Source organism: Hydrogenophaga sp. (genome assembly GCF_011772445.1).
GTDB lineage: Bacteria > Pseudomonadota > Gammaproteobacteria > Burkholderiales > Burkholderiaceae_C > Hydrogenophaga.
The window spans coordinates 1-54239 of sequence record NZ_WVZN01000003.1 but is presented as its reverse complement, the minus strand read 5'-3'; the positions used below and the strand labels follow the sequence as shown (position 1 = coordinate 54239).

Genomic DNA, 54239 nt, shown 5'->3' with positions numbered 1-54239 from the left:
GAACGTCGGCCTATGCCCTGCTGGGGCGCGTGAGCAACGGCGGCACCGCCGCGTACTCGGTGACGGCGGGTGAAGCCGCGTCGGTGGCGCCAGCGGCGGGGCGCGGGCAGACCGGCGTGATGCTGGGCCTGCGGCACAGCTTCTGACAACGAACGAGGAGACGAACATGGACTTGTTGGGACGACGCACCCTGTTGCTTGGTGCGGCCGGCGCAGGGCTGGTGGCCACCTGGCCCACCCTGGCGCAACCGAAGTTGCCGGGCGTGGCGAAGCTGGTGGTGGGCTTTCCGGCCGGTGGCTCCATCGACGCGGTGGCCCGCCGCCTGGCCGACTCGCTGCGCGCGGTGGTGGCGGACACGGTGATCGTGGACAACCGGCCGGGCGCGGGCGGGCGCATCGCCATCGACGCGTTGCGACGCGCCCCGGCCGACGGCGAGCAGTGGCTCATCACGCCCGGTTCGATGCTGGTGATCTACCCGCACGTGTACAAGAAACTGAACTACGACCCGCAGCGCGACCTGTTGCCGGTGGCGCAGATCGCCGACGTGCCGCTGGCTCTGGCGGTGGGCCCGGGCGCGCCGGCCTCGGTGGTGGACGTGCCGTCCTACATCGCCTGGGTGAAGTCGGGCGCGGCCACCCACGGTGTCATCGGCACGCCCGCCGCCGGCAACATCACGCATTTCCTGGCGTTCCTGATCGGCAAGTCGGGTGGGTTCTCGCCGCAGTACGTGCCCTACCGGGGGTCGGCGCCGGCCATCAACGACCTGCTGGGCGGGCAGATCCCGGCGGTGGTGAACCCGCTGACGGAGACGCTGCCGCACCTGCCCTCGGGCAAGCTGCGGGTGCTGGGCGTCACCGCGCGCCAACGCAGCGGTTTCCTTCCGCAGGTGCCCACCTTCGTGGAACAGGGGCATCCCACGGTGGTGGGCTCGGAATGGATGGGGATGTTCGCGCGGCCCGACACGCCAGCCCCGCTGGTGCAGCGCATGGCGGCCGGAGTTCGCGACGCGCTCAAGACGCCGGCGGTGCTCGAGTCGCTGCAGAAGCTGGCGTTGGAGCCGGCGGGCACCGACGGCCCGCGCCTGGCGCGCCGCATCGGCGAGGAACTGGCGGGCTGGCGCGAAGTGAGCCGGGTGTTCGGGTTCCAGTTGGATGAATGAGCGGTGGGCCCGATTTCATTTTTTCGATGTGTCTGAATTTCTGGTCAAAAGTGCAACAATTGTCTAGAATTATGGACAAATGAGCTTGCCAGATTCCGCCCCCGTCCTGGAGCGTCAGTTGCTTCTGCAACTCGGCGACAGGCTCAAGCGCCTGCGCAAGGCGCAAGGCCTGGGCACGGTGGAGATGGCGCGGCGCGCCGACATGTCCCGGACGACGCTTGCCGCCGTCGAGGCCGGCGACCCTGGGCCGTCGATCGGGACCTATCTGCGGGTCATGTCCGTATTGGGTGTGAGCGGTGAACTGGCGCTGCTGGCCGGCTACACCTTGCAACCCGTGCCCGCGGGGTCCGCCGCGGCACGGTCTCGCCGGGGGCGGCCTGTCGTGCAGCTGTTGGTATCAGCCGACGAGTCCCGCCACCGCGTTCAGGACCTTCAAAGCTTGGCGTTGCATGAGGAAGCCGTGCGGCTCGTTCGCACGGATGAGGCCTTGCTGCGACGGGCACGGGACACATTGGCGCGCTGGCTGAATGCGGGGCAATCGCGCTCCACCAGTCTGTGGCGAGAGTGGGACGACATCCTGGCCCACGGCAAGTGGCGCAAGGTGCTCGGCCGAACCCGGCGGGCGCAGGAACTTCGCCAGGCCTCGCCTTTGGTCACGGTGCTGCCGGACGACGTCCGCCAAGGCATCCTCGACCAGGTGAGCGCTCTCAGGAAGGGCGTCGTTCTGGGTGACACCGGAGAGCAGGCGCCATGACCCGTGACGAGCTCGAACACATCATCCGCGCCAGTGGAGACGTGACGGACCAGTACGAGTTCATCATCGTCGGCAGCCAGTCGATCCTGGGTCCGATCCCTCACCCGGAAGCGGTCTTCACCATGTCGGCAGAGGCGGACATCTATCCGCTGAATGCGCCCGAACTTGCCGAACGGATTGAAGGCGCGCTGGGCGAAGGCTCGCGGTTCCATGAAATGAACGGCTACTACGCGCAAGGCGTGGGTCCGGAGACAGCCGTCCTGCCTGCCGGCTGGATGGATCGGGTGCATCGCGTGCAAAGCGCTGGCACCAACCATCGGGTGGGTTACTGTCTGGCGGTGGTTGATCTCTTCCTGTCCAAGGCCGCAGCCTCGAGAGAGAAGGACCGCGAGTTCTGCATGGCGTTGCTGGAGCACGGCCACGTAAGAGCGGCCGACGCTCTGGCGCTGGTGGACTCGATGCCTCTGGATGGGGATCAGCGGCGCAGACTGATGGCGACCATCCGCCGCTGGGTGAAGGCCTTGCGCGACACCGGGCACATCCTGCCCGACCCGTCTGCCTGATCAGTGCGCCCCCGCCGCCGCCTCCGCCGCGGCCGCCTGCGAGGCCGCGTCCCGCTTGGGCACGCGCGTCAGCCACACCAGCGGGATCAGCGCCAGGAACAGCATGGACGACAGCCAGAAGATGTCGTTGGCGGCCAGGGTGAAGGCCTGTTGTTGCAGCAGCCGGTCGATGGCGGCGAGCGACTGCGTGGTTCCCATGCCGTTGCCCGCCAGGCCGGCCAGCGCGGCTTGCGCGGCCGGACTGCCGCTGTTGATGGCCTCGGACAGGTGGGCGTGGTGCAGGGCGGCGCGGCTTTCCCACACCGTGGTGGCCACCGAGGTGCCCACCGCGCCGAAGGTGATGCGCACGAAGTTGGACAGGCCCGCGGCCGCCGGGATGCGGTCGGGCGGCAGGCCCGAGAGCGTGAGTGTGTTGAGCGGAATGAAGAAGAAGGCCACCGCCACCCCCTGGATGATGGTGGGGATGAGGATGGTGGTGAAGTCCGCCTGCGTGGAGAAGTGCGAGCGCATCAGCATCACCAGCGCGAACACGCCGAAGGAGAAGGTGACGTAGCGGCGCGGGTCCACCTTGCCGACGGTGCGGCCCACGAAGGGCGAGAGCACGATGGCCAGCAGACCCACGGGCGCGGTCACCATGCCGGCGTCGGTGGCGGTGTAGCCCATGAACTGCTGCAGCCACAGGGGCAGCAGCACCACGTTGCCGAAGAAAAGGCCGTAGGCGATGGAGGTGCCGACCGTGCCGGCCCAGAAGTTGCGGCCCTTGAACAGCGTGAGGTCCACCACCGGGTGTTCGTCGGTGAGCTCCCAGGCCAGGAAGAAAGCGAAGCCGACGACGGCGGTGACGGCCAAACCCACGATCAGCGGCGAGGCGAACCAGTCGTGCTCCTTGCCCAGGTCCAGCACCATCTGCAAGGCGGCGATCCACACGATCAGCAGGGCCAGGCCGATGCGGTCGATGGGCAGCTTGCGCACCACGCTTTCGCGCGGGTGGTAGATGCGCCAGATGAAGAAGGCCGCGAGCAGGCCCACCGGCACGTTGATGTAGAAGATCCACGGCCAGTCGATGTTGTCGGTGATCCAGCCGCCCATCAGCGGGCCCATCACGGGCGCCACCAGGGTGGTCATGGCCCAGGCGGCCATGGCGCGGCCGGCCTGTTCGCGCGGGTAGCTCTGCAGCAGCAGGCTTTGCGACAGCGGAATCATGGGCCCGGCCACGAAGCCCTGCAGCACACGGAAGGCGATCAGCATGGGCATGCTGGTGGCCAGGCCGCAGAGCAGCGAGGCCAGCACGAACAGCAACACGCTGCCCACCATCAGCCGCACCTGCCCGATGCGTTGCGTGAGCCAGCCCGTGAGCGGCACCGCGATGGCGTTGGCCACGGCGAAGCTGGTGATCACCCAGGTGCCCTGGTTGGGGCTGACGCCCAGGTCGCCCGCGATGGCGGGCAGGGACACGTTGGCGATGGACGTGTCCAGCACGTTCATGAACGTGGCCGCCGAGATGGCGAGCGTGCCCCACAGGCGTGCGCTGCCTTGCAGCGGCGGGTGCGCGCCCGGGGGCGCGGCCGGCTTCGGTGGGGCGCCGGCGTCGGCGGTGGCGCTGTCGGTGTCGGTGTCGGGGCTGGCCATGCTCAGAGCGCGCGGTGCGCGACGCGGGTGGCGCCGAGGTTGGCCTGGATGATGCGTTGCACCCGTTCATCGGCCTCGGCATCCGTGTGCTCGAAGGCCTTGGTGCTGGCGTGCGCGGCGGTGGGCGCGCTGGCCAGGGACTTGCCGTCCTGCTGGCGCACGTTCACGGTCGCCTCCATCGACAGGCCCACGCGCAGCGGGTGCTCGTCGAGCTGGCCGGGGTCGAGCGCGATGCGCACGGGTACGCGCTGCACCACCTTGATCCAGTTGCCGGTGGCGTTCTGCGCTGGCAGCAGCGCGAAGGTGGAGCCCGTGCCCACGCCCAGGCCGGCCACCTGGCCGGTGTAGCGCACGTCCTTGCCGTAGAGGTCGGCGGTGAGTTCGACGGGCTGGCCCAGGCGGATGTGGCGCAGCTGCCCTTCCTTGAAGTTCGCATCCACCCACACCTGCTTGAGCGGCACCACGGACATCAGCGGCGTGCCGGCGGCCACGCGCTGGCCCAGCTGCACGGTGCGCTTGGCGACGTGGCCGTCCACCGGCGCGGGCAGGGTGAGACGCTGCGTGGCGAGCCAGGCCTCGCGCACCTTGGCGGCGGCGGTCTGCACTTGCGGGTGTTGCTCGACGGAGGTGCCCTCGGTCAGGGCGCGGTTGCTGGCGAGCTGCTCGCGCGAGGCGGCGAGCGCGGCCTCGGCGGCGGCCTGCACGCTGCGCGCGGCGGTGAGCTGGGCCTCGGCGTGCTGCAGTTCTTCCTTCGACACGGCGCCATTGCCGGCCAGCGACTGGCGGCGGTTCAGGTCGTCGCTGGCGCGCGCGACCTCATTGCGGGCCTTGGCCACGTCGGCCTGGCGCGCGGCCACCTGGGCGTCGAAGGTGCCGTTGTCCGCGTAGAGCTTGCGCACCTGGCGCACGGTTTGCGCGAGCTGGGCCTCGGCCTGTTCGAGCGCGAGCGTGGCGTCCGCCGGGTCGAGCCGCACCAGCGGCTGGCCGGCCTTCACGAAGTCGGTGTCGTCGGCCAGGATGGCCTGCACCGTGCCGCCGATCTGCGGCGTGATCTGCACCACGTCGCCCTGCACGTAGGCGTTGTCGGTGGATTCGTAGTGGCTGGCGACCAGCCATTCGTAGGCGCCGAAGGCCAGGCCGCCGATGGCCACCACGGTGGCGATGGCGAGCAGGGCTTTTTTGCGGGGGGCGCCCTTGGGCGCGGGGGTGGCGGTGGTGCTCATGGTGTTGGGGGGGCTTGGGTTCAGGGGCGTTCGGCGGCGGAGCGCATGGGGACCGCGGCGTGGGTGGCTGGGGTGGGGCTGGCGTCCGTGGGCTCGCGCCAGCCGCCGCCCAGGGCCTGGGCCAGGTTCACCTGGGCCTGCAGGGCGCGCGTGCGCAGGTCCACGTCGAGCCGGCGCTGGGCCAGCACGGCGGTCTCGGCGGACAGCAGTTGCAGGTGGTTGGACAGGCCGGCGCGGTAGCGTTGCTCGGCGATGGCATAGGCCGATTCGGCCGATTGCAGCGCCTGTTGTTGCTGGGCGCGCTGCAGCGCGACGGAGCGCGCCGAGGCGAGCTGGTCGGCCACCTCGTGCACGGCCTCGACCACGGCGGCGTTGTAGCTCTCGATGGCGGCGTCCAGGTCGGCGTTCCTGCCGCTCAGGTTGGCGCGCAGGCGCCCGCCGTCGAAGATGGGCAGGCGCACGGCGGGGCCGATGCCCCACTGCTTCGCGCCGCTGGTGAGCAGCTCGTCCAGACCGATGCTGGACAGGCCCACGTAGGCCACCAGGTTGAGGTTGGGATAGAACTGCGCGCGCGCATTCGCCACCTCGCCGCGCGAGGCCTCCACCCGCCAGCGCGCGGCGGCGATGTCGGCGCGGCGACCCAGCAGGTCGGTGGGCAGGGCCCGGGGTTCGGGCAGCGGGCGCAGGCCGGCCAGGCGCGGCGGCTGGGGCGCCGGGTCTTGCGTGGGCTGGCCGATCAGTGCGGCCAGGGCGTGGCGCGTGAGTTCGATCTGCTCGTTGATGGCCTCGATCTGCTGGCGCGCCTCGGGCACGGCCCCTTCGCTCTGGCGCTGCTCGAGCACGCCGTCCAGGCCGGCGGACACGCGCTGGTTCACCAGGTCGAGCATGCCCTGGCGCTGCGCGAGCGCGCGCTCGGCGAGTTCGCGCTGGTCCTGCAGCCGCGCGAGCTGTACGTAGCCGCGCACCACGTTGGTGGCGAGCAGGGTGCGGGCGGCGGCGGCCTCGGCCTGCGCGGCCTGGGCGCTGCCCAGGGCGGCGTCGAGCGCGGCGCGGTGGCGGCCGAAGAAGTCGATCTCCCAGGAGCCGTTGAGCTGCAGCGTGGCGGTGTCCTGGATGCTGCCGGCCAGCGGCGCGGGCACCATGCCCTTGGCCGTGAAGCGCTGGTGCGTGGCGTCGAACTGGCCATTGAGCTGCGGGCCGCTCGCGGCGTCCACGCCGTCGGCGGCGGCCAGGGCGCGGGCCACGCGCGCCTGCGCCACGCGCAGGTTCGGGCTGCCTTGCAGGGCCTGTTCCACCAGGCGGTCGAGCTGCGGATCGCCCAGTGCCTGCCACCACTGCGGCTCGATGGGCGCGACCTCGGCAGCGGCCTGCGATGCGCTCAGGCCGAGCGAGGCGGCGTCGCGCAACTGCGCGTTGGAGGGGGCGACGCCGTCGGTGCTGGCACAGCCGGCGACCAACAGGGCGGCGGCCACTGGCGCGAGCAGCCACAGGCCGCGGGAGGATGAGCGGCTCATGCGCGCGGCTCCTTGGCGGCGGCCAGGGCTTTCGCGCTGCCCAGCATGCGGCGCAGCAGCGACTTGAGCGTGTCGAACTCCTCTTGCGAGAAATCCTGCAGCAGCTCGTTCTGCACCTTGCACAGCACGGCGGGAATGTGCTGCGCGGTGCTGCGGCCTTCGGGCGTGAGCTCCAGGTTGACGACGCGGCGGTCCTGCGCGGAGCGCGCGCGCTGGATGAAGCCCTTTTCCTCCAGCCGGTCGATCATGCGGGTGGTGGCGCCCGCGTCGGTGCGGCACTCGCGCGCCAGTTCGGTGGAGGTGCTCGCCAGGTTCAGGTGCAGCTTGAGCAGCGGCATCCACTGCGCTTCGGTCAGGCCCAGGGGGGCCAGTTCGCGGTCCACCTGGCTGGCCAGGGCGGACATGATTTCTCGCATGAGGCGGCCGATGGACTCGTCGGGCTTGAGGGTGTCCGGGCGGTAGAAAACCGGGGGGTCTTTTTTCATGGTGGGAGGAATTTAAATGCCTAGGCAATTATTGTCAAGGCATTAAATCACGCCCCGTCTCGCCGGTACGGGTGCGACGATTGCCGCTGGCCCCGGTTCGATCCACTGTCCAGGAGACGTCCATGCCCATCGAGACCTTCGATGCGATCGTCGTCGGCGCCGGCCAGGCCGGCCCGGCCATCGCCGAGCGCTGCAGCCGCGAGGGCCTGCGCACCGCCATCGTCGAGCGCGCCGACTTCGGCGGCACCTGCGTGAACAACGGCTGCATCCCCACCAAGACGCTGGTGGCCAGCGCGCGCGCCATTCACCTGGCGCGGCGTGGCGAAGAGTTCGGCTTCAGCAGCACGCGGCTGCGCGTGGACTTCGCGCGCGTGATGGCGCGCAAGGACGCGGTGGTCCAGCAGTCGCGCGAGGGCGTGCAGCAGTGGATGGAAGGGCTGGACCAGGCCGAGGTGATCCGCGGCGAGGCACGCTTCGTGGCGCCCGGCCGGCTGCGCGTGGGCGATCGCGAACTGAGCGCGCCGCGCATCTTCCTCAACGTGGGCGCGCGCGCCGCGCGGCCGCCGTTGCAGGGCATCGACGCGGTGTCCACGCTGGACAACGACTCGATGATGCGGCTCGACGAGCTGCCCCGCCACCTCGTGATCATCGGCGGCAGCTACATCGGCCTGGAGTTCGCGCAGATGATGTGCCGCTTCGGCGCGAAGGTGACGGTGGTGGAGAAGTCCGACCGCCTGCTGCCGCGCGAGGACGAGGACGTCAGCCAACTGATTCAGGCGATCCTGGAGAAGGAGGGCGTGCGCTTCGAACTCGGCGCCGAGTGCATCGCGCTGGCCCAGCGCAAGAACGGCATCGCGGTGGGCGCCAGTTGCCAGCGCCAGGCGCCGCGCATCCTGGGCAGCCACGTGCTGCTGGCCGTGGGCCGCCAGCCCAACACGCAGGCGCTGGACCTGAAGGCCGCCGGCATCGACACCGACGAGCGCGGCTACATCCGCGTGGACGAGCAGTGCCGCACCGGCGCCGAGGGCGTGTGGGCGGTGGGCGAATGCAATGGCCGCGGCGCGTTCACGCACACCGCCTGGAACGACCACGAGGTGGTGGTGGCCAATCTGTTCGACCACGACCCGCGACAACTCTCCGACCGCATCGACGCTTACGCCCTGTACACCGACCCCCCGCTGGGCCGTGTGGGCCTGAGCGAGGCCAAGGCGCGCGAGAGTGGTCGCCCCCTGCTGACGGCGAGTCTGCCCATGGCCCGCGTGGGCCGCGCGCGCGAAGCCGGTGAGACGCAGGGGGTCATGAAGGTGGTGGTGGACGCCGAGAGCCGCCTGCTGCTGGGCGCGAGCCTGCTGGGCTACCGCTGCGACGAGGTGGTGCACGGGCTGCTGGACTTGATGACGCTGAAGCAACCGGTCGATGCGCTGATCCGCTCGATGCCGATCCACCCCACGGTGTCGGAGCTGCTGCCCACGCTCCTGCAGAAACTTGAGCCGGTGAAGGGCTGAGCGCCCTCGGCGTTCAGGCCACGCAGCGGCGCAGCGCGTCAACCACGGCGTCCACCTCGTCCGCGCGCAGGGCCACCAGCTCCAGGGTCAGCACGCCCTCGCGCACGCCGTGCTCCATCACCCACACGGGCGGGTCTTGTTGCCGCAGCGCCTGCGCGACGCGGCGCGCCTCGTTCGCGCCGTCCGCGAAGCGCAGCCGCACGCGCGGGAAGGGCGCGCCCAGCGGGTCGGGCACCAGCGTGGTGTCGACACCGCGCAGGCCGCGCAGGGCCTCCACGGCCTGTTGTGCCTTCTGCGCCTGTCGCGCACCCCAGGAAGACAGGTCCAGCCCGCGCCGCTCGGCCAAGGCCGCCAGCACGCCCACGATGGCCTCCTTGCTGGCCTTCATCGCGCGGCCGATGCCCTTCTGCTGCGCGCGCACGGCGTCGACGAAACCCGACTCGCCCACCACCAGGCCCGCCGTCGGCGCGGCCAGGTACTTCTGCGCGCTCAACACCACGGCGGCGGGTTGCAGGGCGGTGAGCTCGCGCACGCGCAGGTCCTGCGCCGCGCCGTCGATGAGGACGGGCACGCCGGCCGCGCGCGCGGCTTCGCACGCGGCGGGGAAGTCGAAGGCCGGGTCGCGCGTGAGGCGCGAGGACACGAGCAGCAGGCAGGCCACCTCGGGCGCGGCCAGGGCGGGCAGCAGCTCGTCGCCCGTGCAGCGCTCGGGCCGGCCGCAGGCCTGCACCGTGGCCCCGGCCAGGCGCACGTCGGTGGCCAGCGGGTGACCGTAGTCGATCAGGTGCGGCGCGGGCACCACCACCACGCGGCGCAGGCCGTCGGTGTCGGGCAGTTGCGCGATGCGCGCCGGGTCCGACCCCGCCATGGCCGCCGCCACGCCCAGGGTGATGCCCGCCGCCGCGCAGTGCACCACCGTGCCCGCAGCCGCGCCGCTGAAGTCGGCGAGTTCGCGCGAGGCCAGGTCCTGCAGCTCGTCGATCACGAGGTAGCGCTGCAAGGCCCAGGCCGTGGCCTCGGCCACGGCGGGCGAGGACCGCGACACGCCCACGGGCGTGAAGGTGCCAGCGGCGTTGAGGAGGGGGCTGCGCGAGAGCAGCGTGTGAGGCAGCAGGGGGTTCGTCATGGCGGCCAAGGGGATTCCCCGAGAACGATTTGCTTTGTCAATCATTCTGACCGGCCTAAATTGCGCGGTTCACCCCAACGGACAGGAGACAAGCGATGAACGATTCAACCAGGGCCACGCGCCGCCGCCTGGGCCAGGGACTGATGCTGCTGCTCGCGCTGGGCGGCGCCATGCCAGTGGCCGCGCAGACCTGGCCGTCTCGCCCCGTCACGCTGGTGGTGGGCACGCCACCCGGCGGCTCTGTCGATGTGTACGCGCGCACGCTGGGTGATCAGCTGGCGCGCCAGACCGGGGGCACCTTCGTGGTGGAAAACCGCGCCGGCGCCAACGGCAACCTGAGCGCCGAACAGGTGCGCAAGGCCGCGCCCGACGGCCACACACTGTGGATCAGCACGCAGGCCATGTTCACCATCAACCCCGCGGCCTACCCGGCGCTGCGCTGGCAGCAGTCGGATTTCAAGGCCATCGCCAAGGGCGTCGAGAGCCCGCTGGTGCTGGTGGTGCACCCTTCGGTGCCGGTGCAGCAACTGGGCGAGCTGGGCCCCTGGCTCAAGGCCAACCCCGACAAGGCCACCTACGCCTCCTTCAGCCCGGGCACGCCCTCGCACTTCCTGGGCTTCCAGTTCGCCGAGCGCCTGAAGGTGCCCATGGTCCACATCCCCTACAAGGGCTCGGCGCCGCAGATCACCGACCTGCTCGGCGGCCAGGTGCTGCTGGGCTTCACGCAACTGCAGGCGGCGCTGCCGCACCTGCAGACCGGCAAGCTCAAGGCGCTGGCCGTCACCTCGGCGCAGCGCTCGCGCTTCCTGCCGCAGGTGCCCACGCTCGCGGAGCTGGGGCATGGCGACCTGAACACCACGGTGTGGTTCGGCCTGATGGCGCCCGCCGCCACGCCGCCCGCGGTGATCGAAGCCCTGATGGCGGCCGCGGTGAAGGCGCAGGCCGACCCCGGCCTCAAGGGCAAGCTCGAGGCCCAGGGCTTCGACGTGCCGACCGAAAGCGGCGCTGCCTTCGACAAGACGATCGCCACGGAGACCGCGCGCTGGGCGCAGGTGGTCAAGGCCACGGGGTTCAAGGCCAATGACTGAGCGCATCTCCGCCCCTGCACTCGACTTCTTCGCTCAACTGCGCGTGCAGGTGGGCCCGGTGCACGAGATCGGCCCCACGCCCGCCGGCAACCGGCGGGTCATCCCCATCACCGGCGGCACCGTGCAGGGTGATGGCTGGACGGCGCGCGTGCTGCCCGGTGGCGCCGATTTCCAGGCCATCGTCACCCCCACGCTCGCGCGCCTGGACGCGCGCTACGTGCTGGAGACCGACGGTGGCGACCTCATCTACGTGAGCAACCAGGCGATCCGCGTGGCGGCGCCGGAGGTCACGGCCAAGCTGGTGCGCGGTGAACCGGTCGACCCCGCGCTGGTGTACTTCCGCTGCGTGCCCGCGTTCGAGACGTCCTCGGCCGCGCTGGGCTGGATCAACGAGCGCCTCTGCGTCGGCACCGGCGTGCGCCGCCCGGACCGCGTGGAGATCGACTGCTTCGTGCTGCGCTAGCGTCGGGCGGCGCACAATCGGCGCCTTCGACGCAAGGGGAGGCGCGGCGGCATGCGCAAGGCAGAGGAATCGCCCTTCAAGGGCTGGATCGACACGGCGGCGGTGCGCGCCAAGCCCTCGCTGACCGATTTCGACCTCTCCGGCAGCGTGGGCGAACTCAGCGGCGTGCAGTGGTTCGTCTTCGGCGCGGCCGACGACTTCATGTCCCACCCCGCGCTGCGCCGCCTGGGCATGGCCGAGCGAAACTGGCTCTACGCCGCGCGGCTGGTGCAGTTCCTGGACGACATGACGCTCACCGAGCACCGCATCGTCAACACCGCCGCCCAACGCATCGCCGAAGGCCGCCTGGGCGCCGCCATACCCGAGGCCCTGGCACTGGACGCCCTGAAGCTCTACACCGACGAGGGCTACCACGCCTGGTTCACGGCACAAGCCAGCCGCGCGGTGCGCGAGGTGTTCCGCCTCGAGGCGCGCGAGGGGCCGGGGCTGAAGATCCCGGCCATCGAGGCCCTGGTGGCCGCGGCGCCCGCCGAGCGGCAGGACCTGGCCTGGTTCCTGGTCGGCTTCGTGGGCGAGACCATGATCACCAAGGCCATCGTCGACGTCATGCGCGGCTCGGCACACTCCGCCATCCAGGCCCTGCTGCTCGCGCACCTGGAGGACGAGTGGGTGCACGCGAAGTACTTCGCGCACCTGTTCTCCCTGGTCTGGGCCGGGCTGGACGCGCCCGGTCGGGCGGTCGCCGGCGGCCTGCTGCCGGGGATCATCGGGGCCTTCCACGCCTGGGACGAGGCCTTTCACCGGCAGTTGCTGGCGCACGTTGGGCTGGACGCCGCGGCGAGCGAGCGCGTGCTGGGCAAGGTGGGCGCCGAGACCGGCCGCGCCGCGCACCAGCGCGCCCGCTGCGCCAACACGCTGCAGGTGCTGGAGCGCTGCGGCGTGTTCAAGGACGCACGCGTGCGCGCGCACTTCGTCAACGCGGGCCTGCTGGACCGGGACCGTCCGTACTGAGGGTGTTGGCGTCGTGGCCCGGGCGCAGGGCCTGGCGCAGCCGCGCCTGTTCGAGTTCGAGCGCCGCCACGCGGTTGTGCAGGCGCCGGTTCTCGGCTTCCAGCGCCTTCAGGCGCTCGATCGCTTCGGGCGCGAGCGGCCCGAAGCGACGCTGCCACGCGTACACGGACGCCAGACTCACCCCGTGCCGCTCGGCCGCCGGCTCGATGCCGTGGCGGGCGGCGTCGCGCAGCACCATGGCGATGCGCGTGGCGGGGTAGCCCTTGGCGCTCATCGCTCAGGGGGCAGCGCAGACGAAGTTCGCGGCCTCGTCGGTGCTGCCCGAGCCCTTGTACTTCGCCACCTGCGGGTAGGGGCACAGCGGACGGGTGCGCGTGACGACACCACCCGCGATGCGCGAAGCGACGATCTCGTTGGGTGCCTGGCCCTTCTCGGACCAGGCCATCAGCGCCCGGAAGACGTCGGTCTTCGGCTCCATGGGCACGTTGCCGCTGCTGCCCTGGCCGAACTGGTCCACGCCCGTGCCGCCACTGCAGTGGCCCATGCCGCCCACCATGTACAGGCGCGAGAACTCGCTCGCGTTGGCGGTGGTCGCCTTCACGCGCTCGTAGTAGTTCACCGTGCCGCGCGGCATGATCAGGTTGTCCGACCAGCCGTGGTACAGGATGAGCTTGCCGCCGCGTGCCTTGAAGGCCGAGAGGTCCGGGTTGTCGGTGGCCATGCGCGGGCCCACCTGGGCGATGTTGTCGCTGAAGAAGGCCTCGTAATTGAGGTAGTCCAGCACGTTCCAGTCCCAGGTCGGATCGAAGTACACCCAATAGCGCGCCTGCTCGACCGGGATCGGGAAGGGGAAGGCGCCGGCCAGCGCCGACAGGCTGGCGCCGCGCTCCAGGCCGGGCCAGAGCAGGTTGCCGCCCGCACCGCGCGCGCCGCCCCAGATCTTCTTGATCGCGCTCGCTTCGCCCGGGGTCAGGCAGCTGTTGTCCGCGCAGGCCGCGTTGGTGATGGTGAGATCGTTCGTGGGGTCGTAGTCGCAGGTGCGCGGGTCGTCGATCACGCCGTCGCTGACGCCATCGGCCGCGTCGCAGACGGCGACGGCGCGGTTGGTGGCCAGCGCCTGCTTGGGCAGGGAGACCGGCCCGCCCGCGTCCTCGCGCATCGCGATCTGCGGCCAGATGTGGTACGCCTGAAAGCGGTCCCAGTGGATGGCGGGTGCGCCGGCGAGGATGGCGTCGAAGTCTTCGGGGTAGCGCTGGGCCATCATGAGGCCCTGGCGCCCACCGGTGGAGCAGCCATACCAGTACGAGCGCACCGGGTCCTGCTCGTAGTAAGCCTTGGTGAGCTGCTTGCCGATCACCGCCGCAAGGTGCATGGAGCGGTGCGCGAAGTCTTCCTGCAGGGGCACGTTGGGGTTGCCTGGCGAGAGCATGCCGAAGGCGCCCGACAGGGGGCTGGTGGCGTGACCGGTGTCGGTCATCACGCCCACGAAGCCCTGGCGAACCGAGTCGCTGGTGACATTGACGTTGCCGGCATACACGCCGTTGCCCTCGGCGCGCAGTCGCCCGTTCCATTGGGTGGTGGGCATGCTGACCCAGATGTTGACGGCCTGATCCACGCGCACCTTGACCAGGCAATAGTCGCGGTCACGTGCGCCGCCGCCGGTGGTGGTGCCGGTGCTGACCTCGACGATGCTGAGCGGCGCGTCGGCCGTGAGCGTGGCCGCGCCGATGCCGGCCATGTCACAGGTGGTGGTGGGGTTGAGGGAGATGGCGTCGAAGTCCACCTCTGGCGTTGCCGGGGCTGGGGCGCCTGTGCCGCCGCTGCCTCCTCCGCCATCGCCGCCGCCGCCGCAGGCGGCGAGCACCAACAAGGCCGTGGCCGCGCCGATCGCCGCGAGGCGGCGGCTTGGCCGGTGATTCAAGGGGTTCTTCAAGGCTGTCTCCTCGGTTCTGGTGGTCGGGGAGACGGATTGCAGCGCTGGCGCGTGCGGGCGTCTTTCAACATCGGCCCAGGATTTCAGCGGCGCGCCATCGGCCCAGGGTTACTCCCAAAGTGAAATCTCGCTAGCAGCTATAGCAGCCTTGTATGACACGACGGCCCCTGGCCTGTCAGACTCCGGGTTCGACCCGCCCCGCGTGAGGCGGGCGCGCACAGGAGACAAGGCCATGGTCCGATCGTGGGCGCGCGAAGCGCCGGTCAATCCGCTGGAAGAGCGCAACCTGCTTAGCGCCCAGGCCGTGTCGCGCTGGGCCGGCCTGCCCATCGGCTGGGTCGAGGCCGTGCCCGAGCTCTCGGGTTCATGCGAGACGGCGGGCCACACGCTGCTGGCCATGATCGACAGCGGGCGCGCGCACGCCGAATTCCACTACGGCTCGCGCAGCATCGCCCGCGAACTCGGCGCAGGCGCCATCGGCCTCTTCACGCCCGGCGGTCACGCCGACATCTCCCGCTGGCGCTGCGCCGGGGTGCGCCGCATCATGCTGCAGTTCGATCAGCGGCAGTTCGACGATGCCGTGCTGTCCGAGCAGCTCGCGCGCATGCCGCTGCGTCCGGAAATCGAGTTCCACGACGATGGCCTGGCGGCGGTGTTGCGCTCCATGGTGCGCGAGGTGGCTGACGGCTGCCCCAGCGGCACCCTGTTCGCCGAGTCGCTCTCCATCGGCGTGGCCATGCACCTGCAGCAGCGCGCCGCGCGCCGCTATGCCGTGGGTCGCGAGCGCGGCAAGCTCTCGGCGGCGCAGAGCCGGCGCGTGCAGGAACTGGTGCGCGCCCGCTTGGGACATGCCCTGAGCATTGGCGAGCTGGCCCAGGCGGCAGGCTTCAGCCGCACGCAGTTCGTGCGCCTGTTCAAGAACACCTTCGAGCGCACGCCGTACCAGTACATCCTCGACACGCGGCTCCAACACGCCCACGAGCTCGTGCTGGCGAGCGCGTTGCCGCTGGCCGACATCGCCGAGGCGGCGGGTTTTTCCAGCCAGAGCCACATGACCACGGCCTTTGCGCGGGCCTTTGGTGCCACACCTGGTGAACTGCGGCGCGCCGCGGGGATTTGAGTCGCGTGGTGCAAGGGCCGGGCCCCGGTGAGAAAATCCCGCCCCATGAACGCCAGCAACACCACCGAACTCATGCACACCCTGGGCCAGCAGGCCCTGGCGGCGTCGCGGCTCATGGCCAAGGCCAGCGTCGCAGCCAAGGCGCAGGCGCTGCGCCGCCTGGCCGCCCTGCTGCGCGAGGCCGGCGAACCACTGGCGCTCGAGAACGCAAAAGACCTGGAGCGGGCCCGCGCCAACGGACTGGCCGAGCCCCTGGTGGACCGGCTCAAACTCACGCCCAAGGTGATCGAGACGGCGGCCCAGGGCTGCGAACAGCTCGCCGCCATGCCCGACATCATCGGCGAGGTGATGGGCATGAGGCAGATGCCCAGCGGCATCCGCGTGGGCCAGATGCGCGTGCCCATCGGCGTGTTCGGCATGATCTACGAGAGCCGCCCGAACGTGACGATCGAGGCCGCTTCGCTCGCCATCAAGAGCGGCAACGCGGCGATCCTGCGCGGCGGCTCCGAGGCCATCGACTCCAACCGCGCCCTGGCCGTTCTGGTGCAGCGCGCGCTGGTGGATGCCGGCCTGCCGGGCGACGCGGTGCAACTGGTGCCCACCACCGACCGCGCCGCCGTGGGGCAGCTCATCGCCATGCCGCAGTACGTGGACGTGATCATCCCGCGCGGCGGCAAGGGCCTCATCGAGCGCATCAGCGCCGAGGCCAAGGTGCCCGTCATCAAGCACCTGGACGGCAACTGCCACACCTACGTGGACGAGCCCTGCGACATCGCGCTGGCGGTGAAGGTGACCGACAACGCCAAGACGCAGAAGTACAGCCCCTGCAACGCCACCGAGAGCCTGCTGGTGGCGCGCGGCGTGGCGAAGGACTTCCTGCCGAAGATCGGCGCCGTCTTCGCGGCCAAGGGCGTGGAGATGCGCGCCTGCCCCGAGAGCCGGGCCATCCTGGCGGGCGTGAGCGGCGCCAAGCTGGTCGACGCCACCGAGCAGGACTGGTTCGAGGAGTACCTCGCACCCATCATCAGCATCAGGCTGGTGGACGGCGTGGACGAAGCCATCGCCCACATCAACCGCTACAGCAGCCACCACACCGACGCGATCATCACCACCGACCACGTGCACGCCCAGCGCTTTCTGCGCGAGGTGGACTCCGCCAGCGTGATGGTGAACGCGAGCACCCGCTTCGCCGATGGCTTCGAGTTCGGCCTCGGCGCCGAAATCGGCATCAGCACCGACAAGTTCCACGCGCGCGGCCCGGTGGGCGTGGAAGGCCTCACCTCGCTCAAGTACGTGGTGCTGGGTGAGGGCGAGGTGCGCGGCTGAACGCCGCCGCCTCGGCGCGGCGCGATTTGCGCGCCCGGGGCTGAACCCGCTACGCTGTCGCCGTTCCAACGGAACCGGAGGCAGACATGGCGATCAGGGTGGTGCGGCTCGGCAGCCCGCGAGCGAAGAACGAAGGCCTGCGCGTCGGCACGGTGCGGCGCCCGCCGCGCGGCGTGCCCAAGAGCGAGTTCGCGCGCCAGGACTGGTACGACGTGTGGTTCCCCAACCTCGCGCCCAGCCCCGACACCATGAAGCTCGGCCAGCAGGCCGAGACGCCGGCCGACTGGGTCGTGTTCACACGCCGTTACCGCGCCGAAATGGCCGCACCCGAGAATGCGCATGCCGTCGCGCTGCTCGCGGCCTTGTCCCACCAGAGCGATTTTTCCGTGGGCTGCTACTGCGAACACGAGGAACGCTGCCACCGTTCGGTGCTGCGCGAATTGCTGGCCGCGGCGGGCGCGCACCTTGCCGACTGATTCCCCTTCCACTGGAGACACCCGTCCATGAGCGAATTCCTGCTGCTGTCCCGAGGCCAATGGGACGCCGACCAATCCCCCGAACAGATCCAGGGCGCCATCGACGCGTTCTATGGGTGGTTCGACGAGCAGGCCGCCGCTGGCGTGTTCAAGGGCGGCAGCCGGCTGGGCACGGGCTGCCGGCTCGTCACCCGCGAGCGCGTGCTCGACGGGCCCTTCACCGAGGCCAAGGAAATCATCGGCGGCTACTGGTTCATCGTGGCCGACAGCCTGGATGAGGCCGCGCGCATCGCGGCGAAGAACCCCTGCCTGGCCTGCGGGCTGAGCTACGAGATCCGGCCGCTGGAGGCCGAGCGCGCGAGCGCGTTTCGCGCCGCCAATGAAACGCCCATGGCCAGCACATGAACGCGGCCCTCGCCATCGCCCTGATCGTCGGCTCGGGCCTCATGGCGGGGGTGTTCTTCGCCTTCTCCACCTTCGTGATGAAGGCACTGGCGCAGTTGCCCGCCGCGCAGGGCGTGGCCGCCATGCAGCGCATCAACGTGGTGGTGCTCAACCCGATGTTCCTGGGCTGCTTCATGGGCACGGCGGTGCTGGGGCTGCTGGCCATCGGCCTGGCCGTGTTCGACTGGCGCGGGGTGGCCTCGGCCTGGATGGTCGCCGCCGGCCTGCTCTACGTGCTGGGCTGCTTCGGCGTCACCATGGCCTTCAACGTGCCACGCAACGAACGCCTGGCGCGCCTGGACGCCGATGCGCCTGAGGCCACCGGGTACTGGCCGCGCTACGTGCGCGAATGGACATTCTGGAACCACGTGCGCACGCTGGCGCCGACGCTGGCCGTGGTGTGCGCGGCGATGGCCCTGCTGCGCTGAAACGGATCTCGACGAACACCATGCAGGCGATCATCAACATCGACGTTCCCGATCTCGACGCCGCCATCGAGTTCCATGCGCGCGCCACCGGCCTCACGCTGGTGCGCCGCCTGTTCGACGACACCGTGGCCGAGCTGGAAGGCGCGGGCCTGCGCGTGATGCTCCTGCTCAAGGAGCCCCGCACCACGCCCGTGCCCCAGGCCACGCTGGTGCGCGACTACGGCCGGCACTGGACGCCCGTGCACCTGGACTTCGTGGTGCCCGACGTGGAGGCCGCCACGCACCAGGCGATGGCCGCTGGCGCGACGCTGGACCTGCCGATCGAGGATTTCGTCTGGGGCCGCCAGGCCTGCCTGCGCGACCCCTTCGGCCACGGCTTCTGCTTCCTGCAGTGGCTGGGGCGCGGCTACGATGAGGTGGCCTGAGCCCACCACACCCAAGGACCTCCCTCATGCTCGCCACCGTCGCCCATGTCGTCGTGCTGCTTGTCGCACTCATCCACGTCTACATCCTCGTGCTCGAGATGTTCCTGTGGGACAAGCCCAAGGGCATGAAGGCCTTCAATCTCACGCCCGAGTTCGCCGCGCAGACCAAGGTGCTGGCGGCCAACCAGGGCCTCTACAACGGCTTCCTGGCGGCCGGCCTGTTCTGGGGCCTGTTCCTCGGGCCGGAAGGCTTCGCGGTCAAGGTGTTCTTCCTGCTGTGCGTGCTGGTGGCCGGCCTGTATGGCGCCGCCACGGCCAGCAAGCGCATCCTGTTCGTGCAGGCCGTGCCGGCCGCGCTCGGCCTCGTGCTTCTCTACCTGGGCCGCTGAGCATGTCCCGCACCCTCATCTCGTCCGGCTCCACCTTCGAGGCGGAGATCGGCTACTCGCGCGCCGTCGTCCAGGGCGACTGGGTCTTCGTCTCCGGCACCACGGGTTTCGACTACACCACGATGACCATCGCGCCCGACATCGAAACGCAGACCGAGCAGTGCCTGCGCAACATCGAGGCCGCCCTGCAACAGGCCGGCGCCAGTCTGCGCGACGTGGTGCGCGTGAACTACGTGCTGCCCGACGGCGGCGAATTCCCCAAGACCTGGCCCGTGCTGCGCCGTTTCTTCGGCGAGGTGCGGCCGGCGGCCATGATGATCTCCGCCGGCCTGGCCGACCCGCGCATGCGCATCGAGATCGAGGTGACGGCGCTCAAGGCGTCCGGCTGAGATCGCTTGCCCAAGGAGCGCCCATGTTCACCTACATCACCCTGGGCACCGACGACCTGGCGCGCGCCGCGCGCTTCTACGACGCCGTGCTCGGCGCGCTCGGGCAGGTGCGCGCCGAACCGCCCGGCACGGAAGAGCCCGGCTGGATCGGCTGGGGCCGATACGAAGACGAGGGCCGCGTGCAGCTCGCGCTCTGGCTGTGCACGCCCTTTGACGGTGGCCCCGCGGGCGTGGGCAACGGCAGCATGGTGGCCTTCGCCGCGGCAAACTGGCAGCAGGTGCGCGACTTCCACGCCGCCGCGCTGGCCCACGGCGGCCGCAGCGAGGGCGAGCCCGGCCTGCGCCCCCACTACAACCCCGACTTCTACGCCGCCTACGTGCGCGACCCCGACGGCAACAAGCTCGCCGCCGTGTGCCGGGGCTTCACGAGCGAGCCGAGCGAGCCGCTGGCCGGGGGCTGAGGGTGCAGCAGCCGGGGGACCTTGGAATACCCGTCACCGTCCCCATTTACACTGGCCGTCCCGCCCCGGTCCCGCACCCGCCATGGTCCCCCACCTCGTCACCGCCCTCACCGGCCCGATCAACGAGCTCGAGCAGCGCATCCTCGAATCCACGCCGGTCATCGAGCGCTGGTTCCGGCTGGAATGGATGGAGCACACGCCGCCGTTCTACACCTCGGTCGACGTGCGCAACGCGGGCTTCAAGCTCGCACCGGTGGACACCAACCTCTTTCCCGGCGGCTGGAACCACCTCACGCCCGAGATGATCCCGCTGGCGGTGCAGGCCGCCATGGCCGCCATCGAGAAGATCTGCCCCGAGGCCAAGAACCTGCTGCTGGTGCCCGAGAACACCCGCGACACCTTCTACCTGAGCAACCTGGCCACGCTGCAGAAGATCTTCTACATGGCCGGGCTCAACGTGCGCCTGGGCTCCCTGTCCAACGACGTCACCCAGCCCACGCGCATCGACCTGCCCGATGGCAGCCACGTCACGCTGGAGCCGCTCACGCGCGGCAAGCGCCGCCTGGGCCTGAAGAACTTCGACCCCTGCACCATCCTGCTCAACAACGACCTGAGCGCGGGCGTGCCCGGCATCCTGGAAGAACTGCACGAGCAGTATCTGCTGCCGCCGCTGCACGGCGGCTGGCCCACGCGCCGCAAGAGCACGCACTTCAAGATCTATGAAGAAGTGTCCAAGCGCTTCGGCAAGCTGCTGGGCATGGACCCCTGGCTCATCAATCCCCTGTTCGCCCAGTGCGGCGAGGTGGATTTCGAAGCCGATGCGGGCCTGGAGTGCCTGCGCAGCAACACCGACGCGCTGCTCACCAAGGTGCGCCGCAAGTACAAGGAATACGGCATCAACGAGAAGCCCTTCGTGGTCGTCAAGGCCGACAACGGCACAGGCGGCATGGGCATCATGACCGTGCGAGACGCCAAGGAGATCGACAAGCTCTCGCCCAAGACCAAGGCCCGCATGGCCACGGGGCAGGGCGGGCAGGCCGTCTCCGAGGTGCTGATCCAGGAAGGCGTGCTCACGCACGAGCGCATCAACAGCGCCGTGGCCGAGCCGGTGGTCTACATGATGGACCGCTACGTCGTCGGCGGCTTCTACCGCATCCACGCCGACCGCGGCGAGGACGAGAACCTCAACGCCCCGGGCTCGAGCTTCGTGCCCCTGGCCTTCGAGCAGAGCGCGCAACTGCCGCAACCCGGTGTGAAACCCGGCGCGAGCGTGCCCAACCGCTTCTACATGTACGGCGTCATCGGCCGCCTGGCCATGCTGGCCGCCAGCTACGAGCTGGAGGCCACGGACCCCGAGGCCGAGAACCTGGACTGAGGGCCCGCCAGGTTGCTGCAATGCAACAAAAACCCCGCCGGGACCGGTTTCAGGGGCCACACCCGGTGGCGCCCACCCGGGCAGAGGCGCAGAATCGCCCACTCCTGACGCACACGCCCCGTGGTTTTCCGGCGGGGCCTCCGGTTTGAACTCCCGCGCTCCGTCCTCGCTGGCCGCCCTCACGCTCGGCGCCATCGGTGTGGTTTACGGCGACATCGGCACCAGCGTGCTGTACGCCGTGAAAGAGATCTTCGGATCCGGCCACGTTCCCTTCACCCACGCCAACGTCTATGGCGTCCTGTCCATCATCTTCTGGACGCTGACGACCATCGTCTCGCTCAAGTACGTGGTGCTGGTGCTGCGCGCCGACAACGCGGGCGAAGGCGGCCTGATCGCCATGCTGGCACTGGCCGCCAACGCGGTGAAGGACAAGCCCGCGCTGCGCCGGTCCCTGCTGGTGATCGGCATCTTCGGCACCTCGCTGTTCTATGGCGACGGCGTCATCACCCCGGCGATCTCCGTGCTCTCGGCGGTCGAGGGCCTCACGGTGATCTCGCCGGCGCTGCACCACTACGTCATCCCGCTGACCCTGCTGGTGCTGCTGGTGCTGTTCGCCGTGCAGAAGCGCGGCACCGGCGGCATTGGCCGCTACTTCGGGCCGATCACGCTGCTGTGGTTCCTTGCCGTGGCCGCCCTGGGCATCTCGCACATCGTGCACCACCCCGAGATCCTGGGCGCGCTCAGCCCGCACCACGCGCTGCGCTTCCTGTGGGAACAGCCGGGCACCAGCTTCATCATTCTGGGAGCGGTGGTGCTGGCCGTCACGGGCGCCGAGGCGCTCTACGCCGACCTCGGCCACTTCGGCAAGAAGCCGATCCGCCTGGCCTGGTTCTCGGTGGTCATGCCTTGCCTCACGCTCAACTACTTCGGCCAGGGCGCCCTGCTGCTGGCCGACCCGAGCGCGGTGAGCAACCCCTTCTACCGGATGGCGCCCACCTGGGCCCTGCTGCCGCTGGTGGCGCTGGCCACCATGGCCACGGTGATTGCCTCCCAGGCGCTCATCTCGGGCGCCTTCAGCGTCACCAAGCAGGCCATCCAGCTCGGCTACCTGCCGCGCCTGAACCTGCGCCACACCAGCGTGCGCGACACGGGGCAGATCTACATCCCGTTCGTGAACTGGGCGCTGTTCACCGCCATCGTGCTCGCGGTGGTGATGTTCAAGTCCTCCAGCAACCTCGCCTCGGCCTACGGCATCGCGGTCACGCTGGACATGCTCATCACGACCACGCTCACCTTCTTCGTCATCCGTCACGCGTGGAAGTACCCACTGTGGCTGTGCGTGACCGCCACCGGAGCGTTCTTCCTGATCGACCTGGCCTTCTTCAGCTCCAACATGCTCAAGCTGTTCCACGGGGGCTGGTTTCCGCTGGTCATCGGTGGCGGGGTGTTCACGCTCATGATGACCTGGAAGCAGGGGCGTCGACTGATGTCCAAGGCGCAGCAGGCCGAGTCGCTGGACCTCAACGGCTTCCTCGATGCGGTGTTCGTCGAGCCCCCGCTGCGCGTGCCGGGCGTGGCGGTGTTCATGACGGCCGAGCCCGGCATCGTGCCCAACGCGCTGCTGCACAACCTCAAGCACAACAAGGTGCTGCACGAGCAGAACCTGTTCGTCACCGTGCGCTCGCATCAGGTGCCCTGGATCGGCTTCAACGAACGCCTGGAGGTCGAGCCTCTGGGCCACGACTGCTGGGCCGTCACCATCCACTACGGATTCAAGAACGACCCCGACGTGCCCGCCGCGCTGGAGCCCCTGCGCCTGCGCGGCTGCGAGCTCCAGCCCATGACCACCAGCTACTTCCTCTCGCGCGACGTGGTCACGCCCACGCTGGGCGGCGGCATGGCGCCCTGGCGCGAAAAGCTCTTCGCCGCCATGCACCACAACGCCGCCGGCGCCGCGGCCTTCCTGCACCTGCCGGCGAACGCGGTGGTGGAGCTCGGCTCCAAGGTCGAGATCTAGGCCCCGGGCGGACTCCCGGCAGAATCGCGCGATGCGATTCTTCCGTGACCTCAGCCTCTCCGCCGCCACCGCCGGCTTCGTCGCGGTGCTCGTGGGCTTCACGAGTTCGGTGGCCATCGTCTTCCAGGCGGCGCAGGCCTTCAACGCCACGCCGGCGCAGATCACCTCCTGGATGTGGGCGCTGGGGCTGGGCATGGGACTGTGCTCGGCGATTCCCTCGCTCATCCTGCGCCAGCCGGTGATGGTGGCCTGGAGCACGCCCGGCGCGGCGGTGCTGGCCAGCGCGGGCCTCGCGGGCGGCTTCACCATGGCCGAGGCCATTGGCGCTTTTCTGATCTGCGGGGCGCTCATCACCCTGGCGGGCGCCACCGGCTGGTTCGAGCGCGTGATGAACCGCATCCCCATGGCCATCGCCTCGGCGCTGCTCGCCGGCGTGCTGGCGCGCTTCGGCCTGCAGGCCTTCGGCGCGGCGCAGACCGCCCTGGCCCTGGTGGTGCTGATGCTGCTGGTGTATCTGGTGTCGCGCCGCCTGGCCCCGCGCTATGCGGTGGTGTTCACGCTGCTCGCGGGCGTGGCGCAAGTGGTGGCCGCCGGCCGTTTCAATGCCGGGGCGCTCACGCTCGAATGGGCGGTGCCGGTATTCACCGCGCCCAGCTTCAGCGTGGCCGCCCTCACCAGCCTGGCGCTGCCGCTGTTCATCGTCACCATGGCTTCGCAGAACCTGCCGGGCGTGGCGGCCATTCGCGCGGCCGGCTACGACATGCCGATCTCCCGCATCCTCACCGTCACGGGCGTGGCCACGCTGCTGCTGGCGCCCTTCGGCGCCTTCGCGCTCAACCTGTCGGCCATCACCGCCGCCATCTGCATGGGCCCCGAAGCCCACCCGGACCGCGAGAAGCGCTACACCGCCGCCGTGGTCTGCGGCGCGCTGTACATGGCCATCGGCCTGGTGGGGGCGCTGGTCACCGGCCTGCTGATCGCGTTTCCGCGCGAGCTGGTGATGGGCATCGCGGGCATCGCCCTGCTGGGCAGCATCGGCGGCGGCCTGCACGCCGCGCTCAAGGACGAGCAGCACCGCGAGGCCGCGCTCATCACCTTTCTCGTCACGCTCAGCGGCGTGGCAATCGCCGGCATCGGCTCGGCCTTTTGGGGGGTGGTGGCCGGCGCCGTCGCGCTCTTTGTGCAACAGTACGGCCTCGCGAAAACACCTCCCCGCCCATGACGAAGAAGATTCTGGTCGTTGCCGACCCGCTCGAAGTTTTCAAGACCTACAAGGACAGCACCTTCGCGATGATGCGGGAGCTGCAGCGCCGCGGCCACACGCTGGCGGCCTGCGAACCGCGCGACCTGCAGTGGGTGAGCGGCGGCCGTGTCACGGCCCGCGTGCGGCACCTGCGCCTCACGGGCGAGCTGGACCACTGGTTCGATGTGGCGGGCGAGGGCCGCGAGGCCCTGGCCGGCTTCGATGCCGTGCTCATGCGCAAGGACCCGCCCTTCGACAGCGAGTTCTTCTACGCCACCCACCTGCTGGAGCAGGCCGAGCGCGAGGGCACGCGCGTCTTCAACAAGCCGGCCGCGCTGCGCGACCACCCCGAGAAGCTGGCGCTGATGGAATGGCCGCAGTTTGCGCCGCCCACGCTGGTCACTCGCTCGGCCGACGACGTGCGCGCCTTCCACGCCGAGCACCGCGACGTGATCCTCAAGCCGCTGGACGGCATGGGCGGCATGGGCATCTTCCGCGTGAAGGAAGACGGCCTGAACCTGGGCTCGATCACCGAAACCCTCAACCAGGGCGGCGCCACCAGCGTGATGGTGCAGCGCTACCTGCCCGAGATCGTGCAGGGCGACAAGCGCCTGTTGCTGATCGGCGGCAAGGTCGCGCCCTTCGTGCTGGCGCGCATTCCTCAGGGCAGCGAGGTGCGCGGCAACCTGGCGGCCGGCGGCAAGGGCGTGGCCCAGCCACTGTCCGATGACAACCGCGCCGTGGCCGAGGCCATGGCACCCACGCTCGCGGCGCGCGGCCTGCTGCTGGTGGGCCTGGACATGATCGGCAACCGCGTGACCGAGATCAACGTCACCAGCCCCACCTGCTTCCAGGAGATCCAGCAACAGACCGGCTTCGACGTGCCGGCCATGTTCGTGGACGCGCTGGAGGCGGCGCTGGGCTGAAGCGATGTGTTACCAGGTGATGCCGCGCCAGGACGCCCGCTTGCCCCACACTGAGCCATGAACACGCCAGCCACCACCCCGCCCGTCCCCGCCAACGTGGCCATGGCCTCGCCGCCGGTGGACCCGCTGTTTCTCGCCACCCCGAAGATCTCCACCTTCAACGGCGAGCAGTCGCTCACCAACGCGAGCGGCTTCTTCTTTCAGCGCGGGGAGCGCCTGTTCCTCGCGACCAGCCGGCACGTGTTCATCGACGAGGACAGCGACCACCGGCCCGACCGCATCGAGATCACGCTGCACCTGGATGCGAAGAACCTGACCCGCTGCACAAGCTTTTCGATGCTGCTCTACGCGGACGGCATCGCCGCGTGGCGCCAGGGGCAGGACGGCGGCGGTGACATCGATGTGGCCGTGCTGGAAGTCGAGCGCGAGGCCCTGCCGGACGAAGCGGTGCTGTTCGCCTTCACGCCCGAGCATCTGATCCGCGACTTCGGTGCCGTGCCGGTGGACGCCACGGTGTTCATCGTGGGCTTTCCGCTGGGCTTTCAGGACGAGGTGCACCAGCTGCCGGTGCTGCGCCGCGCGGCCATCGCCTCACCATTCGGCATTCGCTTCCAGAGCCAGGGCATGTTCCTCACCGACGGGCGCGCGCACCGCGGCATCAGCGGGGCGCCGGTGGTGATGCGCGACACCGGGCCTGCGACCGGGGCCTTGCCCTGGCGGTTGTTGGGGATCCATTCCTCGCGCCTGGACATGGGCAACCGGGACCAGGTGCTGGACGAGTCCCTGGGACTGAACGGCGCCTGGTACGCCGACATCCTGCTCACGCTGACGCAGGATCCGGCCCCGGCTGCGCCAGCCGAGCCCGCGGCGATCGACACGCCCCCGCCCAAAGCCCCCGTGTGAAGCCCCGGGGCGGCGGCTTCGCTCAGCGCGGCTGCTTGACGATGCGCAGGTAGGGCTTGGGCGCTTTCCAGCCCTCGGGAAACAGCGTCTTCGCATCCTCGTCGCTCACCGAGCCGGCGATGATCACGTCCTGCCCCTGCTTCCAGTTCACCGGCGTGGCCACCTTGTGCTTCGCGGTGAGCTGCATCGAATCGAGCACGCGCAGGATCTCGTCGAAGTTGCGGCCCGTGGTCATGGGGTAGGTCAGCATCAGCTTGATCTTCTTGTCGGGGCCGATGACGAAGACCGAGCGCACGGTGGCGTTGGTGGCGGCGGTGCGGCCGTCGGCGGTGCCGGGCTCTTCGGCCGGCAGCATGTTGTAGAGCTTGGCCACCTTCAGATCGACGTCGCCGATCATGGGGTACCTGACGGTGGCGCCCTGCGTTTCCTCGATGTCGGCCACCCACTTGCCGTGGCTCTCCACCGGGTCCACCGACAGGCCGATGAGCTTGGCGTTGCGCTTGGCGAACTCGGGCTTGATGCGCGCCATGTAGCCCAGCTCGGTGGTGCAGACGGGCGTGAAGTCCTTGGGGTGCGAGAACAGGATCGCCCACCCGTCGCCGATCCAGTCGTGGAAGTCGATCACGCCCTGCGTGGTCTGGGCGGTGAAGTTCGGTGCGGTGTCGTTGATGCGAAGGGACATGCCGGGCTCCTGGTCTGGTGGAAAGCCCCGTAGTGTGCGCAGACCGAAAGACCGTGTCGACGAGGGAGGTTCCCTCGCGGGCGAGTGGCCCGCTTCAGTACAGGCGCACGGCCACGTCGAAGTGCCAGCTGCGGCGGATCTCGATCACGTCGTAGAGGCGGGACATGGCGGGCGTGAAGGGCAGGTGCACCATGCCGTGGATCATGCGCGGGATGGCCTCGTCGATGGCGGCCACGCCGCTGGTGCGCACCACGGTCACCGACTCGATCGAGCCGTCGCTGCGGATGGCGACGTTCACCACCGGGTCGGTGTAGCGCTGCTTCGCGGCCTGTCGCACCAGGTCCACCGGCATGTTCATTTCGATGCGCTTGGCCCAGGCCTCGGCGTAGAGCACGAGCTCGCGGTTGGGGTCGTAGCGGCCGAACATCCGCACGCGGCGCAGGGAACTGACGGTGGGGTTGCGCTGCGCCTCGGCCTCGGCGGCGGCGCGGCGATCGGCTTCCTCGTTGAGCTGGCGGCCGATGGCGCGGCGGCGCTCCTCGCGGGCCTCGTCCTCGGCCGCGCGTTCCGCCTGCAGGCGCGCGGCCTCGGTCCTCGCGGCGGCCTCGCGCTCGCCCTGCAGTCGGGCGGCTTCTGCCTGGGCGGTGGCTTGTGCCGCCGCTGCGGCTGCCGCCGTCGCCGCGGCGCGAGCCGCCGCCTGGCCTTCGGCCTCGAGCCTCGCCGCCTGCGCCTGAGCCTGAGCCTGAGCCTGAGCCTGAGCCTGAGCCTGAGCTGCGGCCTGTTGCGCGGCCGCCAGTTCGTTGGCCAGCCGCTCGGCTGCGCGTTGAGTGGCTTCGGCTTCGGCCTCGGCTGCTCGCTGCGCCTCCTGCCTCGCAGCCGCTTCGCGCTGAGCGGCCTGTCGTGCAGCCTCGGCCGCCTGCTGTTCGGCCTCACGCGCCGCCTGCTGTTCCGCCGCGAGGCGTTCGGCCTCGGCCCGCTCGGCCGCCTGCCGAGCGGCTTCGCGCTGTGCGGCGGCTTGTTGCTCCGCTTCCAACCGTTGCGCCGCTTGCTCGGCCTGGCGCTGCGCCTCCAGGCGCTCGCGGGCCAACTGTTCGTTGGCCAGCCGATCGGCTTCTGCCCGTGCGGCCTCCGCCCGCGCGGCTTGCTGGCGGGCGCTCTCTTGGCGGGCCGCCTCCTGGCGAGCGATTTCCTGCCGAGCCGCCTCCTCCCGAGCGGCGGCCTCGCGTTCGGCCTGTTGCGCCTGTTCGGCTGCCCGCTGCGCGGCCTCCCGAAGCGCTTCCTGTCGCTCGACGTCCTGTTGTTGCTGCTGTTGCTGAGCTTCCCGCGCGGTGGCCTGCCGCAGGGCGTCCTGACGTTCGACTTCCAGGCGCTCCATCTCTGCGCGCTGGGCCGCCACCTGTTCGGCCGCTTCGCGGGCCGCCAGCTCGGTCTCGGCCTGCTGGCGCATGGCGGCTTGCCGGGACGCTTCCTGTTGGTCGGCCGCGACCCGCGCCGCGTCCTGTCGGGCGGCCGCCTCACGTTCGGCGGTTTGCCGGGCGGTGTCGGCCTGTTCGGCCGCCGCCCTGGCCGCCACTTCCCTGGCCGCCGCCTCGCGCGCCGCGGCCTGCTGGGCCGCCAGTTCGCGTGCCCTGGCCTGCCGGGCCGCCTCGCGCTGTGCCGCCGCCGCCCGAGCCGCGGCCCGGCGCTCGGCCGCTCGCCGCTCGGCCAATTGGCGCGCCGCTTCCGCGCGTTGGGCTTCGCGGCGCGCGGCCGCCTGCTGCAAGGCTTCCTGTCGCTGGGCCTCCTGCCGTCGCGCCTGCAGCGCGGCGTGGTCGAGCACCGTCAGGGCCCCGGCGCTCTGGGGCGCCGGCGGGGTGGGGCGGGGCGCGGACGCGCTGGCGGGCGGCGCCGCGTCAGCGGCGGGCGCTGGTGGCGGTGACAGGCGCGCTCGCAGTTCCGGCACCTCGGTGCGCCGCTCCTTCCACGGCAACTCCAGCCCCGGCAGGTCCAGGCCGTCGCCGAAGGTCAAACTGAGGACGAGCGCGTGCACCAGCAGCGAGATCGACCAGGCGAAGGTCTGCCGGCGCGGCTCGGACACCAGCCAGCCGCGCGGCCGCCAGCGGTAGGCCAACACCACCGCCAACGGCGGCAGTGGCCGTCGCATGGGGGCTTCGTTGTCCTTCGCGGTTTGCATCGGGCGCATTGTCTCGTCCAAACCGGCGCGCTCGCGGGGTGGTGGCCACGACAGGCCGTGCAACGCTCGCTTTTTTTTTTCAGGGCCGCTGTCGATTCCAGGGTCCCATGGCCGTCGTCATGTTCAGTGGTGGCCGGGCGCGCGGGCCGCCACGGCGTTTTGTCCACCCCCGCGCGAGAGAAGACCTCCATGGCCACGAACGACAAACCTCAGGGCCCCGCGTCCTACTTTCCTTCCATCGAGAAGAAGTACGGTCAGCCCGTCGAGCATTGGATGGGCGTGCTGCGCCAGGCGGGCCCGCTCAAGCACATGGAGCTGGTGGCGCGGCTCAAGTCGGAGCACGGCCTGGGCCATGGGCACGCCAATGCGCTGGTGGCCTGGTTTCTGGCCTGCCAACGGTGAGCGAGCGCTCACAGCTTCTCCGTCTCCCCCGCCTTCGGCTGCCACTTCATCAGCCGCTTCTCGATGCGCCCGACCATCGCGTCCAGCACGAGCGCAAAGGCGGTGAGCACGAGGATGCCCGCCATCACGGTGTTGATGTCGAACTGCCCTTCGGCCTGCAGGATGAGGTAGCCCACGCCCTGCGATGAGCCGAGGTATTCACCCACCACCGCGCCCACGAAGGCCAGGCCCACGCTGGTGTGCAGCGAGCTGAACACCCAGCTCGTGGCGCTGGGCAGGTACACGTGGCGCAGCAGCTGCTTCTGGCTGGCGCCCAGCATGCGCGCGTTGGCCAGCACCACGGGGCTCACTTCCTTCACGCCCTGGTAGACGTTGAAGAAGACGATGAAGAACACCAGGGTGACGCCCAGCGCCACCTTGGAGCCCATGCCCAGGCCGAACCACACCGCGAAGATGGGCGCCAGGATGATGCGCGGCATGGAGTTGAGCGCCTTGATGTAGGGCTCCAGGATGGCCGAGGCCATGGGCGAGAGGGCGAGCCACAGCCCGCCCGCCAGGCCGGTGACGGCGCCGATGCCGAAGGCCATGAGCGTCTCGGCCAGGGTGATCCAGAGGTGCACGTAGATGTCGGCGTCACCCACGAACCAGGCCCAGATGCGCGCGAAGATCTTCAGCGGTTCGCCGAAGAAGAACGCGGCCTGGCGGTCGTTGTCGAACATGAAGGTGGGCACCAGGCCCGGCGTGGTCATCACGTGCCAGAACACGAAGATGAGCACCAGCAGCGCGAGTTGCCACAGCGTGAGGTTGCCCGGGCGGGGCTTGAGAAACTTCCACATGCTCGAACTCAGGCGACCTTGCGCAGTTGTTGCTGATAACCCTTGAGCACCTCGTCGCGCAGCACGGCCCAGATGGCGGCGTGCAGCTCGAGGAAGCGCGGCGTGGACTTCACCTCGGCCACATCGCGCGGGCGCGGGATGTCGATGGCGAAGTCACCGATGGGGCGGCTGGCCGGGCCGGCCGACATCACCACCACGCGGTCGCTCATGGCGATGGCTTCGTCCAGGTCGTGGGTGATGAACAGGACCGCTTTTTTCTTTTCCGCCCAGAGTTGCAGTACCTCGTTCTCCATCAGCTGCCGCGTCTGGATGTCCAGCGCCGAGAAGGGCTCGTCCATGAGGATGATGTCGGGGTCGAGCACGAGCGTTTGCGCCAGCGAGGTGCGCTTGCGCATGCCGCCGCTCATCTGGTGCGGGTAGCGGTCGCCGAAGCCGCCCAGGCCCACGCGGCGCAGCCAGTCGTCGGCCTGCTCGCGGGCCTGGCGCTCGCCCACGCCGCGAAACTGCAGGCCGGCCATCACGTTCTGCAGCGCGGTGCGCCAGGGCATCAGGCTCTCGCTCTGGAACATGTAGCCCGCGCGCGGGTTGATGCCCTGCAGCGGTTCACCAAAGATGCGCGCGCCGCCCTTGCTGGGCTCCAACAGACCGGCCGCGACGTTGAGCAGCGTGCTCTTGCCGCAGCCGGTGGGCCCCACCACGCTGACGAACTCGCCCGCGCCCACCGTCAGGTCCACGTGTTCCACCGCCGTGTAGCGCTGGCCGGGGGCCTCCTTGCTGATGAAGGTGCAGGCGACGTCCTGCAGTTCGATCGCCGGTGCCGACATCTCAGCCTTTCGGGTATTTGTTGTTGGCCTTCTGCGCGAAGCTGTTGGTGTAGACCGCGTTCAGGTCGAGCTTGGCCTTGGCGATCGCCGGGTCCACGCTGCCGAGGGCGCGGAAGGCGGTCTCCGAGCCCTTGGCGGGGAAGGTGCCGTCGGGCGACAGGGCCTTCTGCGCGGCCAGGAAGCCGTCGATGTAGACCGCGCGGTCGCCGAGCAGGTAGCTCTCGGGCACCACCTTGATGATGTCGCCCGGGCCGGCCTTCTGGATCCACTTGTTGGCGCGCACCATGGCGTTGGTCATGGCCTGCACGGTGTTGGGGTTCTTGTCGATGAAGGGCTGCGGGCAGTACAGGCAGCCGGCGGGCATGGGGCCGCCGAAGACCTTCTCGGCCTCGCTCACGATGCGCGTGTCGGACACGATCTTCAGATCACCGGAGCGCTGCAGCAGGGTGATCACCGGGTCGAGGTTGCTGATGGCGTCGATCTGGCCCGCGCGCATGGCGGCCACGGCGCCATTGCTCGCGCCCACGCCGACGATGCTCACGTCGCTGGGCTTCAGGCCCGCCTTGGCCAGCACGAAGTTCACCAGCACGTTGGTGGAGCTGCCCGGCGCGGTCACGCCGATCTTCTTGCCCTTGAGGTCGGCCACCGACTTGAAGTTGGCCATGGTCTTGGGGTTCACGCCCAGCACGATCTGCGGCGCGAGGCCCTGCAGCACGAAGGCGCGCATGGGCTGGCCCTTGAACTGCATGTTCACCGTGTGTTCGAAGGCGCCGGAGACCACGTCGGCGCTGCCGCCCACCACGGCCTGCAGCGCGCGCGAACCGCCGGCGAAGTCGACGATGGTGAGGTCCAGGCCCTCGTCCTTGAAGTAGCCCAGTTGCTCGGCGATGGTGAGCGGCAGGTAATAGAAGAGGTTCTTGCCGCCGACGGCGATGGTGCACTTGGGCTTCTCGAGTCCTTGGGCGAAGGCGAAGCGGGGCAGGCTGGCGGCGGCGAGGCCGCCGGCGACGAAATGGCGTCGTTGCATGTCTTGTCTCCTGAGGGCGAAGGCGGGTGGTCCCGCCGGGAAGGGTGCGCGTCGATGATAGACCGGGGGGTGTACCCGCCGAGTCGCGCGGGGTGGGGGATTGCCCTAGCGTGCGCGGTACCCCAGCGCCGCCGACAGGTGCCCGCCTTCTTCCTTCAGCACCGCCACGATCGCGCGCACGCGCTCCTCGTCCACGCGCACGCCGGGGCCGAACACGGCCAGCGAGCCCTTCACCTGGCCGTCGCCGCCGAAGTAGGGCACGGCCATGGCCACGGCGCCCTTGATGAGTTCGTCGCGGCTGATCTCGTAGCCCTGTTCGCGGATGGTCCGCAGGCGGTCGAGGTAGGCGGCGAGGTCCCTGTCGCGCGCGCCTTCGCCGCCCAGGTAGGCCTCGGGCGAGGCCACGTGCGCCAGGATCACGCGGCCGCTGGCGCCCAGGGTCACGTCGGTGCTGTAGCCCACGCCGCGCTTGAAGCTCAGCGGCTGCGCGCTGGGCAGCTCGGCCACGCAGGTGCGGATGGCGCCCTGGTGGACCAGCAGCGACACGGTCTCGCCCGTGGCCTCCCACAGGTGGCGCATCATGGGCTGCGCCACGGTGGCGATGTCCAGGCCCGCGCCCCACACGTGCGCCAGGTTGGCCACCGACGGGCCCAGCTCGAAGCGCTGCGGCTCGCCCGAGGACACGATGAAGCCCTTGTGCTCCAGCGTGCGCAGCAGGCGGTACAGCGTGGGGCGGCTCAGGTCCACGCGCTTGGCCAGTTCGCCCGCCGTCAGGCGGTGGTCGGTGGCCGTAAAGGCCATCAGGATGTCCAGTGCCCTGTCCACTGCGCGGACACCTTCCCCTGCTTTTTCGGCCGTTTCCATGCTGCTTCCCCGAATGTGGCGTTGATTTGCGATGTTACGCAGCCAGATTGTCCATCTGATGGACATGGCGATCACCTGTTGACACAGATCAAACGTGTCCACATAATGAGTCAACTGTCCGCCACGAGGACAAACCACGCAGGAGATGTTGGATGAACAAGGAAATGTCCGAGACGCTGACCCGCGTCGGCCCCGGCACCCGCATGGGTGCGCTGCTGCGCCGCTACTGGGTGCCCGCGCTGGCGTCGAAGGAAATCCCCGAGGCCGATGGCCCGCAGGTGCGCGTGCAACTGCTGGGCGAAAAGCTGCTGGCCTTTCGCAACACCGACGGCAAGGCCTGCCTGATCAGCGAGTTCTGCTCGCACCGCGGCGTGTCGCTGTACTTCGGCCGCAACGAGGAAAACGGCATCCGCTGCGCGTACCACGGCGTCAAGTTCGACGGCGACGGGAAATGCGTGGACGTGCCGTCCTCGCCGCAGTCCTGCGCGCGCATGCACATCAAGGGCTACCCCTGCGTGGAGCGCGGCGGCATCGTCTGGGCCTACATGGGCCCGGCCGAGCACCAGCCCGCGCCGCCGGAGATCGAGTGGTGCACCCTGCCCGACAGCCACGTGTTCGTGTCCAAGCGGCTGCAGTACAGCAACTGGCTGCAGGCCATGGAAGGCGGCATCGACACCGCGCACGTGTCCTACGTGCACCGCTACGAGGTGGACACCGACCCCATGCACCAGGGCGTGAAGGCGCTGGACTACATCAAGGCCGACGGCAACGTGGTGTTCGAGATCGAGAAGACGCCCTATGGCCTGGGCCTGTTCGGCCGCCGCAATGGCGAACCCGATTCCTACTACTGGCGCGTCACGCAGTGGCTGTTTCCCTGGTTCACACTGATCGCGCCCTTCGGCGAGCACGCGCTGGGCGGCCACGTGTGGGTGCCCATCGACGACCACCACTGCTGGGCCTGGAGCATCAACTGGCAGCCCTTCCGCCCGCTGTCGGACGAGGAGCGCGCGGCGATGGAAGCGGGCCAGGGCATCCACGTCGAATATGAGGCGCCGGGCAGCTTCATCCCCAAGGCCAACCGCGACAACGACTACGGCATGGACCGCGTGGCGCAGCGCGAGAAGCGCTCGTACAGCGGCGTCTTCGGTTTCTCCGCGCAGGACTACTCGCTGCAGGAGAGCATGGGCCCGATCCAGAACCACGAGGCCGAGCAGCTGCTGCCTACCGACAAAGCCATCGTGATGGCGAGGCGCATGTTGTCGGAGGCCGCGATGGGCATCGAACAGGGCACCACCCCGCCCGCGCTGGACGCCAGCCAGCAACGGGTGCGGCCCGCGGGTGTGCTGCTGCCGAAGGAGCAGAACCCCGTCGAGTGGGCCAGGGAGCACCTGGCCAACAGCATCGACAAGCCGGTGTTCAGCCTGTGAAGGCCTGAGCCGGTCACCCCACAACCACCACAGGAGACACGACATGTTCCCACGCCGATCCCTTCTCGCCGCCGCCCTGCTGGGCGTGGCCGCCGCCAGCCCCGCGTGGGCACAGAGTGCGGCCGACTGGAAGCCCACCAAACCGGTGCGCATCATGGTGCCCATCGTGGGCAGCACCAACGACGTGCTCGCGCGCCTGGTCGCGCCCAAGCTGCAGGAGGTGTTCGGCCAGCCCTTCGTGGTGGAGAACAAGGGCGGCGCGGGCGGCAACATCGGCACGCTGGACATCGTTCGTTCCGCGCCCGATGGCCACCACCTGCTGGTGGGCTACAACGGGCCGCTGGCCATCAACGTGAGCCTCTTCAGCAAGATGCCCTTCGACCCGATCAAGGACCTGGCGCCCATCACGCTGGCGGTGAAGGCGCCGCAGTACCTGGTGGTGAACCCGGCCACCGGCATCACCAACGTCAAGGACTTCATCGCCACCGCCAAGGCCCACCCGGAGAAGCTGAATTACGGTTCGGTCTCGGTGGGCAGCGCCTCGCACCTGACGATGGAGATGATGAAGTCGGAAGCCGGCTTCAACATCACGCACATTCCTTACCGCGGCGCGGCGCCCGCCGTGTCTGACCTGGTGGCCGGCATGGTGCAGACCGGCTTTTTCGTGCCGGGCAACGTGCAGGGCTTCGTCAAGGAAGGCAAGCTGCGCCTGTTGGCCAGCACCGGCCTCAAGCGCTTCCCCAGCACACCCGACGTGCCCACGCTGGCCGAGTCGGGCCTGAAGGATTTCGAGGCCACCTCGTGGATCGGCTTCCTCGCGCCGGCGGGCACGCCGCCGCACATCATCCAGCGCTACAACGACGAGATGGTGAAGATCCTGAGGTCGCCCGATATCCAGGCCCGTCTGCACGAGATGGAGTTCGAGGTGGTCGCCGGCTCGCCACGCGAGTTCGGCAACTGGATCGCCTCCGAGACCCGGCGCTGGGGCAAGGTGGTCAAGGACATCGGCGTCAAGCTGGACTGAGGGCGGCATGGCATCGATGCGACTGGCGGGCAAGGTGGCCCTGATCACGGGCGCCGGCGCCGGCATCGGCGCGGCCGCGACCGCCCTGTTCTGCCGCGAGGGCGCGGCCGTGGCGATGGTGGACGCCGATCCGCAGGCGCTGGAGCGCACGCGTGCGGCGATCCTCGAGGCGCAGCCCGGGGCGCGCGTGACGGGCATCGCGGCCGACGTGTCGGACCCGGCCGGCGCGCAGGCCGCCGTGGCGTGGTGCGTGAACGAGTGGGGCGCGCTCGATGCGCTCGTGAACAACGCCGCCATGCGCAACTACCTGCCGGCGGCGGACGTATCGCCCGCCGACTGGCAGGCCATCGTGGCGGTGAACCTCGCGGGCATGTCCAACTACTGCCAGGCCGCGCTGCCGGCGCTGCGCCGCTCGGGCGCGGGTGCCATCGTCAACGTGTCCTCGTGCTACGCCGTCACCGGCCGCCGGGGCATGGCGCTGTACGACGCCACCAAGGCCGCGCAACTGGCGTTCACGCGCACGCTGGCGTTCGAGGAATCGGCACACGGCGTGCGCGCCAACGCGGTGTGCCCGGGCTCCACGCTGACGGACTTCCACGTCGGTCGCGCCAGCGCGGCGGGCAAGAGCGTGGAGCAGTTGCGCACCGAGCGCAAGGACACGTCCCTGATCGGCCGCTGGGCCCGCCCCGAGGAAATCGCCGCGCCGATCCTGTGGCTGGCCTCGGCCGAGGCGTCCTTCATCACCGGCACCACGCTGATGGTGGACGGTGGCCTGCACATCATGTGAGGCGCTCGCGATGACAACCGCCACGCTCAAGGCCCGTGTCCACTGTCTGCGCTACGAGGCGCGCGACGTGGTCAGCGTCGAGCTGCGCCCCGAACACGCGGGCGTGGTCTTCCCGCCGCACGAACCGGGCGCGCACATCGACCTGCACCTGGGCAATGGGCTGGTGCGCAGCTACTCGCTGCTCAACCCGGCCGGCGAAGCGGGGCGCTACGTGGTCGGCGTGCTGAAGGACCGCAAGAGCCGTGGCGGTTCGGTCTTCGTGCACGAGCAGTTGCGCGTGGGCCAGGTGCTGACGATTTCGGCGCCGCGCAACAACTTCGCCCTGCACGAATCGGCCGGGCACTCGGTGTTCGTGGCGGGCGGCATCGGCATCACGCCCATCCTGTGCATGCTGGAGCGCCTGTCGGGACTCGGGCGTCCGGCGGACCTCATCTGCTGCGCGCGCTCGCGCGCCGACGCGGCCTTCGTCGAACGCCTGAACGAGCTGGCATCGCCCTCGCTGCGCGTGCACTGGCATTTCGACGACGAGGCCGGCGGCCCGCCGGACCTGCGCGCCCGTTTGACTCCATACGCGAAAGACAGCCACCTCTACGCTTGCGGCCCTGGCGCCATGTTGGAGGCCTTCCTGTCGGCTTGCGAGGCGCTGGGCTTGCCCAACGCGCACATCGAGCGCTTCGCCGCCGCGCCAGCGCCGGCCGACGCCCCCGAGGCCGCCACCTTCACCGTGGAGCTGCGCCGCAGCGCGCGCCGCATCGAGGTGCGCGCCGACTGCTCGGTGTTGGACGCCATGCTGGAAGCGGGCCTGACACCCGACCACAGTTGCCGAGAAGGCCTGTGCGGCGCCTGCGAGACGCGCGTGCTGGAAGGCGAGGTGGACCACCGCGACAGCATCCTCACCGAAAGCGAGCGCGCGGCGAACCAATCCATGATGGTCTGCGTGTCGCGTTGCCGCTCGGCGCGGCTGGTGCTCGACGCCTGACATGAGGCCCCCACGCTCCGCCGCTGCGCGGGTCGCTGCCCCCCGAGGGGGCTGATCCGCCTTGGGGCGGCCCGGCGGCGGATCGATCAGCCCACCGGCAGGCCGTCCACGAAAACCTTGAGTTCCTCGGGCGCGAAGGGCGTCCAGGTTTCGTTGCTGGTGAGTGGCGTGGTCACGATCACGGCCGCGCGGTCGCCGGGCTGGTTCAGGTCGGCGAAGTTCACCGTCCAGTCCCGGTCCTTCAGCGTGGCCTGCGAGAACGGGTGCTGGCGCACCAGCCAGTGCAGCTTGGTGCTGCAGTGGGCCCACAGCGCCTCGCCGTTGGAGAGCAGGAAGTTGAAGCTGCCGAAGCCGCGCACCTGCGGCACCAGCTCGCGCAGGGTGCGGGTGAGCTCGTCCACGCTGGGCAGTCCGGCGTGCGACTTGGCCAGCTCCTGCATCAGCCAGCAGAAGGCGCGCTCGCTGTCGGTGGACCCCACAGGGCGGAAGTGGCTGTGCAGATTCGGCGCGTAGTCCTTGAGGTCGCCGTTGTGCGCGAACACCCACTGGCGTCCCCACAACTCGCGCACGAAAGGGTGGGCGTTTTCCAGCGCCACCTCACCGATGGTGGCCTTGCGCACGTGCGCGATGATGTTGCGGCTCTTGAGCGGATAGCCCTGCAGGAAGGCCGCCATGGGCGAGTCGTGCGCGCTGCGGTGGTCGATGAACAGGCGCAGGCCCTTGCCCTCGAAGAAGGCGATGCCCCAGCCGTCGGCGTGGTGGTCGGTCTTGCCGCCGCGGTCGCAGAAGCCCGTGAAGCTGAACGACGCGTCGGTGGGCGTGGCGCAGTTGAGTCCCAGCAGTTGGCACATGGGCGGATTCTGCCTCGTCGTCGGCGGCTCAGGCCGGTCGGGTCTGCCGCTCGGGCGGCGGCGGCACCGGCGGTGTGGGCGGCTTCAGCCGCAGGGCGGCCAGCACGGCCAGCGCGCAGATGCCGGCCAGCATGAGGAAGGTTTCGTCGAAGGCCGCGATGCGCGCCGGCGTGGTGGGCGAGGTGTCGAGCGGCGCGCCGTGCGCGGCAAGTCGCCACTCCAGGAAGATGCCGCACAGGCTGACCCCCGCGGCGCCGCCCAGCATGCGCAGGAAGTTGATGACGCTGGCGCCCTGCGGTATGTGGGCCGGGCCCAGCCCGCGCATGGCGCCGATGTTGAGCGAGGGGAGGATGAAGCCCAGCCCGATGCGCCCGACGATGGCCCAGAGCACCAGCAGCGGGATGATGCGCGCCGGGTGTTCCAGGCGGATCGTCACCATCAGCGCGAACGAGGCCGCCAGCAGCACCAGGCCGATGCTCACCAGGCGGTGCGTGGGCTGGCGGTCGGCCAGGCGGCCCACGGCGGCGATGCTGATGGCCAGCACCAGGCCCGAGGGCAGCAGCACCGTGCCCACCACCGAGGGCGAGAGCTGCAGGCCCATCTGCATGTACACCGGCAGCAGGTAGGTGGAGCCGAACAGCGCCACGCCGTAGATGAAGGCGACCAGGCTGCCCATGGCGAAGCGGCGGTCGGCGAACAGGCTCAGGTTCATCAGCGGCTCGGGGCCTTGCGCGTGGCGATGGGTTTGCAGCATGCGCCGCGCCAGCCAGATGAAGACCAGCAGCAGGGCCACGGCCGACACCAGCAGCGTGGTGGCCACCAGCGGCGTGCCCCCTTGCAATTCCACCAGGCCATTGAGCAGGCACAGCGTGCCCGCGGTGGCCAGCAGCAGGCCGCGCCAGTCCAGCGCGGCGCCCGCGCGGTTGGCGTCCGCGCCGCCCGGGGCGGTGGTGGGAATGAGCTTGCGCGCCAGCCACAGCGAGACGAGGCAGAACGGCACCACCATGAAGAAGATGGAGCGCCAGCCGAACCAGTCGACCAGCACGCCGCCGATGCTGGGCCCCAGCGCCGGAGCCAGCACCACGCCCATGCCGAAGATGCCGCTGGCGCGGCCCTGTTCGCTGGGGTCGAAGGCGCGCAGGATGATGATGGCGGGGATGGGCTGCACCACGCCCGCGGCCAGGCCCTCGGCCACGCGCGCGGCCAGCACCAGCGGGTAGTCGTTCGCCAGCCCGCCGGCCACGCCGCCCACCAGCAGCAGCCACATGCAGCCCGAGTAGGTGGCGCGGTAGCCGTAGCGCGCCAGCAGCCAGGGCGTGGTCAGCATGGACACGGTCATGGCCGCCATGAAACCCGAGGTGACCCACTGCGCGCGCTCCTGGCCGAGCGTGAAATGCTGGCTCATGTCGGGGATGGCCACGTTGACCACGGTGGACGACATGATGGACGCCATGGTGCCCACCATCACCGCGAGCAGCAGCAGCCAGCGGTAGCGCGGGCCGTAGCGCTCGCGCAGCGCGGGCAGGCCGTGGGGGTTGTTTGGGGTGGGCGCCGGTGCTTCGCTCATGAGGATGGCGCCAGCGCCTTGCGCGCACAGGCCTGGCAGATGCAGGCCGTGCGGCGCGCCGCCGCGGGGAGGCGGGCGAGCAGCTCGGGCGTGAAGGTCTCGCTCACGCACCAGCACGGGGGCTGGGGCTTGCCGGTGGCCTTCTCGATCTCCACCGCGCAGCGGTTGTCGCCGCCGCACAAGGGGCAGCGCGTGGCGTCGATGGGGGTGGGCAGCGGCGTGGGCATGGCGCGTGGGTCCGCGCCATTGTCGCCGCTGCGCGGGATGCGTGGCGTCAGACGCCGGCCACCGCCCCGTCGCTGCGTGGGTCCACCGCGCCCTCGATCACGCCATCGGCCCGGCGCACCAGCGCGCCGGCGTGGCCCATGGTGTCGCTGAAGGACTCGTCCAGCAGCTCCACCGCGTGGCCGGCGTCGGCCAGTTGGCGCACCAGTGCCGGGTCGAAGCGGCTCTCCAGCTTGAGCGAGGTGCTGCTGGCGCCCCAGGTGCGGCCCAGCAGCCAGCGCGGCGCGCTCACGGCCTGCTGCAGGCCCTGCCCGAAGCGCGCGTAGCGGGTGAACACGGCGGCCTGCGTCTGCGGCTGGCCTTCGCCGCCCATGGTGCCGAAGGGCATCACGCGGCCGTCGTCGAACCGCGCGAGCGAAGGGTTGAGCGTGTGGAAGGGCTTGCGGCCGGGCTCCAGCGCGTTGAGCGCGCGCGGGTCGAGCGAGAAACTGGTGCCGCGGTTCTGCCAGCAGATGCCCAGGCCGTCGAGCACGGTGCCCGAGCCGAACTCCCAGTACACGCTCTGGATGAAGCTCACCGCGCGGCCTTCGCGGTCGACCACGCCCATCCAGATGGTGTCGCCGGGCGCGCTGGGGTCGGGCCAGGGCAGGGCGCGTGTCGGATCGATCTGGGCCGCCAGCGCCGCCAGCGACGCGGGTGCGAGGTGGGCGCGCGGGTCTTCGGGCAGGCGGCCGGGGTCGGTGACCACGCGGTCGCGCACGCGAAAGGCGCGCTTGGTGGCTTCCACCAGGCCGTGCACGTGGGCGAAGGATTCGCCGTCGCTGCCGCTCACGCCGAGTTGCTCGAACAGGCCCAGGATCATCAGCGTGGACAGGCCCTGCGTGGGCGGCGGCAGGTTGTAGACCGTGCTGTCGCGCAGCTTCACCGCCAGCGGTTCGACGAAGGCGGCGCGGTAGGCCGCGAGGTCGTCGGCACCGACGGGGCTGCCCACGCGCTGCAGCGCTTCACCGATGCGCGCGCCGAGCTCGCCACGGTAGAAATCGTCGAGCCCCCGCGTGGCCAGGTGCCGCAGCGTGTCGGCCAGGGCCGGCTGGCGCAGCAAGTGGCCCACGGGCGGGGGCTGGCCGTCGGCCAGGTAGGTGGCCGCAAAACCCGGGGCGGCGCCGAGGCCGTCGTTCAGCTTGGCGCAGGTGAGCGCGGCCTGGCTGGCGGTGACGGCCACGCCGTCGTGGGCGTGGCGGATGGCGTCGCCCAGCAGGCGTTGCAGGTCCAGCGTGCCGCCCCAGCGCGCGGATACTTCGAGCGCGCGCGCCCAGCCGCCGACGGTGCCGGCCACGGTCAAGGCGGCCCGCGGGCCGCGCGAGGGAATGGCCTCGGCGCCCTGATAGAAGTCCCGCGTGGCCCGTCGCGCGGCGGGGCCGCAGGCATCGATGGCCTGCACGGCCTGGCCGGGTTCGTGGATGAGCCAGAAGCCGTCGCCGCCGATGGCGTTCATGTGCGGGTAGACCACGGCGATGGTGGCGGCCGCCGCGACCATCGCCTCGATGGCGTTGCCGCCGTCGCGCAGCACGTCGCGCGCGGCCTGCGCGGCCAGGTGGTGAGGGGCCACGGCCATGCCGCCCAAGGCCCTGAGGGTGTGAATCACGCCGGTGTCTCCATGGTGGTTTCAGGTGAGCAGCCCGGCGAACATGCGCAGCGAGGTCAGCGCGAGAAAGAGCGCGAAGACCTGCCGCAGGCGCCGGGCATCGATGCGGTGCGCGAGTGTCGCACCCCAGCCGGTGGTCAGCAGCGTGGCGGGCACGATGAGCGCGAAGCCCAGGCCGTTGACGTAGCCCAGGCTGAAGGGTGGTCGCAGCGGCACGCCCAGGCCGTTGATGACGAAGGCCAGCGCCCCGGGCACGCTGATGACCGTGCCCAGCAGCGCGCCCGTGCCCACCGCGCGGTGCATGGGCACGCGCAGGGCGTTCAGGATGGGCACCGACAGCGTGCCGCCGCCGATGCCCATGAGCGTGGACAGGCCGCCGATGCCGCCACCGATGAAGGCCGTGCCCAGCGTGCCGGGCAGGCCGTCGCGCAGGGCGACGCCGTCGCGCTTGAAGGCCATGTTCAGCGCCACCAGCAGCGCCACGCCCGCGAACACGGCCGTGAGCGCGCTGCCCTTGAGCAAACCGCTGGCCACCGCGCCCAGTCCCACGCCCAGCACCACCCAGGGCAGCAACTGACGGATCAGCGCCGGGTCCAGGCTGCCTTTGCGCCGGTGCGCGCGGCTCGACAGGATGGAGGTCGGCACGATGGTCGCAAGCGAGGTGCCCACGGCCACGTGCATGCGCACCGATTCGTCGACGCCGAGCAGCGTGAACAGGTGGTAGAGCACCGGCACGATGACGATGCCGCCACCCACGCCGAGCAGGCCGGCGAGCACGCCCGCCACCAGGCCGGTGGCCAGCAGGGCCGCCGCGAGTCCCAGCAGCCAGGCGGCGCTGTACTGATCGAAGAAGGCCATGCGTGTCTACCAGCCGATGGCCTTGGGCAGCCAGGTCGCGATCGAGGGGAACTGGAACACCAGCAACAACGTGATGCCCTGCAGCAGGATGAATGGCAGAACGCCCTTGTAGATGTCCTTGATGTTCACGCTCGGTGGTGCCACGCCCTTCAGGTAGAACAGCGCCCAGCCGAAGGGCGGTGTGAGGAAGCTCGACTGCAGGTTGATGGTGATCAGCATCGCCAGCCACACCGGGTCCACGCCCAGGTTGATCAGGATCGGCAGGAACAGCGGCACCGCGATGTAGCTGATCTCGATCCATTCCACGAAGAAGCCCAGCACGAAGATGATCGCCATGAGGAACCAGATGGCGGTGTTCACCCCACCGGGCAGCTTGTCGAACATGGCGGCGATCAGTTCTTCGCCATGCAGGCCACGGAACGACAGCGCGAAGACCTGTGCCGTCATCAGGATGAACATCATCAGCGCGGTGATCTTGCTGGTGTCCAGCGCGGTCGCTTTCAGCGTCTTCCAGTCCAGGCGCCCCGACAGCGCGGTGATCAGCACCGCGCCCACGGCACCCATGCTCGCGGCCTCGGTGGGTGCGGCCACGCCACCCACGATGGAGCCCAGCACCGCCACCACCAGCATCACCGGTGGCACCAGCACCTTGAAGAAGCGCACCCCGAGCTCGCGGCGCGAGACGGCGTCGCGTTCCGCCGCCGGCAGCGGCGGCATGCTCGCCGGGCGCAGCCAGCCCATCACCAGCAGGTACACGATGTACACGCCGGCCAGCAGAACGCCCGGCCCCACGGCGGCCGCGAACAGCGTGCCCACGGAGAGCTGCATGATGTCGGAGAGCAGGATGAGGATGAGGCTGGGCGGAATGATCTGGCCCAGCGTGCCCGAGGCGCAGATCACGCCGCAGGCGACGCTCTTGTCGTAGCCCCGGCGGATCAGCGTGGGCAGCGTGAGCAGGCCCAGCGTGATGATGGTGGCGCCCACGATGCCGGTGGTGGCACCCATGAGCACACCGAACAGCACGATGCCGATGGCCATGCCGCCCTTGAGGCCGCCGGCCAGGTGGCCCATCACGTCGAGCAGGTCGTCGGCCAGGCGAGACTTCTCCAGCATCACGCCCATGAACACGAACAGCGGGATCGCCATCCACTGGTAGCCACCCACCACGCCATAGAAGCGCGCGGGCAGCAGATTGAAGAGCGTGTCGCCAAAACCCAGCCAGCCGAACAGGAAGCCCGTGACCGCCAGGCTGACCGCCACCGGGATGCCGATCATCAGCATCACGAAGAAGCCGCCCAGCATCATCAGGGCATAGGTGTGCATCTCAAACACGCGCATCCCCTTCGCTCGGCGCATCGCGGCCCGGGCCGAGCAGGCGCACCAGGTGGGCGAATTGCTGCAGCACCAGAAGGCCATAGCCCAGCGGGATCAGCGCCTTGATGGCCCAGCGGTAGGGGAGCCCACCCGGGTCGGGCGATTGCTCGTTGATGGCGTAGGCCTGGCCCACGTAGGCGATGGACAGCTGGATGAAGGCCAGGCTCACCGCGATCAGCAGCAGCGCCGCGGCCACGTCGACCGCGCGCTTGAGGCCCGGGGAGAAGCGCGAATAGAACAGGTCCACGCGCACGTTCTCGCCGCGCTGAAGCGCGTGCCCCATGCCCAGCAGGATGAGGGCGGCGAGCAGGTGCCATTCCAGCTCCTGCGCCCACACCGAGCCGAAGCTGAAGGCGTAGCGCAGCAGCACGTTGGTGGCCACCAGGCCGATCATGACCAGCGCGATCCACGCGGTGAGCGCGCCCGTGCGGTCGATCAGGCCTTCGATGAACGCGGCCAGCGGCCGCAACGCCTTGAGCATGATCAGCCGCGCACCTTGAGGTGGTAGGCCTCTTCGCTGATCTCGCTCCAGCGGTCGTACTTGGCCTTGAAGGCGAAGTAGGAGTCGTGCACCTTCTTCGTCAGCGGGTCCTTCACGGCCTCGGCCAGCACCTTCTCGGTCTCGGCCCTCAGGGCCTTGATGACGTCGTCGGGCAAGGGCCGCGCCGTCACGCCCTGGTTCTTGACCAGGTCTTCCATGGCCTCCGAGTTGGCCTTCTGGCACCAGCCTTCGCTGATCACGTTGCAGGCGGCGGCGGCGTTGCTCACGATGGCCTGCAGGTCCTTGGGCAGCTTGTCCCAGGCGGCCTTGTTGATGAGCAGCTCCGACACGGTGGAGGACTCGTGCCAGCCGGTGGTGTAGTAGAACTTGGCGGCTTTCTGCAGGCCCAGGCGGCGGTCCTGGAAGGGGCCCACGAACTCGGCCGCGTCGATCACGCCACGCTCCAGGGCGGGGAAGATCTCGCCGCCCGGCAGCACCTTCACGTCCACGCCGAGGTTGGCGTACACCTTGCCGGCCAGACCGGGGATTCGCATCTTCAATCCCTTGAAGTCGGCGACCGACTTGATCTCCTTCTTGAACCAGCCCGTCATCTGCACGCCGGTGTTGCCGCAAGGCATGGCCACCATGCCGAAAGGCGCGTAGACCTCGTTCCACAGTTCCTGGCCGCCGCCGTCGTAGAGCCAGCCGTTCATGCCCTGGAAATTGAGGCCGAAGGGCACGGCGGTGAAGTACTGCGCGGCGAAGGTCTTGCCGGTCCAGAAGTAGCTGTTGGCGTGGTTCATCTCCACCGTGCCCGCGCGCACGGCGTCGAAACCCTCGAACGCGGGGATGAGTTCGCCCGCCCCGAACACCTGGATGTTCAGGCGCCCGTCGGACATCTCGCGGATGCGCTTGGCCAGGTCGGTCGCGCTGCCCGGTCCGTCCATGTAGAAGGGCGAGCCCTTGCCGTAGGCGCTGGTCATCTTCCAGTTGAAGCGCGCGGATTGCGCGTTGGCGAACACAGGGGCGCCGAGTGCACTGGTGGCTAGCGCGGCGCGCGAGAGAAATTGGCGGCGGATCAGGGCCATGGGAGACGCTCCTGTCAGGTCAATGGGTTGAGGGAGGTGACGTTTGTCAAGCGACAGGCACCACCGTTCGCAAAGCCTGTGCCATGCGGATCGGGTCGCCGGGCTTGCGTTTGGTGCGGGTTTTTGCCGCTTTTGGCCTGCCGAATGTTCAGCGTGGCGCCGTCGGGCGATCGTTTGTCAAGCGCTTGTGTCCCGACGAGGGCTCGACTTCGTGCCTTGGGCATGAGGCAACGAAGCGCACTGAACAAATGGCACCGTTGCACGCCAACGGTGCGCCCGCACCATCACGGACGGTGGGGCCGACGTCACAGCCGCGCACCGCCGCGGCGGTTCTTCACGCGTGTCAGCAAGGTCTTGCAGTCCACCGACACGATCTCGGGCCGGTTGAACACATGCCGGCGCACGAAGGATTCGAAGCTGGTCGCACTCTCGGTGAGCGCGTGCACGTGCAGGCTGCGCAGGTCGCTCATGATGTAGAGGCTCACCACCTCCGGGCAGTCGGCCAGTTCTTGCGCGACGCGCTCGATCGCCGCTGGCGTCACCACGATGTCCAGGAACGTGGAGTTCACCTGCCCGAGCTTCTCGGGGTTGATGACGGCCGCGAACAGCTCGATCACGCCGCTGGCCTGCAGCGCCTGCACGCGCGCCCGGGCGTGGGCGCGGGAAATGCCCAGGTGGCGTGCCAGTTCGGCAAAGGAAGCGCGACCGTTCTTGACGAGGATGTTGAGCAGGGCGCTGTCGAGTTTGCTCAGGCCCAGGTCGGTGGGGAGGGGTGGTTGGCTCATGCCATGGGCTTAGCAACCCGCGAGCCAAGCACAAACGACGACTCGGGAACTCCCGGGAGAACGTCCTCCGCCGGCTGTGGCAGGCCTTTTGCCGTCATTCGGCCTAGGCGACCGTCCAAGCCGACGGGACCTAGGAAATAGTGCTCACAGCGTATTTGTCGAATCGATCCGAGACAGAAGAATCACCCCCGCAGACAAGAAAAACAGATCAGTGGGGGTCAATGTCAGACAGAGTGGAGCCTCCCATGTCCTTCGATTCAACGTACGTTCAAGATCCCGAAGTGGTGTCGTCCCAGCCCTGGGACTTGCCGGCAGCCAGCTGCCTCCATGTGGTCCTCGCCGAGGAAGCCGAGATCCTTCGCGAAGGGTTCAAGGTGTCCTTGCGGGCCCTGGATCGCCAGGTCGTCATCCACGAAGCCGCCTCCTGGGACGAGCTTCTCGTGGTGTCCGGCCAGGTCAGCAGCGTGGACCTGCTGGTGGTGGATGAAGGCCTGATTCCGTTGGCTGGCGAGGACCTGTCCACCTTGAAGGGTTTCACCGCCAATGCCCCGGCCGTGGTGATGACCGGCGCCGAGAGCGGCAGCCGCATGCGCTGCCTGATTCGCCAGGGCGCCCGGGGCTATCTCTCCAAGAAAGTGGGCAGCCGCGTGTTCGCTGGAGCGCTCAAGTTCGTGCTCGATGGTGGCACCTACGTGTCGCCCGAGGCCCTCATCGCGCAGGACAACCCGGCGGACGCGGGGCGATCCGATGCACCCGAGGTCACCTCGCGCTACCACGGCCGTCTGCGCCATGACGTCACCGCCCGGCTCACGGCGCGACAGATCGAGGTGCTTGAGCAGCTCATGAAGGGGCGCAGCAACAAGCAGATCTGCCGCGAGCTCAACATGGCCATGGGCACGGTCAAGAGCCACATCGCGGCCATCTTCACCACGCTGCAGGTGAACAGCCGCACCGCGGCCATCGCCGCGGTCACGCAGGTGGACGCACTGCGGCCGGCGCCCTGAGTTCGGCTGCACGTCGGCTGGCGCCCGTTCGGGGAGCCAGCCGCCGGCGGTCAGAACTTCTGAACCACCGCCTTGAGCGTGTCGGAACGCTCCTTGACGATCGAGCTGGTGATCGTGGCCGTGAGGCTGTTGATCGACAGCTCGATCTGATACTTCAGCAGGTCGGCGTTCGACACGTCTTCACCCGAAGAAATTGATTCGAGCATCTCGAACAGGCGATCTTCCGAGTCGCGCATGATCACCTCCGAGGTGTCGCGCAGATGGTCCATTGTGAGCGATGCCATGGTGGCCTCCTGAGGTGAAAGACGTCAGCTGACGTCGGTGGTGTGTGCCGGCCGGGGAGTCGGCGCTGGGGAAGGTGCGTTGACAGGCGTGCGTCGCAGCGCATTGGGCAGGCGATCCAGCACCCAGAGCGCCGCTGAAACGCCCACGCCCAACGCGCGCAGCCGCTCGAAGCTCACTTTGTCCGTGAGCTGCTGTTTTGCCGCGCGGCAGTTGTCCTGAAGCGCCTGCAGATCGCGGCGGGTGGCCGCGTGATCGTTGGGCAGCCAGTCCTCCAACAACCGGGAGTGTTCCGGCGGAATGGTGTCGCTCAAGGTCTTCATCGTCATGCTCCTGGCGGCGTTCTAGGGGCGCAGCCGCACGCGCAATCCATCGGAAAAAACCACTTCCTGGGCGTTGACGGCGACCACGGTCTTGCCATCGATCGAACCACCCGGTGCCACGCGCTGGCCAGAGGTCGTCATCACATAGGGGTACGCGCCCGCCACCACCGCCTGGATGCGGGACTCGATGGCGTCGCGCTCCAGGCGGACCACGGCGCTGATGCTCAACACGCTGCCGTGCTCGCGGGTGAAGTCGCTGAAAAACTGCTCCCACCGCTCCACGTCACCCTGGCGCAGCAGGGCGGTCAACCTCAGGTCGGGTTCGTTGCGAACCACGGTGAAGCGATGCCCCAGGTCGACAGCGTTCAGGCGCTCCAGGAAGCGCAGGCGCACGGCGGGTGGCAGCAGCACCTCGGCGTCGATGGGCTCGAGCGGGCGAAGATCCCGGCGCAGGCGGGCGATGAACTCGTCGGCATGGACCTGGTTCGCGGCAATGACGCGGACCTTGGGATTGGCCTGGCCGTCTGCCAGCGTGCGCACCGCCAGACTGGGGGTGGAGGCTTGCTGGTCGGTGTAGCGCTGCACGGCAGCCAGTCGCTGCGCCTCGGTCAGCACCGACACCTCGACGGGCCACGGCAGTTCGCGCGCCGAGTCGATCAGGCGCTGGCGATCGCCCTCTTGCTTCACGTGCCCCAGCACGCGCCAGGCTTGCTCGCCTCCGCCGTCGAGCAGCAGTCGCGTGTTCGCGCCCTGCGCCTGCACCCACTCGCGCATGCGCTGTTCGGGGCTGACGGGCGCAACGATCACCTCCGGCGGGGCGACCACGGGGGGCGGCGGAGGCTCGACCGGCTGAACCACCTGCCAGGCGGCGTAAGCGGTGAGCGCGAGGGAAGCGGTGGCGACGGCCGCGAAGATCGCCACGGCGGCGGCGCGTCGCCGCGACAAAGGCGGCTTCTTCACCTGTGCCGGTGCGTCGGCGGCGGGTGCGTCCGCCGCGGCACCGGGCGGCGCAGTGATCGCGCTCGTCCCCACCTCGGGTGGTGGTTCGGGCTCAGGTCTCGGCTGCGGTTCGAGGGCTTCGTCCTGCGGCCATTCGGCGTCCTGGTGGTCCACGGTCAGCTTGACGCGCCCGAGCAACACGACGGTGCCGAAAGCGAGCGCCTGGTTCGCGTCGCAGTCCTGGCCATCGAGCCGCAGCGCACGCCCGCCATCCGGCGTGACTGTCCAGTGGCTGCCGTCGACCTCGATGTGCGCGTGCTCGGACTCCACCTGGGCGCCGGCCAGCATGATGTCGCAGTTGTCTCCGGCGCCGATCAGGTAAGGCGCGCCGGGCATGAGCGGCAAGCGGCTGCCGGCCTGCGGGCCGTGAAGAACGCGCAGCTCGACGAGGTCGGCTTCCGTGATGGCGGATTCGAAGTTCATCACAGCTCGATCCTTGCCAGCGGCTGGATGTTGATGTCCTGCGTGAGCTCCTGGTACGACAGCACCGCGAGTTCGCTCAGGTCCTGTTCCACCAGCTTGCGCACGTAGCGCCGGATGTCCATCGACGTGAGCAGAACGGGACGGTTCTGCACCATGCTGATGTCACCGACGGCGAGCTTGATGGCCTGCACGATGCGCTTGCTCGACTGCGGATCCAGCGCCAGGTAGGAGCCGCCCGAGGTCTGGCGGATGGCCGTGCGGATCTCGTCCTCGATGGAGGGCGACAGCAGGTAGGCCGGCAGCATGTTCTGCCCCGCCGAGAATTTGTGGCTGATGTAGCGCTTGAGCGCGATGCGCACGTACTCGGCCAGCAGCACCGGGTCTTTCTCTTTCTGGCCCCATTCAACGAGCGCCTCCATCACGGTGCGCACGTTGCGGATGGAGATCTCCTCCGACACCAGCCGCTGAAGGATCTCGGCAATGCGGTGGATCGGCATGACCCGCACGATCTCCTTGGCGAGTTCGGGGAAGCGGGCTTCCATGTCGGACAGGATGGAGCGCGTTTCCTGTATGCCCACGAACTCGGCGGCGTGCTTGCGCAGCACGAAAGCGATGTGATAGCTCAAGAGCTGCGTGGGCTCCATGAAGGGAATGCCTGTGGCCTTGAGCGAGTCCTTCATCGAGCCCGGCGTCCACAGTGTCGGCAGATTGGGCAGGAAGTTGCGGTCCGTCTCGAATGGGATGGCCAGTGCGTTGAGGTTCTCCGGTGTCTCGCGCACCAGCAGGTGCCGCGCGCGCAGCCGTCCCTGCGATACCGGGACTTCTCCAACGAGGATGGAGTAGGCCTCGTCGGGCAACTGGTCGTTGAAACGCAGTTGCAGCCCGGGGAACACGATGCCCATGTCGAAGAACAGGGCGCGGCGCACCTTGACGAGTTCGTCGTTCAGCAGGTCGGAGGAGAACACCTGCTCCAGCGCGGAGTTCACGTCCACCATCAGGGGAACCGTGGGCTGGAAGTTGTCGGCTTCGACCGGTTTGGTGGCGTTGCGCGTGCCCGGCTTGTCGGTGCCAGCGGCGTTCACCGCGGGTACGGTCTTGGTCTCGCCCGTCACCGCATCGATCGTCTTGACCTCGCCCCTGAGGAGGATGTAGCCCACCGTGCCCAGCGCCAGCGCCAAGGCGAGGAAGGTGAGCGTGGGCATGCCGGGGATCAGGCCGAAGCCGATCATCACGGCCGTGCCGATCAACAGCGCCTTGGGCTGCGAGAGGATCTGCGCACCCACGTCGCGGCCGACGTTGGACGGTCCGCCTTCGTCGTTGGTCACGCGTGTGACGATCATGCCGGCAGCGATGGAAATGAAGAGCGCCGGGATCTGCGCGATCAGGCCATCGCCGATGGTGAGGATGGAGTAGACCTTCACTGCGTCGCCAGCGCTCATGTCGCGCTGCATGGTGCCGATGAGGATGCCGCCCAGCAGGTTGACCGCGACGATGATCAGGCCCGCAATGGCGTCTCCTTTTACGAACTTCATCGCGCCGTCCATGGAGCCATACAGTTGGCTCTCTTTCTCGACCAGGCTGCGGCGCCGTCGGGCCTCGGCCATGTCGATCGTGCCGGCGCGCATGTCGCCGTCGATGGACATCTGCTTGCCTGGCATGGCGTCGAGCGAGAATCGCGCGCCAACCTCGGCCACGCGCTCAGCACCCTTGGTGATGACGATGAACTGAACGATGGTCAGGATGAGGAAGACCACCAGGCCCACGACGAGGTTGCCGCCGACCACGAAGTTGCCGAAGGTGTAGACGATGTGCCCGGCGTCGCCGTTGAGCAGGATCAGCCGCGTGGTGGCGATGCTGATGGCCAGGCGGAACAGCGTGGTGACCAGCAGCACCGAAGGAAAGGAGCTGAAGGCCAGCGGGCTGGGCAGGTACATGGCCACCATGAGCAGGATGGCCGAGATGCACATGTTGAGCGCGATCATGGCATCCACCAGCCAGGTGGGCAGCGGCAGGATCATCATGAAGATGATCCCGACGATCAGCGCCGCGAGCACCAGGTCATTGCGGTTGACGATCGCCTGCAGCCAGCGCTGCATGAAGGATTGCGCGCTCACGTGGGGCTCCCGGTGCTCAGGCGCGCGCGTTGCGCGGAGAAGCGCTCCAGCACGGCCAGCGCTTCGCTTTTTCGGCCCACGGCGGCCAATGCCTGGCCTTCAAGGAGCCAGAGCACCGGCGAGGGATCGCCCTCGTCGCGCAACTGGTCGATGACGCGCAAGGCCTCGTCGGTTTGCCCGGCCATGATGGCCGCCCGCACCAGCGCCCGCTGGGCGCGGTGGTCGTCCGGCGCCAGCAGGCACAGCGCGCGCAGCAGCGCCAGCGCCGGCTCGGCGCGGCCGTAGCGCAGGTACATGTGACCGAGCAGGCGCAGCACGTCCAGTGGGTCGTTGGAGGTGAGAGGTTCCTGCTCGTCCATGGCCTCAACCCTTGTAAAGCGCGGTCAGGTAGGACTGCAGCAGATCGCGCAGGTCCATCTGGTCGGACAGCACATCGATCGCGCGACTGAACACGCGGGCGTGGCGCTTCTGCCGATCGCGCGCCTGGCGCAGCACTTCGCGCGCTTCGCCCAGCTCCCGCACGAAGCGGTGCGGCAGCAGCAGGCTGCCCTCTGACACCAGAGGCGACATCTCGGCAACCAGGTAGTCGTCGAGGTTCGGCATGGCGTAGAGCTCGTCCAGCCGCTGGCGCGTGGCGGTGTATGCCGGCGAGTAGTTGTTCGTGATGGCCTGCCGATCGTCCGGGCGCTTGACCGGGCCGCGCAGGATCTTCTCGATCCCCTGGTCGATGCGCAGCGGCGGCGGTGGCGGCGCGCGCCGGACGCGGCGGTCGCGGTCAATGGCCATGGTCGGCCTCGCGGTGGATGTGCAGGACGTGGTCCACGGCCTCCTCCAGGCTGCTGAGCATCACGGAGCCGATGGGAAGGCGCACGCCGACCAGGAGGTCGTTCTCGTCCAGCCCGACCTGCAGCGTCCAGTGGGGCGAGTGGCGGAAGTCGCTGGCCCGCAGCGCCGCGCGCAAGGCCGACACCGGCTCGCGGGAGCAGGCCTTCGTGAGGGCCACCAGCAGCTCCGGTGCACCCGCGGACCGCAGGTCCTGGATCGCGAGCTCGGCGCCGTCTTCGAGCTGCAGGGCCAGCAGGCCATCCTCGTCGAGGCTCAGTCCCTGGATGCCGAGCGCCTGGCCGAAGGCGTCCACGGTGGAGGCGATCCAGTCCATCAGCGGGCCTCCGGCGTCGGCGCCTGCTGGGCGTCGCGTTCTTCTTCCTCGACGATCAGTTCGTCGAGCGCGCCCAGGATGGCGTCGCGGATGTTCATCTTCACCTCCTCGTTGGGGAAGCACTTGGATGGCAGCTCACGCACGACCTCTGCGACTTCGCGCAGCAGCACGATGGAGACCGTCAGGTCGCGGATGCCGAGCTTGCCCGGCAGGCGCTTGTAGCTCGGCATGTCGGTCGCGGGGCGATCGATCAGCGAGAGCACCTCGCGCATCAAGGCCGTGGTGCGCAGAGGCTGCGAGGCCGAGGCATCCGGTTTCACGGGGCCGCCCTGCGACTCTGGAAGTCGTTGACACGGCGTGTTGCAAGGTCGAATCGGGCCAACTGCGTGTTGCCAAACCACCCGTCTTCGATGGACAGGATCATTTGATGGCGAGCGGTGGCATCCCGGGCAGCGTTCTCGGCATTCAGGTCGTACCCGGAGGCGCTCAGAAGGGCTTTCAGCACCGCCTTCAACTCGTCGACCGTGCAGGCCGGATACCTTTCGAACAAGCCTAGCAAGGCCCGCGCGCTGGACTGCCGTTCGCCTTGGCCGGCCCGATCGCCCAGCTCGTCATAGACCCGTTCGAACGTTGCCCGGTCACCGACAGGGGGAGCCACCTGATGGGTGTTGACGCTCGTGAGCGCGCTTTGGCCCCGGGAGTCGTTGATGAATTCGGCCAGGCGGTCGCGCACTTTCTCGTGTCGTTCCTCGCGCTGGCCCTCATCGAGTGCCGGGATGTCAAGCCACAGCGCCAGCAGCGCCATCAGTTCGGCGACCTTGTGGCGCTTCTGGAGCAAGGCGCCCAGGTCGTCTTCGTTCTTCTTCGGTGAGTCGCCAACGCGGCCACCGGCGCCCTTGAGCTTGATCACCAGCTCGATCAGCGCCTCCTGGCCTTCTGCGTCCTCCGGGTAGTCGTTCTGGAAATGCCTGACCAGGTCGAGCGGCTGTCGCGTGAAGGGGCCCACTGGCGTCAGCAGCGCAGCGCGTTCCTCACGGCTGGTCTGAGGGGCTACGCAGTGGGCGGCCAGGCTGAGCGCCAGAAAGTACTTCTTACGGTCTTCTGGTGTGTCATCAAAACCCGGGTCCTTCCCGTCGAGGATGTCCCGCGCGGCCTTCGTGACCACGTCTTTCGGCAGGCGCATGGACTGCGCCACGCTGGCGATGGTGTCGAGTGTGAGCGGGTGAACGACTTGCTCGGCACGGACCCGGTGTTCGCTCAGCTTGACCGAACGACCGGCCACCGGGTTCTGGCTGGCCCTGCGGGCGCGGCCCGCAGCGCGGCTGGTCTCGCTCGGCATCTTCTTCACCGCCACGCCATCGCGTCGACCCACGGCCTCTTCGCCATCGCCCTTGGCACTTGGCCCGTACTGCTTCTGCGGTACGCCCGAGGTGCGACGAATGTCCAGCAGCGATTTGACGGAATGGTTGCTCATGGTGGTTGGCGAGAGAGTTCGGGACAGGATGACGGAGGTATTTCCCGCTTCATTTCGGCGCTCCATCTTCATGACAAACGCGCTCGCGCGCTTGAGGCGTACGGGTTAGGGCAGAGAGGCGGCTGACTAGCCCGGATATTTCACCGTAGTAGAGCCACAAACGAGTACGGCATTGCCCTTGTGTGCC

The 54239-nt window shown here is 69.3% G+C and carries 59 protein-coding genes (1 of these 59 running past the window's edge); 28 read left to right on the top strand and 31 right to left on the bottom strand.

Translation table 11 applies throughout. The features are described 5' to 3' along the window. From GTO19_RS00615 to GTO19_RS00600, 4 genes are all read left to right on the top strand, one after another. On the top strand, positions 1–146 hold the final stretch of the coding sequence (locus tag GTO19_RS00615; protein ID WP_291016598.1) for a porin. The gene continues 964 nt to the left of window position 1, outside the view; the window shows 146 of its 1110 coding nt (coding positions 965–1110); its start codon lies beyond the left edge, outside the window; the stop codon is at positions 144–146. A gap of 20 nt (positions 147–166) precedes the next feature. After that, on the top strand, positions 167–1159 hold the full coding sequence (locus tag GTO19_RS00610; protein ID WP_291016597.1) for a tripartite tricarboxylate transporter substrate-binding protein: 993 nt from the start codon (positions 167–169) through the stop codon (positions 1157–1159). A gap of 79 nt (positions 1160–1238) precedes the next feature. Continuing rightward, the gene (locus GTO19_RS00605) at positions 1239–1913 is read left to right on the top strand and encodes a helix-turn-helix transcriptional regulator (RefSeq protein ID WP_291016595.1); all 675 of its coding nucleotides are present in this window, start codon (positions 1239–1241) and stop codon (positions 1911–1913) included. Beyond that, entirely contained in the window at positions 1910–2476 is a 567-nt protein-coding gene (locus GTO19_RS00600; RefSeq protein ID WP_291016593.1) for a DUF6036 family nucleotidyltransferase, read from the top strand. Before GTO19_RS00605 ends, GTO19_RS00600 begins: the two co-directional genes overlap by 4 nt. Here the strand turns inward: GTO19_RS00600 and GTO19_RS00595 are convergent, their stop codons facing one another. The 4 genes from GTO19_RS00595 to GTO19_RS00580 are packed head-to-tail and all read right to left on the bottom strand — an operon-like array spanning position 2477 to position 7327. Then, positions 2477–4105: a DHA2 family efflux MFS transporter permease subunit gene (locus GTO19_RS00595; RefSeq protein ID WP_291016590.1), complete on the bottom strand. Its 1629-nt coding sequence runs from the start codon at positions 4103–4105 to the stop codon at positions 2477–2479. Positions 4106–4107: 2 nt separating this feature from the next. Then, the gene (locus tag GTO19_RS00590; RefSeq protein WP_291016588.1) at positions 4108–5328 is read right to left on the bottom strand and encodes an efflux RND transporter periplasmic adaptor subunit; all 1221 of its coding nucleotides are present in this window, start codon (positions 5326–5328) and stop codon (positions 4108–4110) included. Positions 5329–5348: 20 nt separating this feature from the next. Further along, entirely contained in the window at positions 5349–6842 is a 1494-nt protein-coding gene (locus tag GTO19_RS00585) for an efflux transporter outer membrane subunit (protein ID WP_291016586.1), read from the bottom strand. Continuing rightward, a complete protein-coding gene (locus GTO19_RS00580) occupies positions 6839–7327 on the bottom strand; it encodes a MarR family transcriptional regulator (protein ID WP_291016583.1) in 489 nt (162 codons plus the stop codon). The genes GTO19_RS00585 and GTO19_RS00580 overlap by 4 nt, the downstream gene beginning before the upstream one ends. Before the next feature lie 122 nt (positions 7328–7449). Here GTO19_RS00580 and GTO19_RS00575 point away from each other — a divergent pair, with 122 nt between their 5' ends. Beyond that, positions 7450–8832: an FAD-containing oxidoreductase gene (locus tag GTO19_RS00575; protein ID WP_291016581.1), complete on the top strand. Its 1383-nt coding sequence runs from the start codon at positions 7450–7452 to the stop codon at positions 8830–8832. 13 nt (positions 8833–8845) lie between these two features. Here GTO19_RS00575 and GTO19_RS00570 read toward each other — a convergent pair whose 3' ends face one another. Continuing rightward, positions 8846–9958, bottom strand: coding sequence for a hypothetical protein (locus GTO19_RS00570; RefSeq protein WP_291016578.1), 1113 nt, complete (start codon positions 9956–9958; stop codon positions 8846–8848). 95 nt (positions 9959–10053) lie between these two features. On the opposite strand from GTO19_RS00570, the gene GTO19_RS00565 reads away from it, so the two are divergent. From GTO19_RS00565 to GTO19_RS00555, 3 genes are read left to right on the top strand one after another with little or no spacing between them, the layout of a single operon-like run. Continuing rightward, positions 10054–11046, top strand: coding sequence for a tripartite tricarboxylate transporter substrate binding protein (locus GTO19_RS00565; protein WP_291016576.1), 993 nt, complete (start codon positions 10054–10056; stop codon positions 11044–11046). Beyond that, the gene (locus tag GTO19_RS00560; protein ID WP_291016573.1) at positions 11039–11509 is read left to right on the top strand and encodes a DUF3237 domain-containing protein; all 471 of its coding nucleotides are present in this window, start codon (positions 11039–11041) and stop codon (positions 11507–11509) included. Before GTO19_RS00565 ends, GTO19_RS00560 begins: the two co-directional genes overlap by 8 nt. 51 nt (positions 11510–11560) lie before the next feature. Continuing rightward, positions 11561–12520, top strand: a complete 960-nt coding sequence (locus tag GTO19_RS00555) for a diiron oxygenase (RefSeq protein ID WP_291016571.1) — start codon at positions 11561–11563, stop codon at positions 12518–12520. Here GTO19_RS00555 and GTO19_RS00550 read toward each other — a convergent pair. Continuing rightward, entirely contained in the window at positions 12483–12794 is a 312-nt protein-coding gene (locus tag GTO19_RS00550; RefSeq protein ID WP_291016569.1) for a transposase, read from the bottom strand. The genes GTO19_RS00555 and GTO19_RS00550 overlap by 38 nt on opposite strands. Positions 12795–12797: 3 nt before the next feature. After that, entirely contained in the window at positions 12798–14453 is a 1656-nt protein-coding gene (locus GTO19_RS00545) for a tannase/feruloyl esterase family alpha/beta hydrolase (protein WP_291016567.1), read from the bottom strand. Between the two features lie 232 nt (positions 14454–14685). Between GTO19_RS00545 and GTO19_RS00540 the strand changes: the two genes are divergently transcribed. The 14 genes from GTO19_RS00540 to GTO19_RS00475 all read left to right on the top strand — a co-directional run bounded on the left by GTO19_RS00540 (position 14686) and on the right by GTO19_RS00475 (position 26375). Beyond that, the gene (locus tag GTO19_RS00540; protein ID WP_291016565.1) at positions 14686–15573 is read left to right on the top strand and encodes an AraC family transcriptional regulator; all 888 of its coding nucleotides are present in this window, start codon (positions 14686–14688) and stop codon (positions 15571–15573) included. Positions 15574–15618: 45 nt separating this feature from the next. After that, positions 15619–16899: a glutamate-5-semialdehyde dehydrogenase gene (locus tag GTO19_RS00535; protein ID WP_291016563.1), complete on the top strand. Its 1281-nt coding sequence runs from the start codon at positions 15619–15621 to the stop codon at positions 16897–16899. An 86-nt stretch (positions 16900–16985) separates the two neighbouring features. After that, positions 16986–17375: a DUF488 domain-containing protein gene (locus tag GTO19_RS00530; protein WP_291016560.1), complete on the top strand. Its 390-nt coding sequence runs from the start codon at positions 16986–16988 to the stop codon at positions 17373–17375. Between the two features lie 27 nt (positions 17376–17402). Next, positions 17403–17780, top strand: coding sequence for a YciI family protein (locus tag GTO19_RS00525; protein ID WP_291016557.1), 378 nt, complete (start codon positions 17403–17405; stop codon positions 17778–17780). Beyond that, the gene (locus GTO19_RS00520) at positions 17777–18247 is read left to right on the top strand and encodes a DUF1772 domain-containing protein (protein WP_291016555.1); all 471 of its coding nucleotides are present in this window, start codon (positions 17777–17779) and stop codon (positions 18245–18247) included. The genes GTO19_RS00525 and GTO19_RS00520 overlap by 4 nt, the downstream gene beginning before the upstream one ends. A gap of 20 nt (positions 18248–18267) precedes the next feature. Then, positions 18268–18672 carry a VOC family protein gene (locus GTO19_RS00515; RefSeq protein WP_291016553.1) on the top strand — a complete coding sequence of 135 codons (405 nt, stop codon included), beginning with the start codon at positions 18268–18270 and terminating at the stop codon, positions 18670–18672. Between the two features lie 26 nt (positions 18673–18698). Continuing rightward, positions 18699–19061, top strand: coding sequence for a DUF1304 domain-containing protein (locus GTO19_RS00510; RefSeq protein WP_291016552.1), 363 nt, complete (start codon positions 18699–18701; stop codon positions 19059–19061). Positions 19062–19063: 2 nt separating this feature from the next. Then, positions 19064–19450 (top strand): RidA family protein, encoded by a 387-nt coding sequence (locus GTO19_RS00505; protein WP_291016550.1) that lies wholly within the window; start codon positions 19064–19066, stop codon positions 19448–19450. A gap of 23 nt (positions 19451–19473) precedes the next feature. Then, positions 19474–19911 carry a VOC family protein gene (locus GTO19_RS00500; protein WP_291016548.1) on the top strand — a complete coding sequence of 146 codons (438 nt, stop codon included), beginning with the start codon at positions 19474–19476 and terminating at the stop codon, positions 19909–19911. Between the two features lie 82 nt (positions 19912–19993). Beyond that, entirely contained in the window at positions 19994–21286 is a 1293-nt protein-coding gene (gshA, locus tag GTO19_RS00495; protein ID WP_291016546.1) for a glutamate--cysteine ligase, read from the top strand. Positions 21287–21431: 145 nt separating this feature from the next. Then, positions 21432–23303, top strand: coding sequence for a potassium transporter Kup (locus GTO19_RS00490; protein WP_291016544.1), 1872 nt, complete (start codon positions 21432–21434; stop codon positions 23301–23303). 31 nt (positions 23304–23334) lie between these two features. Continuing rightward, a complete protein-coding gene (locus tag GTO19_RS00485) occupies positions 23335–24525 on the top strand; it encodes a benzoate/H(+) symporter BenE family transporter (RefSeq protein ID WP_291016542.1) in 1191 nt (396 codons plus the stop codon). Further along, the gene (gshB, locus tag GTO19_RS00480) at positions 24522–25472 is read left to right on the top strand and encodes a glutathione synthase (RefSeq protein ID WP_291016540.1); all 951 of its coding nucleotides are present in this window, start codon (positions 24522–24524) and stop codon (positions 25470–25472) included. Before GTO19_RS00485 ends, gshB begins: the two co-directional genes overlap by 4 nt. Positions 25473–25529: 57 nt before the next feature. After that, entirely contained in the window at positions 25530–26375 is an 846-nt protein-coding gene (locus tag GTO19_RS00475; protein ID WP_291016538.1) for a serine protease, read from the top strand. A 22-nt stretch (positions 26376–26397) separates the two neighbouring features. Here the strand turns inward: GTO19_RS00475 and GTO19_RS00470 are convergent, their stop codons facing one another. Both GTO19_RS00470 and GTO19_RS00465 read right to left on the bottom strand, forming a co-directional pair. Beyond that, entirely contained in the window at positions 26398–27057 is a 660-nt protein-coding gene (locus GTO19_RS00470) for a peroxiredoxin (protein ID WP_291016535.1), read from the bottom strand. Between the two features lie 94 nt (positions 27058–27151). Then, positions 27152–29230, bottom strand: a complete 2079-nt coding sequence (locus GTO19_RS00465) for a TonB C-terminal domain-containing protein (protein ID WP_291016533.1) — start codon at positions 29228–29230, stop codon at positions 27152–27154. Between the two features lie 189 nt (positions 29231–29419). On the opposite strand from GTO19_RS00465, the gene GTO19_RS00460 reads away from it, so the two are divergent. Beyond that, entirely contained in the window at positions 29420–29632 is a 213-nt protein-coding gene (locus GTO19_RS00460) for a DUF4287 domain-containing protein (RefSeq protein ID WP_291016530.1), read from the top strand. 8 nt (positions 29633–29640) lie between these two features. Here the strand turns inward: GTO19_RS00460 and GTO19_RS00455 are convergent, their stop codons facing one another. From GTO19_RS00455 to GTO19_RS00440, 4 genes are all read right to left on the bottom strand, one after another. Continuing rightward, positions 29641–30468, bottom strand: coding sequence for an ABC transporter permease (locus GTO19_RS00455; RefSeq protein ID WP_291016528.1), 828 nt, complete (start codon positions 30466–30468; stop codon positions 29641–29643). A gap of 8 nt (positions 30469–30476) precedes the next feature. Next, positions 30477–31292, bottom strand: a complete 816-nt coding sequence (locus GTO19_RS00450; protein WP_291016525.1) for an ABC transporter ATP-binding protein — start codon at positions 31290–31292, stop codon at positions 30477–30479. 1 nt (position 31293) lies between these two features. Further along, a complete protein-coding gene (locus GTO19_RS00445; RefSeq protein WP_291016522.1) occupies positions 31294–32319 on the bottom strand; it encodes an ABC transporter substrate-binding protein in 1026 nt (341 codons plus the stop codon). Positions 32320–32424: 105 nt separating this feature from the next. Further along, on the bottom strand, positions 32425–33183 hold the full coding sequence (locus tag GTO19_RS00440; protein ID WP_291016519.1) for an IclR family transcriptional regulator: 759 nt from the start codon (positions 33181–33183) through the stop codon (positions 32425–32427). A 152-nt stretch (positions 33184–33335) separates the two neighbouring features. Between GTO19_RS00440 and GTO19_RS00435 the strand changes: the two genes are divergently transcribed. From GTO19_RS00435 to GTO19_RS00420, 4 genes are read left to right on the top strand one after another with little or no spacing between them, the layout of a single operon-like run. Then, positions 33336–34610 carry an aromatic ring-hydroxylating dioxygenase subunit alpha gene (locus GTO19_RS00435; RefSeq protein WP_291016517.1) on the top strand — a complete coding sequence of 425 codons (1275 nt, stop codon included), beginning with the start codon at positions 33336–33338 and terminating at the stop codon, positions 34608–34610. 43 nt (positions 34611–34653) lie between these two features. Beyond that, entirely contained in the window at positions 34654–35634 is a 981-nt protein-coding gene (locus tag GTO19_RS00430) for a tripartite tricarboxylate transporter substrate binding protein (protein ID WP_291016514.1), read from the top strand. 7 nt (positions 35635–35641) lie between these two features. Further along, positions 35642–36421, top strand: coding sequence for an SDR family NAD(P)-dependent oxidoreductase (locus tag GTO19_RS00425; RefSeq protein ID WP_291016511.1), 780 nt, complete (start codon positions 35642–35644; stop codon positions 36419–36421). A gap of 10 nt (positions 36422–36431) precedes the next feature. Then, on the top strand, positions 36432–37400 hold the full coding sequence (locus tag GTO19_RS00420; protein WP_291016508.1) for a PDR/VanB family oxidoreductase: 969 nt from the start codon (positions 36432–36434) through the stop codon (positions 37398–37400). Between the two features lie 86 nt (positions 37401–37486). On the opposite strand, the gene GTO19_RS00415 is transcribed toward GTO19_RS00420, so the two are convergent. From GTO19_RS00415 to GTO19_RS00375, 9 genes are all read right to left on the bottom strand, one after another. Beyond that, positions 37487–38251, bottom strand: a complete 765-nt coding sequence (locus GTO19_RS00415) for a class II glutamine amidotransferase (RefSeq protein ID WP_291016506.1) — start codon at positions 38249–38251, stop codon at positions 37487–37489. Positions 38252–38279: 28 nt separating this feature from the next. Continuing rightward, a complete protein-coding gene (locus GTO19_RS00410; RefSeq protein ID WP_291016502.1) occupies positions 38280–39818 on the bottom strand; it encodes an MFS transporter in 1539 nt (512 codons plus the stop codon). Continuing rightward, on the bottom strand, positions 39815–40045 hold the full coding sequence (locus GTO19_RS00405) for a cysteine-rich CWC family protein (protein ID WP_291016499.1): 231 nt from the start codon (positions 40043–40045) through the stop codon (positions 39815–39817). Before GTO19_RS00405 ends, GTO19_RS00410 begins: the two co-directional genes overlap by 4 nt. A gap of 47 nt (positions 40046–40092) precedes the next feature. Next, positions 40093–41688, bottom strand: a complete 1596-nt coding sequence (locus GTO19_RS00400) for a gamma-glutamyltransferase family protein (protein ID WP_291016497.1) — start codon at positions 41686–41688, stop codon at positions 40093–40095. 21 nt (positions 41689–41709) lie between these two features. Further along, on the bottom strand, positions 41710–42546 hold the full coding sequence (locus GTO19_RS00395; RefSeq protein WP_291016496.1) for a sulfite exporter TauE/SafE family protein: 837 nt from the start codon (positions 42544–42546) through the stop codon (positions 41710–41712). Positions 42547–42552: 6 nt separating this feature from the next. Further along, positions 42553–43884 carry a TRAP transporter large permease subunit gene (locus tag GTO19_RS00390; RefSeq protein ID WP_291016493.1) on the bottom strand — a complete coding sequence of 444 codons (1332 nt, stop codon included), beginning with the start codon at positions 43882–43884 and terminating at the stop codon, positions 42553–42555. Continuing rightward, positions 43871–44401, bottom strand: coding sequence for a TRAP transporter small permease subunit (locus GTO19_RS00385; RefSeq protein ID WP_291016489.1), 531 nt, complete (start codon positions 44399–44401; stop codon positions 43871–43873). The genes GTO19_RS00390 and GTO19_RS00385 overlap by 14 nt, the downstream gene beginning before the upstream one ends. Before the next feature lie 2 nt (positions 44402–44403). Continuing rightward, a complete protein-coding gene (locus tag GTO19_RS00380) occupies positions 44404–45489 on the bottom strand; it encodes a TRAP transporter substrate-binding protein (RefSeq protein ID WP_291016487.1) in 1086 nt (361 codons plus the stop codon). Positions 45490–45794: 305 nt separating this feature from the next. Beyond that, positions 45795–46274, bottom strand: a complete 480-nt coding sequence (locus GTO19_RS00375) for an Lrp/AsnC family transcriptional regulator (RefSeq protein WP_291016484.1) — start codon at positions 46272–46274, stop codon at positions 45795–45797. A gap of 245 nt (positions 46275–46519) precedes the next feature. Between GTO19_RS00375 and GTO19_RS00370 the strand changes: the two genes are divergently transcribed. Further along, the gene (locus GTO19_RS00370) at positions 46520–47278 is read left to right on the top strand and encodes a response regulator transcription factor (protein ID WP_291016481.1); all 759 of its coding nucleotides are present in this window, start codon (positions 46520–46522) and stop codon (positions 47276–47278) included. A gap of 50 nt (positions 47279–47328) precedes the next feature. Here the strand turns inward: GTO19_RS00370 and GTO19_RS00365 are convergent, their stop codons facing one another. The 9 genes from GTO19_RS00365 to GTO19_RS00325 are packed head-to-tail and all read right to left on the bottom strand — an operon-like array spanning position 47329 to position 54052. Then, positions 47329–47562, bottom strand: coding sequence for a hypothetical protein (locus tag GTO19_RS00365; RefSeq protein ID WP_288251400.1), 234 nt, complete (start codon positions 47560–47562; stop codon positions 47329–47331). Positions 47563–47586: 24 nt separating this feature from the next. Further along, positions 47587–47883 (bottom strand): hypothetical protein, encoded by a 297-nt coding sequence (locus tag GTO19_RS00360; RefSeq protein ID WP_291016475.1) that lies wholly within the window; start codon positions 47881–47883, stop codon positions 47587–47589. Positions 47884–47904: 21 nt separating this feature from the next. Continuing rightward, positions 47905–49305, bottom strand: coding sequence for an FHA domain-containing protein (locus tag GTO19_RS00355; RefSeq protein ID WP_291016473.1), 1401 nt, complete (start codon positions 49303–49305; stop codon positions 47905–47907). After that, complete coding sequence (gene sctV / locus GTO19_RS00350) at positions 49305–51419, bottom strand: type III secretion system export apparatus subunit SctV (RefSeq protein WP_291016470.1); 2115 nt, start codon at positions 51417–51419, stop codon at positions 49305–49307. Before sctV ends, GTO19_RS00355 begins: the two co-directional genes overlap by 1 nt. After that, positions 51416–51778, bottom strand: a complete 363-nt coding sequence (locus GTO19_RS00345; protein WP_291016467.1) for a BTAD domain-containing putative transcriptional regulator — start codon at positions 51776–51778, stop codon at positions 51416–51418. The genes sctV and GTO19_RS00345 overlap by 4 nt, the downstream gene beginning before the upstream one ends. A gap of 4 nt (positions 51779–51782) precedes the next feature. Then, positions 51783–52205, bottom strand: coding sequence for a hypothetical protein (locus GTO19_RS00340; protein WP_291016464.1), 423 nt, complete (start codon positions 52203–52205; stop codon positions 51783–51785). Then, a complete protein-coding gene (locus GTO19_RS00335) occupies positions 52195–52578 on the bottom strand; it encodes a hypothetical protein (protein ID WP_291016462.1) in 384 nt (127 codons plus the stop codon). Before GTO19_RS00335 ends, GTO19_RS00340 begins: the two co-directional genes overlap by 11 nt. Next, positions 52578–52898 (bottom strand): TyeA family type III secretion system gatekeeper subunit, encoded by a 321-nt coding sequence (locus tag GTO19_RS00330; protein WP_291016459.1) that lies wholly within the window; start codon positions 52896–52898, stop codon positions 52578–52580. Before GTO19_RS00330 ends, GTO19_RS00335 begins: the two co-directional genes overlap by 1 nt. After that, on the bottom strand, positions 52895–54052 hold the full coding sequence (locus GTO19_RS00325; protein ID WP_291016456.1) for a hypothetical protein: 1158 nt from the start codon (positions 54050–54052) through the stop codon (positions 52895–52897). Before GTO19_RS00325 ends, GTO19_RS00330 begins: the two co-directional genes overlap by 4 nt. Positions 54053–54239: the final 187 nt, after the last annotated feature.

Bases quoted from the DNA above. Each gene is read 5' to 3' on its own strand.
- GTO19_RS00340 (WP_291016464.1), bottom strand. From the start codon at position 52,205: ATGGCCATTGACCGCGACCGCCGCGTCCGGCGCGCGCCGCCACCGCCG.
- GTO19_RS00395 (WP_291016496.1), bottom strand. From the start codon at position 42,546: ATGGCCTTCTTCGATCAGTACAGCGCCGCCTGGCTGCTGGGACTCGCG.
- GTO19_RS00515 (WP_291016553.1), top strand. From the start codon at position 18,268: ATGCAGGCGATCATCAACATCGACGTTCCCGATCTCGACGCCGCCATC.
- GTO19_RS00475 (WP_291016538.1), top strand. From the start codon at position 25,530: ATGAACACGCCAGCCACCACCCCGCCCGTCCCCGCCAACGTGGCCATG.
- GTO19_RS00385 (WP_291016489.1), bottom strand. From the start codon at position 44,401: ATGCTCAAGGCGTTGCGGCCGCTGGCCGCGTTCATCGAAGGCCTGATC.
- GTO19_RS00605 (WP_291016595.1), top strand. From the start codon at position 1,239: ATGAGCTTGCCAGATTCCGCCCCCGTCCTGGAGCGTCAGTTGCTTCTG.
- GTO19_RS00370 (WP_291016481.1), top strand. From the start codon at position 46,520: ATGTCCTTCGATTCAACGTACGTTCAAGATCCCGAAGTGGTGTCGTCC.
- GTO19_RS00560 (WP_291016573.1), top strand. From the start codon at position 11,039: ATGACTGAGCGCATCTCCGCCCCTGCACTCGACTTCTTCGCTCAACTG.
- GTO19_RS00410 (WP_291016502.1), bottom strand. From the start codon at position 39,818: ATGAGCGAAGCACCGGCGCCCACCCCAAACAACCCCCACGGCCTGCCC.
- GTO19_RS00325 (WP_291016456.1), bottom strand. From the start codon at position 54,052: ATGAGCAACCATTCCGTCAAATCGCTGCTGGACATTCGTCGCACCTCG.
- GTO19_RS00420 (WP_291016508.1), top strand. From the start codon at position 36,432: ATGACAACCGCCACGCTCAAGGCCCGTGTCCACTGTCTGCGCTACGAG.
- GTO19_RS00540 (WP_291016565.1), top strand. From the start codon at position 14,686: ATGGTCCGATCGTGGGCGCGCGAAGCGCCGGTCAATCCGCTGGAAGAG.
- GTO19_RS00440 (WP_291016519.1), bottom strand. From the start codon at position 33,183: ATGGAAACGGCCGAAAAAGCAGGGGAAGGTGTCCGCGCAGTGGACAGG.
- GTO19_RS00445 (WP_291016522.1), bottom strand. From the start codon at position 32,319: ATGCAACGACGCCATTTCGTCGCCGGCGGCCTCGCCGCCGCCAGCCTG.
- gshB (WP_291016540.1), top strand. From the start codon at position 24,522: ATGACGAAGAAGATTCTGGTCGTTGCCGACCCGCTCGAAGTTTTCAAG.
- GTO19_RS00365 (WP_288251400.1), bottom strand. From the start codon at position 47,562: ATGGCATCGCTCACAATGGACCATCTGCGCGACACCTCGGAGGTGATC.
- GTO19_RS00465 (WP_291016533.1), bottom strand. From the start codon at position 29,230: ATGCAAACCGCGAAGGACAACGAAGCCCCCATGCGACGGCCACTGCCG.
- GTO19_RS00375 (WP_291016484.1), bottom strand. From the start codon at position 46,274: ATGAGCCAACCACCCCTCCCCACCGACCTGGGCCTGAGCAAACTCGAC.
- GTO19_RS00585 (WP_291016586.1), bottom strand. From the start codon at position 6,842: ATGAGCCGCTCATCCTCCCGCGGCCTGTGGCTGCTCGCGCCAGTGGCC.
- GTO19_RS00505 (WP_291016550.1), top strand. From the start codon at position 19,064: ATGTCCCGCACCCTCATCTCGTCCGGCTCCACCTTCGAGGCGGAGATC.
- GTO19_RS00470 (WP_291016535.1), bottom strand. From the start codon at position 27,057: ATGTCCCTTCGCATCAACGACACCGCACCGAACTTCACCGCCCAGACC.
- GTO19_RS00485 (WP_291016542.1), top strand. From the start codon at position 23,335: ATGCGATTCTTCCGTGACCTCAGCCTCTCCGCCGCCACCGCCGGCTTC.
- GTO19_RS00500 (WP_291016548.1), top strand. From the start codon at position 19,474: ATGTTCACCTACATCACCCTGGGCACCGACGACCTGGCGCGCGCCGCG.
- GTO19_RS00380 (WP_291016487.1), bottom strand. From the start codon at position 45,489: ATGGCCCTGATCCGCCGCCAATTTCTCTCGCGCGCCGCGCTAGCCACC.
- GTO19_RS00345 (WP_291016467.1), bottom strand. From the start codon at position 51,778: ATGGACGAGCAGGAACCTCTCACCTCCAACGACCCACTGGACGTGCTG.
- GTO19_RS00435 (WP_291016517.1), top strand. From the start codon at position 33,336: ATGAACAAGGAAATGTCCGAGACGCTGACCCGCGTCGGCCCCGGCACC.
- GTO19_RS00550 (WP_291016569.1), bottom strand. From the start codon at position 12,794: ATGAGCGCCAAGGGCTACCCCGCCACGCGCATCGCCATGGTGCTGCGC.
- GTO19_RS00530 (WP_291016560.1), top strand. From the start codon at position 16,986: ATGGCGATCAGGGTGGTGCGGCTCGGCAGCCCGCGAGCGAAGAACGAA.
- GTO19_RS00510 (WP_291016552.1), top strand. From the start codon at position 18,699: ATGCTCGCCACCGTCGCCCATGTCGTCGTGCTGCTTGTCGCACTCATC.
- GTO19_RS00600 (WP_291016593.1), top strand. From the start codon at position 1,910: ATGACCCGTGACGAGCTCGAACACATCATCCGCGCCAGTGGAGACGTG.
- GTO19_RS00595 (WP_291016590.1), bottom strand. From the start codon at position 4,105: ATGGCCAGCCCCGACACCGACACCGACAGCGCCACCGCCGACGCCGGC.
- gshA (WP_291016546.1), top strand. From the start codon at position 19,994: ATGGTCCCCCACCTCGTCACCGCCCTCACCGGCCCGATCAACGAGCTC.
- GTO19_RS00415 (WP_291016506.1), bottom strand. From the start codon at position 38,251: ATGTGCCAACTGCTGGGACTCAACTGCGCCACGCCCACCGACGCGTCG.
- GTO19_RS00355 (WP_291016473.1), bottom strand. From the start codon at position 49,305: ATGAACTTCGAATCCGCCATCACGGAAGCCGACCTCGTCGAGCTGCGC.
- GTO19_RS00425 (WP_291016511.1), top strand. From the start codon at position 35,642: ATGGCATCGATGCGACTGGCGGGCAAGGTGGCCCTGATCACGGGCGCC.
- GTO19_RS00335 (WP_291016462.1), bottom strand. From the start codon at position 52,578: ATGGACTGGATCGCCTCCACCGTGGACGCCTTCGGCCAGGCGCTCGGC.
- GTO19_RS00455 (WP_291016528.1), bottom strand. From the start codon at position 30,468: ATGTGGAAGTTTCTCAAGCCCCGCCCGGGCAACCTCACGCTGTGGCAA.
- GTO19_RS00460 (WP_291016530.1), top strand. From the start codon at position 29,420: ATGGCCACGAACGACAAACCTCAGGGCCCCGCGTCCTACTTTCCTTCC.
- GTO19_RS00610 (WP_291016597.1), top strand. From the start codon at position 167: ATGGACTTGTTGGGACGACGCACCCTGTTGCTTGGTGCGGCCGGCGCA.
- GTO19_RS00570 (WP_291016578.1), bottom strand. From the start codon at position 9,958: ATGACGAACCCCCTGCTGCCTCACACGCTGCTCTCGCGCAGCCCCCTC.
- GTO19_RS00575 (WP_291016581.1), top strand. From the start codon at position 7,450: ATGCCCATCGAGACCTTCGATGCGATCGTCGTCGGCGCCGGCCAGGCC.
- GTO19_RS00580 (WP_291016583.1), bottom strand. From the start codon at position 7,327: ATGAAAAAAGACCCCCCGGTTTTCTACCGCCCGGACACCCTCAAGCCC.
- GTO19_RS00405 (WP_291016499.1), bottom strand. From the start codon at position 40,045: ATGCCCACGCCGCTGCCCACCCCCATCGACGCCACGCGCTGCCCCTTG.
- GTO19_RS00555 (WP_291016571.1), top strand. From the start codon at position 11,561: ATGCGCAAGGCAGAGGAATCGCCCTTCAAGGGCTGGATCGACACGGCG.
- GTO19_RS00535 (WP_291016563.1), top strand. From the start codon at position 15,619: ATGAACGCCAGCAACACCACCGAACTCATGCACACCCTGGGCCAGCAG.
- GTO19_RS00525 (WP_291016557.1), top strand. From the start codon at position 17,403: ATGAGCGAATTCCTGCTGCTGTCCCGAGGCCAATGGGACGCCGACCAA.
- GTO19_RS00520 (WP_291016555.1), top strand. From the start codon at position 17,777: ATGAACGCGGCCCTCGCCATCGCCCTGATCGTCGGCTCGGGCCTCATG.
- GTO19_RS00430 (WP_291016514.1), top strand. From the start codon at position 34,654: ATGTTCCCACGCCGATCCCTTCTCGCCGCCGCCCTGCTGGGCGTGGCC.
- GTO19_RS00450 (WP_291016525.1), bottom strand. From the start codon at position 31,292: ATGTCGGCACCGGCGATCGAACTGCAGGACGTCGCCTGCACCTTCATC.
- GTO19_RS00390 (WP_291016493.1), bottom strand. From the start codon at position 43,884: ATGCGCGTGTTTGAGATGCACACCTATGCCCTGATGATGCTGGGCGGC.
- GTO19_RS00360 (WP_291016475.1), bottom strand. From the start codon at position 47,883: ATGAAGACCTTGAGCGACACCATTCCGCCGGAACACTCCCGGTTGTTG.
- GTO19_RS00590 (WP_291016588.1), bottom strand. From the start codon at position 5,328: ATGAGCACCACCGCCACCCCCGCGCCCAAGGGCGCCCCCCGCAAAAAA.
- GTO19_RS00565 (WP_291016576.1), top strand. From the start codon at position 10,054: ATGAACGATTCAACCAGGGCCACGCGCCGCCGCCTGGGCCAGGGACTG.